The organism is Streptomyces sp. NPDC001714, from assembly GCF_042892755.1.
GTDB lineage: Bacteria > Actinomycetota > Actinomycetes > Streptomycetales > Streptomycetaceae > Streptomyces.
In genome coordinates this window covers 317,667-367,151 of sequence record NZ_JBIAUL010000011.1, presented here as the reverse complement: position 1 = coordinate 367,151, position 49,485 = coordinate 317,667, and the positions used below count along the sequence as shown (strand labels likewise).

At 72.3% G+C, this 49,485-nt stretch carries 48 protein-coding genes and 2 pseudogenes (1 of these 50 cut by a window edge); 25 read left to right on the top strand and 25 right to left on the bottom strand.

Going from position 1 to position 49,485, the window contains the following annotated elements:
• Positions 1-381 precede the first annotated feature (381 nt).
• The 3 genes from ureG to ACFY0P_RS28665 all read left to right on the top strand — a co-directional run bounded on the left by ureG (position 382) and on the right by ACFY0P_RS28665 (position 3,554).
• Positions 382-1,062, top strand: coding sequence for an urease accessory protein UreG (ureG, locus tag ACFY0P_RS28675; RefSeq protein ID WP_388919033.1), 681 nt, complete (start codon positions 382-384; stop codon positions 1,060-1,062).
• On the top strand, positions 1,059-1,820 hold the full coding sequence (locus tag ACFY0P_RS28670) for an urease accessory protein UreD (RefSeq protein WP_388919086.1): 762 nt from the start codon (positions 1,059-1,061) through the stop codon (positions 1,818-1,820). Before ureG ends, ACFY0P_RS28670 begins: the two co-directional genes overlap by 4 nt.
• 162 nt (positions 1,821-1,982) lie before the next feature.
• Entirely contained in the window at positions 1,983-3,554 is a 1,572-nt protein-coding gene (locus ACFY0P_RS28665) for an alpha/beta hydrolase (RefSeq protein WP_388919083.1), read from the top strand.
• A 140-nt stretch (positions 3,555-3,694) separates the two neighbouring features.
• On the opposite strand, the gene ACFY0P_RS28660 is transcribed toward ACFY0P_RS28665, so the two are convergent.
• The gene (locus ACFY0P_RS28660) at positions 3,695-4,420 is read right to left on the bottom strand and encodes a lysophospholipid acyltransferase family protein (protein WP_388919030.1); all 726 of its coding nucleotides are present in this window, start codon (positions 4,418-4,420) and stop codon (positions 3,695-3,697) included.
• Between the two features lie 153 nt (positions 4,421-4,573).
• Between ACFY0P_RS28660 and ACFY0P_RS28655 the strand changes: the two genes are divergently transcribed.
• Together ACFY0P_RS28655 and ACFY0P_RS28650 are read left to right on the top strand one after the other, a co-directional pair.
• On the top strand, positions 4,574-4,981 hold the full coding sequence (locus tag ACFY0P_RS28655) for a DUF6153 family protein (RefSeq protein WP_388919027.1): 408 nt from the start codon (positions 4,574-4,576) through the stop codon (positions 4,979-4,981).
• A 93-nt stretch (positions 4,982-5,074) separates the two neighbouring features.
• Positions 5,075-5,686: a DUF305 domain-containing protein gene (locus tag ACFY0P_RS28650; protein ID WP_388919024.1), complete on the top strand. Its 612-nt coding sequence runs from the start codon at positions 5,075-5,077 to the stop codon at positions 5,684-5,686.
• Positions 5,687-5,730: 44 nt separating this feature from the next.
• Here the strand turns inward: ACFY0P_RS28650 and rocD are convergent, their stop codons facing one another.
• The 3 genes from rocD to ACFY0P_RS28635 form a co-directional block, all read right to left on the bottom strand.
• A complete protein-coding gene (gene rocD / locus ACFY0P_RS28645; protein WP_388919021.1) occupies positions 5,731-6,951 on the bottom strand; it encodes an ornithine--oxo-acid transaminase in 1,221 nt (406 codons plus the stop codon).
• 19 nt (positions 6,952-6,970) lie between these two features.
• On the bottom strand, positions 6,971-7,780 hold the full coding sequence (ddaH, locus tag ACFY0P_RS28640) for a dimethylargininase (protein ID WP_388919018.1): 810 nt from the start codon (positions 7,778-7,780) through the stop codon (positions 6,971-6,973).
• Positions 7,781-7,925: 145 nt separating this feature from the next.
• Complete coding sequence (locus tag ACFY0P_RS28635) at positions 7,926-8,411, bottom strand: Lrp/AsnC family transcriptional regulator (protein WP_388919015.1); 486 nt, start codon at positions 8,409-8,411, stop codon at positions 7,926-7,928.
• A 112-nt stretch (positions 8,412-8,523) separates the two neighbouring features.
• Here ACFY0P_RS28635 and ACFY0P_RS28630 point away from each other — a divergent pair, with 112 nt between their 5' ends.
• Genes ACFY0P_RS28630 through ACFY0P_RS28615 form a run of 4 tightly spaced genes read left to right on the top strand, consistent with a single transcriptional unit; the run spans position 8,524 to position 12,557 of the window.
• On the top strand, positions 8,524-9,273 hold the full coding sequence (locus tag ACFY0P_RS28630) for a LytR/AlgR family response regulator transcription factor (RefSeq protein ID WP_388919012.1): 750 nt from the start codon (positions 8,524-8,526) through the stop codon (positions 9,271-9,273).
• Positions 9,274-9,275: 2 nt separating this feature from the next.
• Entirely contained in the window at positions 9,276-9,635 is a 360-nt protein-coding gene (locus tag ACFY0P_RS28625; protein WP_388919009.1) for a hypothetical protein, read from the top strand.
• A gap of 31 nt (positions 9,636-9,666) precedes the next feature.
• Entirely contained in the window at positions 9,667-11,379 is a 1,713-nt protein-coding gene (locus ACFY0P_RS28620) for a cation acetate symporter (protein ID WP_388919006.1), read from the top strand.
• A complete protein-coding gene (locus ACFY0P_RS28615) occupies positions 11,376-12,557 on the top strand; it encodes a sensor histidine kinase (protein ID WP_388919003.1) in 1,182 nt (393 codons plus the stop codon). Before ACFY0P_RS28620 ends, ACFY0P_RS28615 begins: the two co-directional genes overlap by 4 nt.
• A 116-nt stretch (positions 12,558-12,673) precedes the next feature.
• On the opposite strand, the gene ACFY0P_RS28610 is transcribed toward ACFY0P_RS28615, so the two are convergent.
• The 5 genes from ACFY0P_RS28610 to ACFY0P_RS28590 form a co-directional block, all read right to left on the bottom strand.
• Complete coding sequence (locus ACFY0P_RS28610; RefSeq protein ID WP_388919000.1) at positions 12,674-12,853, bottom strand: hypothetical protein; 180 nt, start codon at positions 12,851-12,853, stop codon at positions 12,674-12,676.
• Positions 12,854-12,919: 66 nt separating this feature from the next.
• Positions 12,920-13,870: a cytochrome c oxidase assembly protein gene (locus tag ACFY0P_RS28605; protein WP_388918997.1), complete on the bottom strand. Its 951-nt coding sequence runs from the start codon at positions 13,868-13,870 to the stop codon at positions 12,920-12,922.
• Between the two features lie 180 nt (positions 13,871-14,050).
• Positions 14,051-15,076: a 6-phosphofructokinase gene (locus tag ACFY0P_RS28600; protein WP_388918994.1), complete on the bottom strand. Its 1,026-nt coding sequence runs from the start codon at positions 15,074-15,076 to the stop codon at positions 14,051-14,053.
• A 180-nt stretch (positions 15,077-15,256) separates the two neighbouring features.
• Complete coding sequence (locus ACFY0P_RS28595; RefSeq protein WP_351955660.1) at positions 15,257-15,985, bottom strand: glutamine amidotransferase; 729 nt, start codon at positions 15,983-15,985, stop codon at positions 15,257-15,259.
• A gap of 20 nt (positions 15,986-16,005) precedes the next feature.
• On the bottom strand, positions 16,006-17,244 hold the full coding sequence (locus ACFY0P_RS28590; protein WP_388918991.1) for a MurT ligase domain-containing protein: 1,239 nt from the start codon (positions 17,242-17,244) through the stop codon (positions 16,006-16,008).
• 151 nt (positions 17,245-17,395) lie between these two features.
• Between ACFY0P_RS28590 and def the strand changes: the two genes are divergently transcribed.
• Positions 17,396-17,935 (top strand): peptide deformylase, encoded by a 540-nt coding sequence (gene def / locus ACFY0P_RS28585; protein WP_388918989.1) that lies wholly within the window; start codon positions 17,396-17,398, stop codon positions 17,933-17,935.
• A gap of 99 nt (positions 17,936-18,034) precedes the next feature.
• On the opposite strand, the gene ACFY0P_RS28580 is transcribed toward def, so the two are convergent.
• Positions 18,035-18,679 carry a TetR family transcriptional regulator gene (locus ACFY0P_RS28580; RefSeq protein ID WP_093505920.1) on the bottom strand — a complete coding sequence of 215 codons (645 nt, stop codon included), beginning with the start codon at positions 18,677-18,679 and terminating at the stop codon, positions 18,035-18,037.
• Between the two features lie 173 nt (positions 18,680-18,852).
• On the opposite strand from ACFY0P_RS28580, the gene ACFY0P_RS28575 reads away from it, so the two are divergent.
• Positions 18,853-20,106, top strand: coding sequence for an acyl-CoA dehydrogenase family protein (locus tag ACFY0P_RS28575; protein ID WP_388918986.1), 1,254 nt, complete (start codon positions 18,853-18,855; stop codon positions 20,104-20,106).
• A gap of 121 nt (positions 20,107-20,227) precedes the next feature.
• Here ACFY0P_RS28575 and ACFY0P_RS28570 read toward each other — a convergent pair whose 3' ends face one another.
• Genes ACFY0P_RS28570 through ACFY0P_RS28560 form a run of 3 tightly spaced genes read right to left on the bottom strand, consistent with a single transcriptional unit; the run spans position 20,228 to position 23,077 of the window.
• Positions 20,228-20,749, bottom strand: coding sequence for a cupin domain-containing protein (locus ACFY0P_RS28570; protein ID WP_388918983.1), 522 nt, complete (start codon positions 20,747-20,749; stop codon positions 20,228-20,230).
• Between the two features lie 7 nt (positions 20,750-20,756).
• Positions 20,757-22,007 (bottom strand): cytochrome P450, encoded by a 1,251-nt coding sequence (locus ACFY0P_RS28565; protein WP_388918980.1) that lies wholly within the window; start codon positions 22,005-22,007, stop codon positions 20,757-20,759.
• Between the two features lie 2 nt (positions 22,008-22,009).
• Positions 22,010-23,077 (bottom strand): type III polyketide synthase, encoded by a 1,068-nt coding sequence (locus tag ACFY0P_RS28560; RefSeq protein WP_388918977.1) that lies wholly within the window; start codon positions 23,075-23,077, stop codon positions 22,010-22,012.
• A gap of 185 nt (positions 23,078-23,262) precedes the next feature.
• On the opposite strand from ACFY0P_RS28560, the gene ACFY0P_RS28555 reads away from it, so the two are divergent.
• Positions 23,263-23,931 carry a transcriptional regulator gene (locus ACFY0P_RS28555; protein ID WP_388918974.1) on the top strand — a complete coding sequence of 223 codons (669 nt, stop codon included), beginning with the start codon at positions 23,263-23,265 and terminating at the stop codon, positions 23,929-23,931.
• A gap of 63 nt (positions 23,932-23,994) precedes the next feature.
• On the opposite strand, the gene ACFY0P_RS28550 is transcribed toward ACFY0P_RS28555, so the two are convergent.
• From ACFY0P_RS28550 to ACFY0P_RS28530, 5 genes are all read right to left on the bottom strand, one after another.
• Positions 23,995-24,225, bottom strand: a complete 231-nt coding sequence (locus ACFY0P_RS28550) for a DUF6213 family protein (RefSeq protein ID WP_089105419.1) — start codon at positions 24,223-24,225, stop codon at positions 23,995-23,997.
• 25 nt (positions 24,226-24,250) lie between these two features.
• Positions 24,251-25,636 carry an NADP-dependent succinic semialdehyde dehydrogenase gene (locus tag ACFY0P_RS28545; RefSeq protein WP_388918971.1) on the bottom strand — a complete coding sequence of 462 codons (1,386 nt, stop codon included), beginning with the start codon at positions 25,634-25,636 and terminating at the stop codon, positions 24,251-24,253.
• 75 nt (positions 25,637-25,711) lie between these two features.
• Positions 25,712-26,179 carry an NUDIX domain-containing protein gene (locus ACFY0P_RS28540; protein ID WP_388918969.1) on the bottom strand — a complete coding sequence of 156 codons (468 nt, stop codon included), beginning with the start codon at positions 26,177-26,179 and terminating at the stop codon, positions 25,712-25,714.
• Entirely contained in the window at positions 26,176-27,714 is a 1,539-nt protein-coding gene (locus tag ACFY0P_RS28535) for an ATP-dependent DNA ligase (RefSeq protein WP_388918966.1), read from the bottom strand. Before ACFY0P_RS28535 ends, ACFY0P_RS28540 begins: the two co-directional genes overlap by 4 nt.
• A 30-nt stretch (positions 27,715-27,744) precedes the next feature.
• The gene (locus ACFY0P_RS28530) at positions 27,745-28,674 is read right to left on the bottom strand and encodes an NAD(P)/FAD-dependent oxidoreductase (RefSeq protein WP_388918963.1); all 930 of its coding nucleotides are present in this window, start codon (positions 28,672-28,674) and stop codon (positions 27,745-27,747) included.
• A 78-nt stretch (positions 28,675-28,752) separates the two neighbouring features.
• On the opposite strand from ACFY0P_RS28530, the gene ACFY0P_RS28525 reads away from it, so the two are divergent.
• From ACFY0P_RS28525 to ACFY0P_RS28500, 6 genes are all read left to right on the top strand, one after another.
• A complete protein-coding gene (locus tag ACFY0P_RS28525; protein ID WP_388918960.1) occupies positions 28,753-29,325 on the top strand; it encodes a helix-turn-helix domain-containing protein in 573 nt (190 codons plus the stop codon).
• Positions 29,326-29,434: 109 nt separating this feature from the next.
• Positions 29,435-30,403: an NADPH:quinone oxidoreductase family protein gene (locus tag ACFY0P_RS28520; RefSeq protein ID WP_388918957.1), complete on the top strand. Its 969-nt coding sequence runs from the start codon at positions 29,435-29,437 to the stop codon at positions 30,401-30,403.
• Positions 30,400-31,581 carry an acyl-CoA dehydrogenase family protein gene (locus tag ACFY0P_RS28515; protein ID WP_388918954.1) on the top strand — a complete coding sequence of 394 codons (1,182 nt, stop codon included), beginning with the start codon at positions 30,400-30,402 and terminating at the stop codon, positions 31,579-31,581. Before ACFY0P_RS28520 ends, ACFY0P_RS28515 begins: the two co-directional genes overlap by 4 nt.
• Positions 31,578-32,651 carry an acyl-CoA dehydrogenase family protein gene (locus ACFY0P_RS28510; protein WP_388918950.1) on the top strand — a complete coding sequence of 358 codons (1,074 nt, stop codon included), beginning with the start codon at positions 31,578-31,580 and terminating at the stop codon, positions 32,649-32,651. The genes ACFY0P_RS28515 and ACFY0P_RS28510 overlap by 4 nt, the downstream gene beginning before the upstream one ends.
• A 215-nt stretch (positions 32,652-32,866) precedes the next feature.
• A complete protein-coding gene (locus tag ACFY0P_RS28505) occupies positions 32,867-33,730 on the top strand; it encodes a phosphatidylinositol-specific phospholipase C/glycerophosphodiester phosphodiesterase family protein (RefSeq protein ID WP_388918947.1) in 864 nt (287 codons plus the stop codon).
• A gap of 102 nt (positions 33,731-33,832) precedes the next feature.
• The gene (locus ACFY0P_RS28500) at positions 33,833-34,027 is read left to right on the top strand and encodes a hypothetical protein (protein ID WP_089105410.1); all 195 of its coding nucleotides are present in this window, start codon (positions 33,833-33,835) and stop codon (positions 34,025-34,027) included.
• A 9-nt stretch (positions 34,028-34,036) separates the two neighbouring features.
• Here ACFY0P_RS28500 and ACFY0P_RS28495 read toward each other — a convergent pair whose 3' ends face one another.
• Positions 34,037-35,209, bottom strand: coding sequence for a phosphodiester glycosidase family protein (locus tag ACFY0P_RS28495; RefSeq protein WP_388918944.1), 1,173 nt, complete (start codon positions 35,207-35,209; stop codon positions 34,037-34,039).
• A 143-nt stretch (positions 35,210-35,352) separates the two neighbouring features.
• Positions 35,353-35,721 (bottom strand): DUF779 domain-containing protein, encoded by a 369-nt coding sequence (locus ACFY0P_RS28490; RefSeq protein ID WP_388918941.1) that lies wholly within the window; start codon positions 35,719-35,721, stop codon positions 35,353-35,355.
• A gap of 270 nt (positions 35,722-35,991) precedes the next feature.
• Between ACFY0P_RS28490 and ACFY0P_RS28485 the strand changes: the two are divergent.
• Together ACFY0P_RS28485 and ACFY0P_RS28480 are read left to right on the top strand one after the other, a co-directional pair.
• Positions 35,992-36,297 (top strand): annotated as a pseudogene (locus ACFY0P_RS28485) (sensor histidine kinase); the annotation flags it as partial.
• Positions 36,294-36,980, top strand: a pseudogene (locus ACFY0P_RS28480) (response regulator); the annotation flags it as partial. The pseudogenes ACFY0P_RS28485 and ACFY0P_RS28480, both read left to right, overlap by 4 nt.
• 12 nt (positions 36,981-36,992) lie before the next feature.
• Here the strand turns inward: ACFY0P_RS28480 and ACFY0P_RS28475 are convergent.
• Both ACFY0P_RS28475 and ACFY0P_RS28470 read right to left on the bottom strand, forming a co-directional pair.
• A complete protein-coding gene (locus ACFY0P_RS28475) occupies positions 36,993-41,243 on the bottom strand; it encodes a cation-translocating P-type ATPase (RefSeq protein WP_388918938.1) in 4,251 nt (1,416 codons plus the stop codon).
• 21 nt (positions 41,244-41,264) lie between these two features.
• Positions 41,265-41,969: a hypothetical protein gene (locus tag ACFY0P_RS28470; protein WP_388918935.1), complete on the bottom strand. Its 705-nt coding sequence runs from the start codon at positions 41,967-41,969 to the stop codon at positions 41,265-41,267.
• A 211-nt stretch (positions 41,970-42,180) separates the two neighbouring features.
• On the opposite strand from ACFY0P_RS28470, the gene ACFY0P_RS28465 reads away from it, so the two are divergent.
• Positions 42,181-43,512, top strand: a complete 1,332-nt coding sequence (locus ACFY0P_RS28465) for an enolase C-terminal domain-like protein (RefSeq protein ID WP_388918932.1) — start codon at positions 42,181-42,183, stop codon at positions 43,510-43,512.
• Between the two features lie 4 nt (positions 43,513-43,516).
• Here the strand turns inward: ACFY0P_RS28465 and ACFY0P_RS28460 are convergent, their stop codons facing one another.
• From ACFY0P_RS28460 to ACFY0P_RS28450, 3 genes are read right to left on the bottom strand one after another with little or no spacing between them, the layout of a single operon-like run.
• On the bottom strand, positions 43,517-44,275 hold the full coding sequence (locus tag ACFY0P_RS28460) for an MFS transporter (RefSeq protein ID WP_388918929.1): 759 nt from the start codon (positions 44,273-44,275) through the stop codon (positions 43,517-43,519).
• Positions 44,272-44,622: a hypothetical protein gene (locus ACFY0P_RS28455; RefSeq protein ID WP_388918926.1), complete on the bottom strand. Its 351-nt coding sequence runs from the start codon at positions 44,620-44,622 to the stop codon at positions 44,272-44,274. Before ACFY0P_RS28455 ends, ACFY0P_RS28460 begins: the two co-directional genes overlap by 4 nt.
• Positions 44,619-44,747, bottom strand: a complete 129-nt coding sequence (locus ACFY0P_RS28450; RefSeq protein WP_388918923.1) for a hypothetical protein — start codon at positions 44,745-44,747, stop codon at positions 44,619-44,621. The genes ACFY0P_RS28455 and ACFY0P_RS28450 overlap by 4 nt, the downstream gene beginning before the upstream one ends.
• 31 nt (positions 44,748-44,778) lie before the next feature.
• Here ACFY0P_RS28450 and ACFY0P_RS28445 point away from each other — a divergent pair, with 31 nt between their 5' ends.
• From ACFY0P_RS28445 to ACFY0P_RS28430, 4 genes are all read left to right on the top strand, one after another.
• Positions 44,779-45,255: an MEKHLA domain-containing protein gene (locus ACFY0P_RS28445; protein WP_388918920.1), complete on the top strand. Its 477-nt coding sequence runs from the start codon at positions 44,779-44,781 to the stop codon at positions 45,253-45,255.
• A gap of 613 nt (positions 45,256-45,868) precedes the next feature.
• Positions 45,869-47,131, top strand: coding sequence for a glycosyltransferase (locus ACFY0P_RS28440; RefSeq protein WP_388918917.1), 1,263 nt, complete (start codon positions 45,869-45,871; stop codon positions 47,129-47,131).
• Between the two features lie 26 nt (positions 47,132-47,157).
• Entirely contained in the window at positions 47,158-49,383 is a 2,226-nt protein-coding gene (locus ACFY0P_RS28435) for an ArnT family glycosyltransferase (RefSeq protein WP_388918914.1), read from the top strand.
• Between the two features lie 20 nt (positions 49,384-49,403).
• A protein-coding gene (locus ACFY0P_RS28430) for a response regulator transcription factor (RefSeq protein WP_388918911.1) crosses the window boundary here: on the top strand, positions 49,404-49,485 show its start. 665 nt of this gene lie beyond the right edge of the window; the window shows 82 of its 747 coding nt (coding positions 1-82); its start codon is at positions 49,404-49,406; its stop codon lies beyond the right edge, outside the window.

Below are 49,485 nucleotides of genomic sequence, written 5' to 3'. Positions count from 1 at the left end.
GCCCCCGCTTCGGCCTGAAGGGCCTCGTCCTCAAACGCGGGGGGGGGGGGGGGGGGGGGGGGTGCGGGCCGGTCTTCGTCCTCAGGCGCCGGAGGGGCTGGGGGTGCGGGCCGGTCTTCGTCCTCAGGCGCCGGAGGGGCTGGGGGGTGGGGGTGCGGGCCGGTCTTCGTCCTCAGGCGCCGGAGGGGCTGGGGGGTGGGGGTGCGGCCGGTCTTCGTCCTCAGGCGCCGGAGGGGCTGGGGGGTGCGGGCCGGCCGTCGTCCTCAAACGCCGGAGGGGCTGGGGGTGGGGGTGCGGCCGGTCTTCGTCCTCAGACGCCGGACGGGCTGGAAGTTGCAGAACAGGCCGACTGGAAGGCCAAGTAGTACTAAGGAGCCGAACATGCATCTGGACCACGATCACCGTCACGCCCCCGCTGCCCTCAGCGCCGACGCCCATCGGCCGGACGGGGCCCGCCGTGCCCTCCGTGTCGGGCTCGGTGGGCCCGTGGGGTCCGGGAAGACCGCTACCGTCGCCGCGCTGTGCCGGGCTCTGCGGGACGAACTGTCCCTTGCCGTCGTCACCAACGACATCTACACCCGGGAGGACGCCGAGTTCCTGCTCCGGGAGGCCGTGTTGCCGCCGGAGCGGATCACCGCCGTCGAGACGGGGGCCTGTCCGCACACCGCGATCCGGGACGACATCTCGGCCAATCTCGAAGCCGTGGAGGACCTGGAGGACGAGGTCGGTCCGCTGGACCTCATCCTCGTCGAGTCGGGTGGGGACAACCTCACCGCCACCTTCTCCAAGGGGCTCGTGGACGCGCAGATCTTCGTGATCGACGTGGCGGGAGGGGATGACATTCCGCGGAAGGGCGGGCCGGGGGTGACCACGGCCGACCTGCTCGTCGTCAACAAGACGGACCTCGCTCCCTACGTCGGGTCGGATCTGGCGCGGATGGCCGCCGACGCCAAGGCGCAGCGGGCCGAACTTCCCGTCGTCTTCCAGTCGTTGCGCAGCGAGGCCGGTGTCGCGGACGTGGCCGCGTGGGTGCGGGAGCGGCTCGCCGCGTGGACCGCATGACGGGGACGGGGGTGCGCGCCGCCGCTCGGATCGTCGCCCGGGACGACGGGCGGGGCGGCACTTCGCTTCCCGTGCTGGAGGGCGAGGGGCCGCTCGCGCTGCGTCGTACCCGGGGGAGCGGGGCCGAGGCCCGGGTGATGGTCGTCGGGGCGATGAGCGGGCCGCTCGGCGGCGACCGGTTCGGGATCGAGGCCCGGGTCGAGGAAGGGGCCCGGCTCTGTGTCGGGTCGGCTGCCGCGACCATCGCCCTGCCGGGGCAGGGGAAGGAGGCGGCTCGGTACGACGTGCGGCTCGACGTCGCCGACGGGGGTGAACTGCGGTGGCTGCCCGAGCAGTTGATCTCCGCCAACGGGAGTGATCTGTGCGTGACGACACGCGTCGAGGTCGGGGCACGGGGGCGGCTCGTGTTGCGGGAGGAGCAGGTGCTCGGGCGGGTCGGGGAGGAGCCCGGGCGGCTGGGCAGCCGGCTCACCGTGCGCGTGGCCGGACGGGCTGTGCTGGATCAGGAGCTGGCCTGCGGGCCCGGGGCTCCCGGTGGCTGGGACGGGCCGGCCGTGCTGGCGGGACATCGGGCTGTCGGTCAACTCGTCGTCGTACGGCCGGAGTTCGCGGTCGAGTCGATGGGGGCACGGATGCTGGGGGAGGGTGCCGCGCTCACTCCGCTCGCCGGGCCCGCCGTGTTGGTGAGTGCGGTGGCGGGCGATGCGCTGCGCCTGCGCCGGGTACTGGACGAGGCGTTGGCCCAGTTGGGCGGCTGATCCGCTCAGCGGGACGTGGGAGTCCGGTTATCGGATTGGTAAAGACGGCTGTTGAGGCCTGTTCTCAGGGACCTCACAGCCGGAAGGATCCCCCTGACCATTCGTAACCAGGTAGGGGGAGGGGCCCACTTGAGGGACAACTTCAGATCGAGGAGCCGCGTGCTGGCGCTCGGTTCGGCCGGAGCACTCGTCACGGCCAGTCTGATCACCGGTGCCCTCGCGGCACCCGCCGTCGGCGCCGAGGCCCGGCACGGCGGCCAGGACCGCGCGCAGCAGGGCGCGGCGATCGCGGCCGCACGGGCCGCCAAGGCTGGTATCGACTGGGCCGACTGCCCGGCCGACTGGGCTCTGACCAAGCCCGTCCAGTGCGGCTGGGTCAGCGTGCCGCTCGACTACACGAAGCCCTATGGCGACCAGATCAAGCTGGCCGTCGACCGAATAGGCAACACGGGGACGCAGGCGGAGCGCCAGGGCGCGCTCGTCTACAACCCCGGCGGCCCCGGCGGCTCGGGCATGCGCTTCCCGCTCCGGGTCACCAACAAGAACCCCCTGTGGGTCAACGCCTCGAAGGCGTACGACTTCGTGGGCTTCGACCCGCGCGGTGTCGGCCACTCGGCGCCCATCTCCTGCCAGGACCCGCAGGAGTTCGTGAAGGCCCCCAAGGCCGACCCGGTGCCGGACACCGAGGCCGACAAGACCGCGCAGCGGGGGCTCGCCAAGCAGTACGCGGACGGCTGCGCCGAGCGCACCGGCCGCGCGATGCTCCAGCAGATGACCACCGCGAACACCGCCCGCGACCTGGACGTCATCCGGGCCGCGCTCGGCGAGAAGAAGCTCAACTACCTCGGTGTCTCCTACGGCACCTACCTCGGCGCGGTGTACGGGACGCTGTTCCCGGGACACGTGCGCCGGATGATCGTCGACAGCGTCGTCAACCCGTCGCGGAAGAACATCTGGTACCAGGCCAACCTGGACCAGGACGTCGCCTTCGAGGGCCGCTGGAAGGACTGGGAGGACTGGGTCGCCGCGCACGACTCCGCCTTCCACCTGGGGACCACGCGCGACGCCGTCCAGGCGAAGTGGCTCCAGCTGCGGGCCACCGCCAAGGCGAACCCGATCGGCGGGGTCGTCGGACCGGCCGAGCTGATCGGCTTCTTCCAGAGCGCGCCGTACTACGACTCCTCGTGGGTCCCGGTCGCCACGGTGTTCAGCAAGTACTTCGCCGGTGACACCCAGGCCCTGGTCGACGCGGCCGCCCCGGACCTGACCGACACGGCCGGCAACACCACGTCGGAGAACGGCAACGCCGTCTACACCGCCGTCGAGTGCACCGACGCCAAGTGGCCCACCCACTGGAAGAAGTGGGACCGCGACAACACCGAGCTCAACACGCAGTATCCGTTCATGACGTGGGCCAACGCATGGCTCAACCTGCCGTGCGCCACCTGGCCGGTCAAGCAGCAGACCCCGGTGAACGTCAAGACCCACAAGGGCCTGCCGCCGGTGCTGATCGTGCAGTCCACGCGTGACGCCGCCACCCCGTACCCCGGCGCCGTCGAACTGCACAAGCGCTTCAAGGGCTCCCGTCTCATCACCGAGCAGGGCGCCGGCTCGCACGGCGTGACCGGCCTGGTCAACCCGTGCATCAACAGCCGCGTCGACACCTACCTGCTCACCGGCGAGCTGGACGGCGCGGACGTCACCTGCACTCCGCACGCCACCCCGCAGCCGTAACCGCTCCGGTACGACGCGTACGACGAGGAGGGGCGGCCGGAACACTCCGGCCGCCCCTCACCCGTACCATCTCGACCCTCGTACCATCTCGGCCCTCGTACGACCTCGGCCCTCGTACGACCCTGGCCCGTAGTACGACGTCAACTCAGCGGAGCCCGCGGGAACTTGCGCTCCTTCTCACCATTGGCCGCCGCCTGCCCGGCCTTGACGACGGCCGCGTACTCGTCGACGTACTCCTGCTCGGACAGGGTCAGGATGGCGTACATGATCTCGTCGGTGATGGCGCGCAGGACGGCCTTCTCGTTCTCCATCCCGGCGTAGCGGGAGAATTCGAGGGGCTTGCCGAAGCGGATCACGACGGGGTGGACGTTCGGGACGACCTTGCCGGGCGGCTGCGCCTCGAACGTGCCGATCATCGCGCAGGGGATCACCGGGACACCGGCCCGCAGCGCCATCACCGCCACCCCCACCTTGCCCTTGTACAGGCGGCCGTCGTGCGAGCGCGTGCCCTCCGGGTAGATGCCGAGCAGCTCGCCCTTGCTCAGCACCCCGAGCCCCTCCCGGATCGCGGCCTGGCCCGCCTCCTTGCCGGAGCGGTCCACCGGGATCTGCCCGGCGCTGCGGAAGAAGAAGGCGGTCAGTCGGCCCCTGACCCCCGGCCCCGTGAAGTACTCGGCCTTGGCGAGGAAGGTGATGCGCCGCTTGAGGACGGCCGGCATCAGGAAGTGGTCGGAGAAGGAGAGGTGGTTGCCGGCGATGATCGCCGGTCCCGTCGGCGGCACATGTTCCAGGCCCTCGATCCGCGGCCGGAACACCACTCTCAGCAGCGGCCCCAGCAGTACGTACTTGAGCAGGTAGTAGAACATGGCTCGCCCCTCACTCCAACAGGTCGTACCCAAGCCGAAGTTTGCCGGGCCCGGTATGAATAGCACAGTCGGCGTACGGCACCGGTGCGTCGAGCGGCCGTCCGGGGCGTGCCGGTGCCGACCGGTTCTCAGGGCATGCATAGGATGGCCCCGATGCGCCCCACCGAGCAGCCCGCCCCGCGACCGCCCCGCCGGCGGTGGCGCGCCCTGCTCGTGCTGGGGCTGCTGGCCGGACTGTTCGGCATGCACGCGCTGGTACGCGGCGGCGTCATGGGAACGCACGGCGGGCACGAGCGGCCCGGCTCCCGGACGGCGGTCGTGGTCACCGCGTACGACGGCTGCTCCGGCGACGACGGCCACTGCGGCGGCGACCGCGCGCACCACGCCGACGCGACCTGCGCCTCCGGCGCGGTGAGCGGCGGACCGGCGCTGCCCGCGCTCGTCCCGGATCCGGTCCCCGTCCTCGCGGCCGCCTGCCGGGCCGCCTCCGGCCCGGCCACGGCACCGGACGGCGCACGGGCACCCCCCGACCTGGCCGAACTCCAGCTCCTGCGGATCTAGAGGCACCCGAGCCGGCCCTGCGCGCCCAGCGCAGCGGCCGTGCTGCCGCGTGCCCACTCAGACCTGTCGCAGACCTATCGCAGGAGACCCAGCATGACCACCACGCGTACCCGTGCCGTTCTCGTCGCGCTCACCGTGACCGCCGCCCTCGCCCTCACCGCGTGCGGCAGCGACGACGACAGCGCCGCCACCGCACACGCGTCGCACTCGGCGGCGGCCGGTGCCACCGCCACCGCCGGTGCCCACAACGCGCAGGACGTGACCTTCGCGCAGAGCATGATCCCGCACCACCAGCAGGCCCTGGAGATGGCCCGGCTCGCCGCCGACCGTGCCTCCGCCGCCCAGGTGAAGGACCTCGCCGCCCGGATCGAGAAGGCCCAGGACCCGGAGATCAAGACGATGACCGGCTGGCTGAAGGCCTGGGGCGAGGACGTGCCCATGGCGGGCATGGACCACGGCGGCCACGCCGGCATGGCCGGGATGATGTCCGACAAGGACATGACCATGCTGAAGCAGGCCAGGGGGACGGACTTCGACACGATGTTCCTGACCATGATGGTCGAGCACCATCAGGGCGCCGTCGAGATGGCCGGCACCGAGAAGGCCAAGGGCGACTACGGCCCCGCCACGAGCATGGCCGGCGCCATCGTGACCGCGCAGAACGCCGAGATCAAGGAGATGAACAAGCTCCTCGGCAAGGGCTGACAGGGTTGGGGTGGCCGCGCCCACGCGGCGCGGCCACCCCGGGCTCAGGCCGCCAGCACCTTCTCCAACGCCCCCAGCGCCGACCGCAGCTCCTCCGCCGTGATGGTCAGCGGCGGGGCCAGCCGGATCGTGGAGCCGTGGGTGTCCTTGACCAGGACGCCCTCGCGCATCAGACGCTCGCCGATCTCCCGCCCGGTGCCGATCGCCGGGTCGACGTCGACGCCCGCCCACAGCCCGCGCGAGCGGAAGCCGACCACGCCGTCGCCGACCAGTTCCGTCAGGCCGTCCCGGAGGATCACGCCCAGGTCGGCGGCCCGGCGCTGGAAGTCGCCGCTCTCCAGCAGCTCGACCACCGCCGTGCCGACCGCCGCCGCGAGCGGGTTGCCGCCGAACGTCGAGCCGTGCTCGCCCGGGTGCAGGACCCCGAGCACCTCCCGGCGGGCCACCACCGCCGACACCGGCACGATCCCGCCGCCCAGCGCCTTGCCGAGCAGCAGCACGTCCGGCACCACGTCCTCGTGGTCGACGGCGAGGGTGCGGCCGGTGCGGCCGAGGCCGGACTGGATCTCGTCGGCGATGAAGAGGCAGCCCTTGCGGCGGGTCAGCTCGCGGACCCCGGTCAGATAGCCGTCGTCGGGGATGAGCACCCCGGCCTCGCCCTGGATCGGCTCGATCAGCACCGCCGCCGTGGTCTCGTCGACCGCGGCCTCCAGCGCGGGCAGGTCGTTGTACGGCACGATCCGGAAGCCCGGCGTGAACGGGCCGAAGCCCGCCCGGGCCGACTCGTCGGTGGAGAAGCTCACGATCGTGGTCGTACGGCCGTGGAAGTTGTCGGCGGCGACGACGATCGTGGCCCGGTCGGCGGGGACGCCCTTCACGTCGTAGGCCCATTTACGGGCCACCTTGATACCGGACTCGACCGCCTCGGCGCCGGTGTTCATCGGCAGCACCATGTCCAGGCCGGTCAACGCGGCGAGCCGTTCGGCGAATTCGGCGAGCCTGTCGTTGTGGAAGGCGCGCGAGGTGAGGGTGAGGCGGTCCAGCTGGCGGTGCGCGGCCTCGATCAGCGCCGGGTGGCGGTGGCCGAAGTTGAGGGCCGAGTAGCCGGCCAGCATGTCGAGGTAGCGGCGGCCCTCGACGTCCTCCACCCAGGTGCCCTCGGCGCGCGCGACGACGACGGGCAGCGGGTGGTAGTTGTGCGCGAGGACCGGGCCCTCCGCCTCGATCAGCTCGGCGGAGGTGCGTGCGCGTGCGGGTGCGGTCATCGGGGGGATCTCCTGGTCCTCAGCGGATTTCCTGGGTGCAGCACTTGATGCCGCCGCCTGCCTTGTGGAACTCCGACAGGTCGACGGGCACGGGCTCGTAGCCCTGGTCGGCGAGCCGGGCGGCGAGCGCCTCGGCCTGCGGCGCGATGAAGACGTGGCGGCCGTCGGAGACCGAGTTCAGGCCCCACGCCAGCGCGTCGTCGCGGGTGGCGAGGACCGCGTCCGGGAACAGCCGGCGGAGCACCTCGCGGCTGCCGGGGGAGAAGGCCTCCGGGTAGTAGACGATGTTCTCGTCGTCCAGGACGAAGAGCGCGGTGTCCAGGTGGTAGAAGTACGGGTCCACCAAGGTCAGGCTGATCACCGGGTGGCCGAAGAACTCCTGGGCCTCCCGGTGTGCCTCGCGGGTGGTGCGGAACCCGGTGCCGGCGAGCAGGTACCGGCCCGTCCAGACCAGGTCGCCCTCGCCCTCGACCACCGAGCCCGGACGGTACACGTCGTAGCCCGCGGTCTTGAACCAGAGGTCGTAGTGGGAGGACTCGGGGCGCCGCTCCGGCGCGTGGAAGAGCGAGCCGAAGACGCGGCCGCCGACGACCACCGCCGAGTTCGCGGCGAACACCATGTCGGGCAGGCCGGGGACCGGCTCCAGCCGGTCGATGCTGTGGCCATGGGAGCGGTAGGCGCTGATCAGCGCGGTCCACTGCTCCTGGGCCAGGTCGACGTCGACCCTGGTGTCGGGGTTCATCCAGGGATTGATCGCGTACTGCACGGCGAAATGTCTGGGTTCGCAGACGAGAAAGCGCCGGGGGCGCTGCACACGGCTTTCGGACACAGAGGGGTTCCTCCGCTTTCCCACGGTGTCGACTGAGGGTTGACACCAAGGTAGAAAGCGTCGGATATGCGCGACAAGAAATGAATGTTGCGCGTCCGCGCAGGAACGCTGCGTCTCCGGTCATACAAACGCAGCATCAATGCGTTTACTCCGGTACGGGGTGCGTGGCACCGGCCTCCGGGCTCTCCGGAAGCAGATGCGACAGCACCATGACGCTGATCGTCTTCCGGATGAAGGGCTCCACGCGGATCCGCTCCAGCACCTCCTCGAAGTGACCCACGTCCCTGGCCCGCACATGCAGCAGGGCGTCCGCGCCGCCGGTCACCGTCATGGCCGCGGTGATCTCCGGATGGTTGCGGACCACCTCCGCGAGCCGCCGGGGCGGGGCCGCGCCCTCGCAGTACACCTCGACGTACGCCTCCGTGCGCCAGCCGAGCGCCGCCGGGGTGACGGTGGCCGTGAACCCGGTGATCACACCGGTCTCGCGGAGCCGGTCGACCCGCCGCTTCACGGCCGTCGCGGAGAGCCCGACGGCCGCGCCGATCTCGGCGAAGCTGGTCCGCGCGTTCGCCATCAAGGCGGTGGTGATCTTCCGGTCGAGATCGTCGAAAGGGGCGGTGCCGCTGTTCATGACCGCACTGTAGCCAGGGCCGAAGACACTTCGGGAACACCACTTCATCCGGCGCGAACGTCCACGTCCGGTACATGTCCAGCGCCGCGTTCCGCCGCCTACACTCCGGTTCATGCTGCGCGCCCTCGCCGTCGACGACGAACGCCCCTCGCTGGAGGAGCTGCTCTATCTGCTGAACGCAGATCCGCGCATCGGCAGCGTCGAGGGGGCCGGGGACGCCACCGAGGCGCTGCGCCGCATCACCCGCGCCCTGGAGTCCGGCCCGCAGGGCCCCGAGGCCATCGACGTCGTCTTCCTCGACGTCCAGATGCCCGGCCTGGACGGCCTGGACCTGGCCCGGCTGCTCACCGGCTTCGCCCGGCCCCCGCTGGTCGTCTTCGTCACCGCCCACGAGGACTTCGCGGTACGGGCCTTCGACCTCAAGGCGGTCGACTACGTCCTGAAGCCGGTGCGCAAGGAACGCCTGGCGGAGGCGGTGCGCCGGGCCGCCGAACTGCGCGGCACCGCACCGCGGATACCCGTGCACGAACCCGACCCCGACCACATACCCGTCGAACTCGGCGGCGTGACACGGTTCGTGGCGGTGGACGACATCACCCACGTCGAGGCGCAGGGCGACTACGCCCGCCTGCACACCGAGCGCGGCAGCCACCTGGTCCGCATCCCGCTGTCCACCCTGGAGGACCGCTGGCGCTCCCGCGGCTTCGTCCGCATCCACCGCCGCCACCTCGTCGCCCTCCGCCACATCGGCGAACTCCGCCTGGACGCGGGCACGGTGAGCGTCCTGGTCGGCGGCGAGGAGCTCCAGGTCAGCCGCCGCCACGCCCGCGAGCTGCGGGACCTGCTGATGAGGAGGGCCTGACGGTGCCCGCCGAGCCCGCCGAACGCCGGGTCACCGTCACCGGCCCGCCCCGCCGCAGCCGCCGCACCTCCGGCTACTACCGGCCGCGCACCGAGATCGACGAGCAGACCACCCTCGGCCACACCTACGTGCGCTCCCTCATGCGCAGCCAACTGCGCGTCGCCCTCGTCGTGTTCGCCGTCCTGGTCCTGCTCGTCGGCCCGCTCCCGCTGGTCTTCGCCGCCGCCCCCGAGGCGCGCCGCCTGGAGTGGCTGGTGCTCGGCTTCTGCCTCTACGCCCCGCTGATCCTGCTCGCCCGCTGGTACGTGCGCCGCGCCGAACGCAACGAGGAGGACTTCGTCCGCCTCGTCGAGGACCGATAGGACCGATGAACTCCAGCCGCGACGAGGTCCGATGAACCCCAGCTACGCCGTCCCGGCGGTCGCCCTCGTCGTCGTCGCGACCGTCCTCGTCGGCGCCTTCGGCCTGCGCATATCCCGGACCACCTCCGACTTCTACGTCGCCTCCCGCACCGTCGGCCCCCGCCTCAACGCGGCCGCGATCAGCGGGGAGTACCTCTCCGCCGCCTCCTTCCTGGGCATCGCCGGGCTGGTCCTCGTCCAGGGCCCCGACATGCTCTGGTACCCGGTCGGCTACACCGCCGGCTACCTCGTCCTTCTGCTCTTCGTCGCCGCCCCGCTGCGCCGCTCCGGCGCCTACACCCTCCCCGACTTCGCCGAGGCCCGGCTCGCCTCGCAGACGGTACGACGGCTGGCCGGGGCGTTCGTCGTCGGCGTCGGCTGGCTCTACCTGCTGCCCCAACTCCAGGGAGCCGGGCTCACGTTGGCGGTCCTCACCGGCGCCCCCGACGCGCTCGGCGGACTGATCGTCGCCGTGGTCGTGGTGGCCACGGTGGCCGCCGGCGGCATGCGCAGCATCACCTTCGTCCAGGCCTTCCAGTACTGGCTCAAGCTCACCGCCCTGCTCGTCCCCGCCCTCTTCCTCGTCCTCGCCTGGCAGAGCGCCGGAGCCCCCACCCACGCCTTCGACGAACCGGCCACCTTCCGTACCCAGCGCGTCGTGGACGTCCAGGACACCCTCTCCCTCAAGCTCGACCGGCCGCTCGCGGTCACCGTCACCGGCACGGTCGACGGCCACCCGCTCCGGGACACCAGGGTCACCCTCCCCGAGGGCACCCACCGCATCGCCGCCGGCACCCGGCTGACCTTCGCCAAGGGCACCCGCGTCCCCGCCACCGACCGGGGCACCAACGGCGGCATGTCCACCTCGCTCGCCGAGAGCCGCGAGGAACGCCCGCTGTACGCCACGTACGGACTGATCCTCGCCACCTTCCTCGGCACCATGGGCCTGCCGCACGTCGTCGTCCGCTTCTACACCAGCCCGCACGGCGTCGCCGCCCGCCGCACCACGGTCGCCGTCCTGGCCCTGATCGGCCTCTTCTACCTCCTGCCGCCCGTCTACGGCGCCCTCGGCCGCCTCTACACCCCCGAACTCACCCTCACCGGCGAGACGGACGCCGCCGTCCTGCTGCTGCCCGACCGGGTCGTCGGCGGCCTCGGCGGCGACCTGCTGGGCGCGCTGGTGGCGGGCGGCGCCTTCGCCGCGTTCCTCTCCACCGCCTCCGGCCTCACCATGGCGGTCGCCGGGGTCCTCACCCAGGACGTCCTCCCGGCGCGCGGGGTACGGCACTTCAGACTCGGCACCGTCCTCGCCGTGGCCGTGCCGCTCGCCGCCAGTGTGCTGGTCGGCGGTCTGCCGGTCGCCGACGCGGTCGGACTGGCCTTCGCCGTGTCCGCCTCCTCCTTCTGCCCGTTACTGGTGCTCGGCATCTGGTGGCGGCGGCTGACCCCGCCCGGCGCGGCCGCCGGGATGCTCGCCGGGGGCGGCTCGGCGTTCTGCGCGGTGGCCGCGACGATGGCCGACTTCCCCGGCACCGGCAGCCTGCACGCCCTGCTCGCCTGGCCCGCCCTCTGGTCGGTCCCGCTGGGCTTCCTCACCATGATCCTGGTCTCCCTGGCGACCCCGGGCCGGGTACCGCCCGGCACGGCCGCGATCCTGGCCCGCTTCCACCTGCCCGAAGAGCTGCGCGCGGAGGTCAAGGCGTGACCGGGTTCCTGGCGGGCCTCCTCGTGGCGGTCCTCCCGCTCCTCGCCGCCGGCTTCTGGCTGGGCCGCCGCACCGCGCGCCCCGAGAGCCTCGGCGGCCTCGGCACGCCCGTGGAGCACGCCACCTTCGAGACCCTGCACACCGCCTCCCTCGCCGCGCCCCCGCTGCGCGCCGGCCTGACCGAGGAGACCGCCCGCCGCTCGGCCCGCCGGCTGCGCACCCTGCTCGGCACCGACGCCCTCTGCCTCACCGACCACGAGAACCTGCTCGTCTGGGACGGCGTGGGCGACCACCACCGCACCGAGATCATGGAGCGGCTCACCGGGCCGCTGGAGTCGGGCCGTGGCGAGGCCTTCCCGCTGCACTGCGAGACCCCCGACTGCCCGGTCCGCTGGGCCGTGGTCACCCCGCTCACCGTCGACGACCGCGTCCACGGCACCCTGGTCGCCTGCGCCCCGCGCGAGTCCGCCGTCCTGGTCCGGGCGGCCGGTGAGGTCGCGCGCTGGGTCAGCGTCCAGCTGGAGCTGGCCGACCTGGACCGCTCCCGCACCCGGCTCATCGAGGCCGAGATCCGCGCCCTGCGCGCCCAGATCTCCCCGCACTTCATCTTCAACTCGCTCGCGGTGATCGCCTCGTTCGTCCGCACCGACCCCGAGCGCGCCCGCGAGCTGCTGCTGGAGTTCGCCGACTTCACCCGCTACTCGTTCCGCCGGCACGGCGACTTCACCACCCTCGCCGACGAGCTCCATGCGATCGACCACTACCTGGCGCTGGTCCGGGCCCGCTTCGGCGACCGCCTCACGGTCACCCTCCAGATCGCCCCCGAGGTGCTCCCGGTCACCCTGCCCTTCCTCTGCCTCCAGCCCCTGGTCGAGAACGCCGTCAAACACGGCCTGGAGGGCAAGACCGGCACCTGCCACATCCAGATCACCGCCCAGGACGAGGGCGCCGAGGCGCTGGTGGTCATCGAGGACGACGGCGCCGGCATGGACCCGGTGCTGCTGCGCCGCATCCTCGCGGGCGAGACCAGCCCCTCCGGGGGCATCGGCCTGTCCAACGTCGACGACCGGCTCCGCCAGGTGTACGGCGACGATCACGGGCTCGTCATCGAGACCGCCGTGGGTGCGGGCATGAAGATCAGCGCCAGGCTGCCCAAGTACCAGCCCGGGGTGCACTAGGCGCTCCGCGAGCGCCGTTGTTCGGGTGCGGCGCCGTGGGGGCTGGTCGCGCCCACGCGGCGGCAGCCGCATATTAGATACAGCCTCGCGCCCCTTCGGGGCGCGAGGGCGCTGTGTCAGTTGCTCTGGGTCATCACCATCGCCAGGGTCAGCAGGCCCAGCACCACCCACCCGAACCACAGCCAGCCATTGCTGCCGAGGGCCACCGTGTAGGCCGTGACCACCACGAGTCCGCCTACGGTGAGCACCCCCATCGTCTTCGTGGCACCGTTCGAACCGTTCGCAGAACCGGGCATCGCGACACCCTCCTCAGGGTCCGACTCCCTCCATGGTGCCCCGGTTCTGCTTCTTGAGGGACCCTGTCAGCCCCTGCGTGCGTTCAGCGAGGCCAAATAGGCGTTGTAGGCCTCGAGCTCCTTGTCGCCGTCCCGGTCGGCGGCCCGGTCCGTGCGGCGGGCCTGGCGCTGCTCGGAGCCGTACCACTGGAACAGCAGGGCGATCAGCACCAGGACGGACGGGATCTCGCTGAACGCCCAGGCGATCCCGCCGGCCGCGTTCTGGTCGGAGAGGGCGTCGATGCCGAGTGAGGCCGGCGGGTGCTTGAACGTCTCGACCATCGGCTCCGAAGCCATCATCAACGCGATGCCGAAGAAGGCGTGGAACGGCATGCCCGCGAACAGCTCCAGCATGCGCATGAGATACCCCGGGCGGTGCGGCCCCGGGTCCACGCCGATGATCGGCCAGAAGAACACGACGCCGACGGCGAGGAAGTGCACCATCATCGCGATGTGCCCGGCCTTCGAGCCCATCAGGAAGTCGAACAGCGGGGTGAAGTAGAGCGCGTACAGGCTCGCGATGAACAGCGGGATGGTGAAGGCGGGGTGGGTGATGATCCGCATGTACCGGCTGTGCAGCAGGGCCAGCAGCAGCTCACGCGGCCCCTTCCGGCCCCGCCCGGCGACGGGCAGCGCGCGCAGCGCGAGCGTCATCGGGGCGCCCAGCAGGATCAGGATGGGCGACAGCATGCTGATGATCATGTGCTGCACCATGTGCACGCTGAACATGACCATCCCGTAGTCGTTCAGCCTGGTGCACATGACGAGCATGATCGTCAGCACGCCGACGACGAACGACACGGTCCGCCCCACGGACCAGGCGTCCCCGCGCCGCCACAGCCGCACCACGCCCCAGCCGTACAGCGCCAGCCCCGCGAGCGTGGCGACGAGAAAGAAGGGATCCGCCGACCACTCCAGCCCGCGCCCCAGCGTGAACGGCGGCAGATCCATCGTCATGCCGTGCCCGCTGTGATCCATCCGGCGGCTCCTGATTCGTGGGGGGTTGTGCACTTCTTGCCGACCCCAGAGTAGAACCGCCCCCGACCGCACTTGCGACCGGGGGCGAGTGTCCCTACCTCCAGGGGCGCGGGGAACTGCGCGAGCAACCACGCACGGTCCGCACCCGGCGACGAATCAGTACCTCCTACGGCGCAGCCCCTAAAGCACGGTCTCCGCCTCGTCGTACCGCTGCGCGGGAACCGTCTTCAACGTCTCCACCGCCTCGGCCAGCGGCACCATCACGATGTCGGTGCCCCGCAGCGCGGTCATGTGACCGAACTCCCCCCGGTGCACGGCCTCCACCGCATGCCACCCGAACCGCGTCGCCAGGACGCGGTCGTAGGCCGTCGGCGTGCCACCCCGCTGCACATGCCCGAGGATGACCGGCCGCGCCTCCTTGCCGAGCCGCTGCTCCAGCTCGATGGAGAGCTGCCGGGCGATCCCGGCGAACCGCTCGTGGCCGTAGATGTCCTTGCCGCCCTCGTCGAACGCCATCGTGCCGGCCTTCGGCTTGGCCCCCTCCGCCGCGACGACGATCGCGAACCGCTTGCCCGCCTCGAACCGCTCGCCGACCCGGCGGGCCAATTCCTCGATGTCGAAGGGCCGTTCCGGTACGACGATGGCGTGGGCGCCGGCCGCCATGCCGGAGTGCAGGGCGATCCAGCCGGTGTGCCGGCCCATGACCTCCACGACCAGCACGCGCTGGTGGGACTCGGCGGTGGTCTTCAGCCGGTCGAGGGCCTCGGTGGCGACCCCCACGGCGGTGTCGAAGCCGAAGGTCACGTCGGTGACAGCGATGTCGTTGTCGATGGTCTTCGGGACGCCGACGATCGGCAGGCCGGCGTCGGACATCAGCCGGGCCGCCTTCAGCGTGCCCTCACCGCCGATCGGGATGATCGCGTCGAGCCCGAGCTCGGCGACATGGCCCCTGGCCCGCTCCACGCCGTCCCGCAGATGCGAGGGCTGGACCCGGGACGACCCGAGGATGGTGCCGCCGCGGGCCAGGATGCCGGCCACGGCGTCGAGGTCGAGCTTGAGGTAGTCGCACTCCAGGAGGCCCTTCCAGCCGTCCCGGAAGCCGATGACCTCGTCGCCGTGGTCGACGACGGCACGGTGCACGACGGACCGGATGACGGCGTTCAGGCCGGGGCAGTCGCCGCCGGACGTGAGGACACCAATGCGCATAGCCCGAAACAACCTTCTCCACGTGGGCCGGAGACCGGACCACGCTGTCCGGCTGTCATCGGCGTCACCCTACCCGCGTGAGGGGGGCCTTTCGCACCGGGCGTCCGCCTGCTGGACGCGCCCGCACATGTGAGCGGACACCCGGTCAGGCGGGCCCGGAATCGACCGTTCCGACGCAGCTCAGGCGGGCTGCTGGGCGGCCGCGATGCGCTCGTTGCGGAGCGCCTCGTACCAGCGGTCGTCGATCGGCGGCAGCGCGTTCACGTCGAGCGCCAGCTTCAGCAGCAGGTCCGCGATGAGCGGGTTGCGGGCGAGGACCGGCCCGTGCATGTAGGTGCCGAAGACGGTGTCGTTGTACGCGCCCTCCGTGCCGTCCCCGGTGCCGTTGCCCCGGCCCAGCTGGACCCGGGCCAAGGGGCGGGCGGTGGGGCCGAGCTGGGTGACGCCCTGGTGGTTCTCGAACCCGGTGAGCGGGGGCAGCCCGAGGCGCGGGTCGATGTCGGCGAGGACGTCACCGACACACCGCTCGCCGGTGCCGCGCACGGTGGTCACGTCGAGCAGGCCGAGGCCGGGCTCGCGCTGCCCGAGGTCGTTGATGAACTCGTGCCCGAGGATCTGGTAGCCGGCACACACGGAGAACACGATGGCACCGTTCTCCACCGCCCGGTACAGGTGCCCGTCGCGGCGCAGCCGCTCGGCGGCGAGCCGCTGCGGACGGTCCTCACCGCCGCCGATCAGGTAGATGTCGCCGGAGGTCGGGATCGGCTGGTCGCTGCGCACGTCCAGCCGGGCCACGTCGAGACCGCGCTGCCGGGCCCGGCGCTCCACGACGAGCGCGTTGCCCTGGTCGCCGTAGGTGCTGAGCAGGTCCGGGTAGATCCACACCAGCCGCAGTTGGTTGTCGCTCATGAACGGTTCGTCCTTCGTGGTCAGTTGCCGACGCGGCGGCGCAGGTCCTGGAACGCGGTGTAGTTCGCGATGACCTCGATCCGGCCGGGCGGGCACATCTGCACGGCCTGGTCGAGGGAGTCGCAGACCTGGAAGTGCTGGTTCGCCACCTCCAGCCGGACCGCGAGGTCCAGCTTGCGGTCGCCGAGCACGAAGATCGGGTGGCCGGTCAGGCGCGTGTAGTCCACGTCCCACAGCCAGGAGGTGTCGGTGCCGTCGGCGCCGCGCGCGTTCACGGAGAGGATGACCGGCGTCGGCGGCGGGTCGATCAGCGAGAACGTCTCCAGCCAGCCGGCCGGGTTCTTGGCAAGGAGCAGACGCAGGTCGCGTCCCTGGAACTGCACGACGTCGTAGCGCCCCGCGACGGCCTGCACCTGGTACATCCGCTCCAGGGCGACCTGCGGGGGCACCCCGAAGACGGCGGCGACGGCGGCCGACGAGGCGGCGTTGGCCTTGTTGGCACGCCCCGGCAGCTGCAGGTGGATCGGCCAGGCGGACCCGTGCGGGTCGAGCACGTGGTCTCCGGAGAGCACCCAGCTCGGCGTCGGCCGCCGGAACCCGCACTCACCGCAGAACCAGTCGTCGCCGGGCCGCTGCATCACGCCACCGCAGGACGGGCAGGACCAGGCGTCGTCCTTCCACATCTGCCCGGCGGCGACCCAGATCACGTTGGGGGAGGAGGACGCGGCCCAGACCACCAGCGGGTCGTCGCAGTTCGCCACGATGACGGCCTTCGACCCGGCCAGCCCCTCCCGCCAGTTCTCGGCGAGCATGCGGGTCTCGGCGGCGCGGTCGAGCTGGTCGCGGGAGAGGTTGAGCAGGGCGATGCACTTCGGGTCGGTGTCCCGGGCCACCCCGGCCAGGTACTTCTCGTCGACCTCGATGACGCCGAACTTGGACTCCGAGCCCCCGGCCAGCGCCGACGTGATACCGGCCGGCATGTTGGCACCGAGCGCGTTGGACACGACCGGCCCCGCGGCCTTCAGCGCCTCGGCGATGAGCCTGGTGGTCGTCGTCTTGCCGTTCGTCGCCGAGACGAGGGTCACGTCCAGGTTCTGGGCGAGCCGGGCGAGAAGGTCGGGGTCGAGTTTGAGCGCCACCCGGCCACCGATCACGGATCCGCTGCCGCGCCCCGCGGCCCGGGACGCCGCCGCGACCGCCTTGCCCGCGGTCACGGCCAGCTTGGCCCGCGGCGTGAGCGGGTCCGAGTTGCCTGCCATCAGTTCTCGATCCTCCTTGCGTACGCGCCGCGCCTCAGCCATCCGGCAACGTGGTGTGCACCTCAGCCTATCGAGATCCGTTCGCACACCCGAATTCCGGCCCATGCCTGCGCGGCGAGCAGGGGCCCATCCGAACCGTACCCTTGCGGCCATGCGACACGGTTCCATTCCGGGCGCCCACGGGCGGGTCCGGCCTCTCACCCTGCTCGGCGACCCCGTCCTGCACGCCCACTGCGCGGAGGTCACCGACTTCGGCCCCGAACTCGCCCGGCTGGTGGAGGACTTGTTCGCGACGATGTACGCGGCGGAGGGCGTGGGCCTGGCGGCGAACCAGGTGGGGGAGGCGCTGCGGGTGTTCGTCTTCGACTGCCCCGACGACGACGAGGTCCGCCACCTGGGCCACGTGGTGAACCCGCGCCTGGTGGCGGCCGACGGCGTGACCCTCCGCGGCCCGGAGGGCTGCCTGTCCCTGCCGGGCCTGGAGGCGGGCACGGAACGCTACGACCACGCGGTGGTGGAGGGCTTCACGGCGACGGGCGAGCCGATCACGATCCACGGCACGGGCTTCTTCGCGAGATGCCTCCAGCACGAGACCGACCACCTGGAGGGCCGCGTCTACGTCGACCACGTCACGGGCTGGCGCAAGCGAAAGCTGATGCGCCAGGTGGCCAAATCTTCTTGGCGCCGGTGAGTGGACGCGCCCCAAAGGGGCGCGGGGCCGTATTCGATGTGCGGCTACCGCCGCGTGGGCGCGATCAACCCCCACCGGCGGTCAGCCGAAACTCAACGCTCAGAACCCCGGACCTCCGATTTTGTCCCCGGCAGCCGCCAGGCGACCCCACAGCAGGTCCGCCAAACTCTTCACCAGTTCCGCACGAGAACAGGGCCGTTCCCCCAGCCACCAGTCCCCGGCCGCGTGCATCATCCCGACGATCCCGTGCCCCCACACCCGCGCCAGCTGCTGGCTCCCGGGCCCGAGATCCAGCCGGTCCTCGATGACCTGCGCCAGCTCCTCACCCATCCGCCGCAACAGCGGAGCGGAATGCTTGCCGACGTCGAACCCCTGGTCGGCCCCCGTGCCGCCCTCCGCGGGATGCATCAGGAACCGGTACACCTGAGGCCGCGCCTCGATCGCCGCGAGGTACGTGTCCAAGGTCGCCTCGACGCGCTCGCGGCGCTCCGCCGGAGCGTCCAGTGCCGCCCGCAACGAGTTCAGCAGCGCGTCCGTGTGCCGCTTGGCCAGCGCCGCGTACAGCCCGCTCTTGTCGCCGAAGTGGCGGTAGAGGATGGGTTTGGTGATGCCCGCCTCCGCCGCGATGGCGTTCATGGAAGCCTGTGGGCCGTCCCGCAGCACCACCCTGTCGGCGGCCTCCAGCAGCTCGCGCCGTCGGCGGTCGGCGGACCGCTGCTGTTCGGTCCGCTGCGTGGTGTCCATGCTCTCTCCCCACCCCGTGCTCTTTTCGGTGACGCCTGCGCAAACTAACACCTGACAGCCATCTGCCATCGAACTGGCTGCCGAGGTGACCTTGGGAGTTGACTTTTCCTACCGACGAGTAACAGACTCGGGTTACCGCTAGTAACACATTATGCGCCGCCGCTGGAGGGGTCATGGCCGAGTTCACCATGGAACTCAACGACGAACAGAAGGAGGTCCGGGACTGGCTGCACGGTTTCGCCGCCGACGTGATCCGTCCCGCGGCCGCCGAATGGGACGAGCGTGAGGAGACTCCCTGGCCGGTCATCCAGGAGGCCGCGAAGGTCGGCATCTACTCCCTCGACTTCTATGCCCAGCAGTACTTCGACCCCACCGGGCTCGGCATCCCGATGGCCATGGAGGAGCTGTTCTGGGGTGACGCGGGCATCGCCCTGTCCATCGTGGGCACGGGCCTCGCCGCCGTCGGCGTCCTCGCCAACGGCACCGAGGAGCAGATCGGCACCTGGATCCCCCAGATGTACGGCGACACCAACGACGTCAAGGTCGCCGCGTTCTGCTCCTCCGAGCCCGACGCCGGCTCCGACGTGGCCTCCATGCGTACCCGGGCCGTCTACGACGAGGCCAAGGACGAGTGGGTGCTCAACGGCACGAAGACCTGGGCGACCAACGGCGGCATCGCCAACGTCCACGTCGTCGTCGCGGTCGTCGACCCGGAGCTCGGCTCCAAGGGCCACGCCTCCTTCATCGTCCCGCCGGGGACGCCCGGGCTGTCCCAGGGCCAGAAGTTCAAGAAGCACGGGATCCGCGCCTCGCACACCGCCGAGGTCGTCCTGGACAACGCCCGGGTGCCCGGGTCCTGCCTGCTCGGCGGCAAGGAGAAGCTGGACGAGCGGCTGGCCCGGGCCCGGGAGCGGGCGAAGTCGGGCGGGGTGGGGGTCCCCCCGGCCGAAGGCTGGGGGAGGGTGAAGAACGCGGCGATGGCCACGTTCGAGGCCTCGCGGCCGGCCGTCGGTGCGATGGCCGTCGGTACGGCACGTGCCGCCTACGAGGTCGCCCTCGACTACGCCGTGACCCGTGAGCAGTTCGGGCGGCCGATCATCGACAACCAGGGGGTGGCCTTCCAGCTCGCGGACATGCGGACGGCCATCGACGCGGCCCGGCTGCTGGTGTGGCGGGCGTCCTGGATGGCGGTGAACGGGAAGCCGTTCACCGCGGCCGAGGGGTCGATGTCGAAGCTGTTCGCGAGCGAGACGGCGAAGAAGGTGACCGCCCAGGCGATCCAGATCCTGGGCGGGAACGGGTACACGCGGGAGTATCCGGTGGAGCGGATGCACCGGGACGCGGCGATCTACACGATCTTCGAGGGGACGAGTGAGATCCAGCGGCTGGTGATCGCCCGGACCTTGTCGGGGGTGCCGATTCGGTAGCGCTGCAGGGGTGCGGTGCGGTGCGGACCGACGGCGGTCAGCGGCTGGTCGCGCCCACGCGGCGGAGCCGCATGTCGACAACGCCCCGCGCCCCCGAACAGGTGGGCACCGTCACCGGTGCTCACCGGTGCTTCAGCGGTGTGAGTTGCTCGATGTCGTAGCGCTTGCGGAGTGCCTCGATCGCCTCGTGGTCCGGAGGGCCGCCGCTGCCCAGGATCTCCAGGAGCTCCTCGAAGTAGCGCTCGTGGTCGGGCGGCGGGGAGGACTGGAAGAACATCCGCGCCGGGGTGTCCGTCGGGTTGGCGAAGGCGTGCGGGCAGCCGGGGGGTACGGCGATCAGCGTGCCCGGGGTCGCCCTCACCACCTTCGTGCCCGAGCTCGACTCCCACTTCTGCCAGTGGTCGGGGGTGCGGATGCGCGGCTCGAAGGCGAGGACGTCCAGTTCGCCTTCGAGGACGTAGAACAGCTCCTCGCTGCGGGTGTGCACATGGGCGCCCACGTCGAAGCCCGGCGGGACCTCCACCTCGAAGGTGGAGGCCGCCCGCGAGTGCGTTCCGGTCACCTTGAAGGTGACACGCTGGGCCGTCGTGTGGACGACGCGCCCGTGTCCCGGCGGTACGAGGAGTCCTTCGGTCGTCGTCATGGGCCACTCACCATGTCACCGGAAGTGCCTCGGGTCCCCGGATCAACGCGCCCTTTCTGAAGGGGACCTGTTCCGGGGGTACGGCGAGCCGCAGCCCGGGCAGCCGGTCGAGCAGGGCGTCCACGAGGAGTTCCTCCTCCAGCCTGCCGAGCTGGCCGCCGGGGCAGTAGTGCGGGCCGAACCCGAAGGACACGTGCGGGTTGGGACTGCGGGTGAAGTCGATCGTCTCGGGGTCGGGGAAGACGTCCGGGTCGCGGTTGGCGGCCAGGTACGAGACGTAGATCGCGTCGCCCGCGCGGATCCGTACGCCCTTGATCTCCACGTCCTGGGTGGCGATCCGGCACAGCCCGACCGCGTTGCGGTGCGGGATGTAGCGCAGGAGTTCGTCGATCGCCCGGGGGCGGATCGCCGGCTCGGTGCGCAGCCGGTCGAGGAGATCGGGGCGGGTCAGCAGCAGGTAGAACATCTGCCCGCTGTTGTTGGTGACCGCCTCGCCGCCGATCTGCAGGAGGACAGCGAGACCGACGGCCTCCTCCAGCGATACCTCGCCGAGCCCCACCGCGGCGCCGAGCAGCGAGCACACGTCCTCGCCCGTGCTGTGCTCCCGCAGCCCGATGAGGTCGGCGAAGTAGGCGCCCATCTCGCGCTTGGCCTTCTCGCTGACCTCCTTGCCGTGGCGGGAGGACAGGATCTGCTGGGTCCAGATGTGCATGGTGTGCCGGTCGGCGGCCGGCACGCCCATCACCTCGCAGATCACCGCGATGGGGAACGGGCTCAGGATCGTCGCCGTGAGGTCCGCGGGCGGGCCGTCCTGGACCAGCTCGTCGACGAGCTCGTCCAGCATCCGGCGGGCCTTCGCCCGGACCCGCTCCACGCCCTTGGAGGTGAGCGCGGAGGCCACCGAGCGGCGCAGCCGCGTGTGGTGGGGAGGGTCCAGGAAGCCGACCGCGCCGCGGTCCGGGATGAAGTGCGGTGCGAGCCGGGTGACCGGCTGGTCCATCACCGCCTCACGGCTGAACCGGGGGTCGTTGGCCACCATCCGTACGTCGTCGTACCGGGTGACCAGCCACGCCCAGCCCTCGCCGTTGGGCAGCTGGATCCGGCTGACCGGGCCCTCCCGCATCAGCTCGGCCAGGGTGGGGTCGAAGTCCACCCCCATCAGGTCCGGCACCTCCCAGTGCCGGACCGGACAGGTGGCCTCACCGGCGGCCGCACCGGGGGCCTCGTCGGCGGGGTCGAGCGGTTCGGTGAGTGTCATCTCTATCGAGCCGCCTCTTTGTCCGAACGCCGCCAGCGACCCAGCGACATTTCCGCGGTGATGCCGGGACCGAATCCGGCCAGCAGGCCGCGCGCCTGGTGCTCGGCGCCGCCCTCGTCGAACATCCGGCGCAGCGCGTCCAGGACGACGGCGCTGGCGATGTTGCCGTACTCGGTGAGCGTGGACCGGCTGAACCGGAAGGCGTGCGGGTCGACCTGGAGGAACTTGCTCAGGTCGTCCAGGATTCGCGGGCCGCCCGCGTGGACTATGTAGAAGTCCAGGTCGGACGCGTCCCAGCCGTGCAGTCCCGCCAGGTCCTGGAGAGCCGGGGCAAGCGGCTCCATGGTCGCCGGGACCCGCTTGTCCAGCAGGAAGTGGAACCCGGTGGCCCGCACGTCGTACATGATCCACTCCTCGGTCTTCGGGATCAGGTACGAGCCGTTGCGTTCGAGTTCGACGCCCGTGCCGCCCTTGCCGCGGACCACGGCGGCGGCGATGCCGTCACCGAAGAGGCCGTTGGAGAGCAGCGAGCCGACGCCGAGGTCGGTCGGCTGGTAGCACAGCGAGCAGAACTCGCAGGCCACGATGAGGGCGTTGGCGTTCGGGTACGCCGAGCAGAAGTCGTGCGCCCGGTTGATCGCCGCTCCGCCGGCCGCGCAGCCGAGCTGCGCGATGGGGATCTGGCGGGTGGTGGAGTCGAAGTCCATCTCGTTGATCAGCCACGCGGTGAGCGACGGCATCATGAAGCCCGTGCACGAGACGTAGATGATCACGTCGATGTCGCTGGTGAGCAGTTCGGCGTCGTCGAGCGCCCGCTGGATCACTGCGGGAACCCGGGCCTTGGCCTCGACCTCGTAGAGCTTGTTGCGCTCCTCGAAGCCGGGGTGCTTCAGGGTTTCCTCGATCGGCTGCACGATGTGCCGGGTGCGAACGCCCGTGTTCTCGATCAGTCTCAGCGCCAACGGCAGCTGCGGGTGGTTCTCGTGGTGGGAGCGCGCCAGTTCCAGCGTCTCCTCCATCGTGATCACGTACTCCGGGACCGACACTGAGGGTTTGCACAAAGTCGCCATGAACCGTGCCTGCTTTCAGCCTTCCGGTGGGTTTGGGCCCGACCGGTCAGAGAGGTGGTTCACCTCAGGAGGTGGTTCCCTCACGATCACCCGTGAGGGCGATGATCTCTCGTCGGACTACTCCGAACCGGTGACCCCGTGTCAGGGTCGGATCAGCACAGAGGTATCCGGACGAGGAGGACGCGATGCCGGGCACGGCCGCGGAAATGCTGAAAACGACCAGGTCAGAGCTAGCCCCGGACCCGAACGCCAATCCATTGGTCCGCCTCGTCGCCGGCGGCCGGGCGAGTCTGGAGACACTCGCCGCGCTTGCCCTGGAACAACACCGGGTGATCCCCGCCGACCGGCGCGCGTTCCTGCATCTGGCGCAGCGCGCCGTCGAGGAGCCGGCGGCCGCCGGGTTCTTCACCGTGCTTGCCGAGGGCGAGGAACTGGCGGCAGAGCGGCTGGGCGCGTTCACCGAGGCGTGCGAGGTGGATGACGAGCGCAGGCAAGCGTACGAGCCCCTACCGGGCTGCCAGGCGTACCCGGCGTACATCTCCTGGCTCGCCCTCAACGCCGACCCGACGGACGCGGTCCTGGCCGTCACGGCCAACTTCGCGACGTGGGGGACGTATTGCGCCACCATCGCGCAGGGCCTGCGCACCCACTACGGCTTCAGCGACGAGGCGTGCGCCTTCTTCGACTTCTTCGCGACCCCGGCTCCGGCGCTGGACGTACAGGCAGCGGAGGCGGTGCAGGCGGGACTGGACTCAGGCCGCCTGGACGAGAAGCGGGTGTACGCCTACGGCCGCTTGCTCCAGGCGTACGAGGAGATGTTCTGGACGTCGCTGGCTGAACTGAGCTGTCTTTAGGGGCGCTGGGGGAGGAACTGCGCGAGCAACCCCACCCACCCGCACCCGCCGAACGACCGCTACTCACTCCCCACTGCTGTGGGCGATACAAGCCACGTCGATCCGGTCGGCGAGCTTCGCGAGCTCGATGGTCAGCGCAGCCACCGTGTCCTCGTCCAGCCCACCCTCGTCGGCCTCCACCAGACGCAGCCACCGTGCCCCCAGCGTCCGCAACAACTTACTCACGTCGGCCGCGGCCACCTGCAAGGTCCCGCGGTCGTCGACGATCAGAGGCAGGGTCACTTCGCGGTTCACACTCGGGATCGTAGTCGTGCAACCCTCACGCACCCTGCCAAACGGTGGTGATGTTGCAGAACTCCCGGATTCCGTGCCCGGACAGCTCACGGCCGTACCCGGACCGCTTCACCCCGCCGAACGGAAACGCCGGGTGGGACGCGGTCATGCCGTTGACGAAGACGCCGCCGGCCTCCAGGTCCCGGACGAACCGGTCCACCTCGGCGTCGTCCCGCGTCCACACGTTCGAACTCAGCCCGAAGGGCGAATCGTTGGCGATGAGGATCGCCTCGTCCAGGTCCCCGGCCCGGTACAGCGTGGCCACGGGCCCGAACGCCTCCTCGCGGTGGATGCGCATGTCGCGGTGGATCCCGGCGAGGACGGTCGGCGGGTAGTACCAGCCGGGCCCGTCCGGCCGCTGCCCGCCGCACAGCACCTCGGCACCCGACCGCTTCGCGTCCTCGACCAGCTCCTCCAGGTCCTTGCGCCCCTGCTCGCTGGAGAGCGGCCCGACGTCCGTCTCCTCGTCCATCGGGTCGCCCGTGCGCAGTGCCGCCATGCCCGCCACGAACCGCTCGGCGAACGCGTCGTAGACGGCCGTGTGCACGATGAACCGCTTCGCGGCGATGCACGACTGCCCGTTGTTCTGCACGCGTGCGGTCACCGCGATCTTCGCCGCGCGGTCGATGTCGGCCGAGGGCATCACCACGTAGGGATCGCTGCCGCCCAGCTCCAGCACCGTCTTCTTGATCATCTCGCCGGCGGTGGCGGCGACCGCGCGGCCCGCGGGTTCGCTGCCGGTGAGCGTCGCCGCCTTCACCCGCTCGTCGCGCAGGATGTCGTCGACCGCGCCGGAGCCGATCAGCAGGGTCTGGAAGCAGCCCTCGGTGAAGCCGGCCCGGTGGAACAGGTCCTCCAGGTACAGGGCCGTCTGCGGGACGTTGGACGCGTGCTTGAGCAGGCCCACGTTGCCCGCCATCAGCGCGGGCGCGGCGAAGCGGACCACCTGCCAGAGCGGGAAGTTCCACGGCATCACGGCGAGCACCGGCCCGATGGGGCGGTACCGCACCCGCACCCGGGACGCGCCCGAGTCCTTCACGTCCGTCTCCGCCGGCTCCTCGTCGGCCAGCAGCTCCTCCGCGTGGTCGGCGTACCAGTGCATCGCCTTCGCGCACTTGGCGGCCTCCGCGCGGGCCTGCTTCAGCGGCTTGCCCATCTCGGTGGTCATGGTGCGCGCGATGTCGTCCCGGTCCGCGTCCAGCAGGTCGGCGGCGGCGTGCAGCAGCCGGGCACGCTCGGCGAAGGTGCTCGTGCGGTACGTGCGGAACGTCGCCTCGGCGAGTTCGAGCCGGCGTTCGAGCTCGTCCTCGTCCATGGCCTCGAACGTTTCGAGCGTCTCGCCGTTCGCCGGGTTGACCGTCGCGATGGGCATGGCTGACCTCCCTGGGAGCGGGCTTGTTATGACCTTCCCGCGCGGCCGGGCCGGCCGCAACGTATGGGGCTCTGTTCAGCCCGAGTGCTCCGCCAGCCGGTCGAGAAACGCGGCCTGCGCGCTGACGATCACCTCGCGGGCCCGGTCGGGGGGCAGCCAGGCCACCCGGTCCAGCTCGGGGAACTCCTGGATCCGGCCCGACCGCGGCGGCCACTCCATCACGAAGGTGCCGGGGGCGATCGCGGCCGGGTCCAGGTCCGCCTCGATCGCCCACGCCGTGACGATCTTGCCGTTGGCCTGCCGGACCTCGCCCAGCTCGATCGCCTCGCCGTCCGGCGGAGCCAGGCCCAGCTCCTCCTGGAACTCGCGGCGGGCCGCCTCCCAGGCCGGTTCGGACGGCTCGTACTCGCCCTTGGGGACGGTCCACGCGCCCGCGTCCTTCTTCGCGAAGTACGGACCTCCCATATGGCCGAGCAACACCTCGAGGCCTTCACCGGTATGCCGGAACAACAGCAGTCCGGCGCTTCGCTTCGGTTCCGTCAACGCCGTACCTCCGGATGGGCGGCCAGCAGGGTCTCCACCGTATCGGCCTCCTCCGGCCGCTTGTCCTCGCGGTAGCGGACGACCCGGGCGAAGCGCAGGGTGACGCCGGCCGGGTAGCGGGTGGACCGCTGCAGGCCGTCGTAGGCGATCTCGACGACGAGCTCGGGGCGTACGGTCACCACCCAGCCGCTGTCCGAGACCTCCAGCTCCTTGAGCCGGGCGGTCTGCCACTCCAGCATCGCGTCGGTCATGCCCTTGAACGTCTTGCCGAGCATGGCGAAGGTGCCGTCGGGGTTGCGGGCGCCGAGGTGGAGGTTGGAGAGCCTGCCGGTGCGGCGGCCGTGGCCCCACTCGGCGGCCAGGACGACCAGGTCCAGGGTGTGGACGGGTTTCACCTTCAGCCAGGAGGCACCCCGGCGGCCGGCGCTGTAGGAGCCGTCCAGGGCCTTGACGACCACGCCCTCGTGACCGCGGGCGAGGGTGGCCGCGAGGAACTCCTCGGCGGTCGTCGTGTCGTCCGGCCCGGACACCAGTGCCCGGCGCACCCGCATCGGCTCGGGGACCAGCCGGGCCAGCGCCGCGTGCCGTTCGGCGAAGGGGAGGTCGAGCAGGTCGTGGCCGTCGACCGAGAGCGCGTCGAAGAAGACGGGGGAGACCGGGACCTCCCGGGCCGCCTTCGCCACGTCCGTCCGGGAGCCGACCCGGCCCGCCGTCTCCTGGAAGGAGCGGGGCCGGCCGTCCGCGTCGAAGGAGATCACCTCGCCGTCCAGGATGAACCGGTCGCCGCGCAACTCCCGTGCGGCGGAGGTCACCTCGGGAAGGCGGTCGGTGATGTCGTCCAGGGTGCGGGTGAAGATCCGTACCGTGTCGCCGTCCCGGTGGACCTGGACCCGGATGCCGTCCAGCTTCTCCTCCACCGCGCAGCCGCCCAGCTTCGCCACCGCCTCGGCGACCGAGGAGGCGGTGTGCGCCAGCATGGGCAGCACCGGGCGGCCGACGGTGAGCCGGAAGCGGTCCAGGGCCGGCGGGCCGTCCGCCAGCAGCGCCTCGGCCACCGTCTGGAGGGACCCGGCGAGCATCACCGCCCGGCGGACGGCGGCCGGGTCCGCGCCGGTCGCCTGCGCGAGCCCTTCGACGGCGACCGCGTCCAGGGCACCCTGCCGCACCTCCCCGGACAGCAGCCCGAGCAGGAAGCGCTGCTCGTCCGCCGTCGCCGCGCCCATCAACTCGCCGACGATCCGGGTCCGCTCGGCCTGCGAACCCGCCCCGGAGACCTTGCCCAGCTCGCTGAGCCGGGCGTCGACCTCGCGCACGGTCAGGGACGGTTCACCGGCCGGTGGGACGGGCCGGCTCAGCACCTTCCAGCCGACGCCGAGACGGCCCTGCGGGAGCCGGCCGGCCAGGTAGGGGATGACGACCGGTACGTCGTCGGGAGCCGTCTCCCGGAAGAGTTCGGCGAGCAGTGCGGTCTTGCGGGACCTGGCCGCGGTGGCGGCGACCTCCCGGGACACGTCGGCGAGCCGGGTCAGCAGCATGCAGCCAATGGTGCAACGGGCGGGGCCGGACTACACCCCCACGGCCGCGTCCAGGTCCGCGAAGAGCAGCTCGCCGTTGATCGCAGCGCCGGCCCGGTAGCCGCGGCTCGCCGCGTTGACCACCTGCTCGGCGAAACCGCTCGCGTTGCCGGCCGCCCACAGTCCGGGCACGGTCGTCAGGCCCCGCTCGTCGATCACGGGGTAGGTGCCGAAGGGGGTCTCCGTCATCTCCGCGCCCAGCGCGAGGAACAGGTCGTTCTGCGGGACCGGACGCGGGGCGACGAACAGGGCCTCCCGGTCGTGCATGCTCCCGTCCCCGAGCCGTACGCCCGTCAGCCGGTCGTCCTCGATCCGCAGCCCGGCGACCTCGCCCGCCACCACCCGGACCCCGGCCGCTGCCAGTCGCCGCAGGTCGTCGTCGGTCAGCTCCGTCTCCTCGACCCGGTGCAGGAAGAGGGTCACGTCCTTGGACCACTGGGTGACCATCAGCGCCTGGTGCACGCTCATCGGGGTCGTGGCCAGCACCCCGAACGCCTGGTCGCGGACCTCCCAGCCGTGGCAGTACGGGCAGTGCAGCACATCCCGGCCGAAGCGTTCGGCCACTCCCGGGACGGGCGGGAGCTCGTCCTTCAGGCCGGTGGCGACGACCAGCTGCCGGGCCCGGACCGTCCGGCCGCTCGCGAGCGTCACCGAGAAGCCGTCGTCCCCGGTCGCGCCCACCGCCCGGTCCCGGACCAGCTCCACGCCGTACCGCGCGATCTCCTCCCGGCCCACGGCCAGGAACTCCGCCGGCGGCATGCCGTCCCGGGACAGGAAGCCCTGCAGGTGGGCCGACGGGGCGTTGCGCGGCTCGCCCGCGTCGACGACCAGGGTGCGGCGCCGGGCCCGGCCCAGGACCAGCGCGGCGGACAGTCCGGCCGCGCCGCCCCCGAGGACGACCACTTCGTACGTGTCGGTCATGGTGACCACCTCCGCGGCCGAGGGTCGCTCCGCCGCTGCCGGATTGACAAACGTCTTTGCCGAAACTGCAATGCAGGCATGACTACGGACGACGTCCTCGCGGGCGTGGGACCCCGGCTGCGCCGGATCCGCAAGGAGCGGGAGGTCACACTCGCCGCCCTCTCCGAGACCACCGGCATCTCGGTCAGCACCCTCTCCCGGCTGGAGTCCGGGCTGCGCAAGCCCAGCCTGGAGCTGCTGCTGCCGATCGCGCAGGCCCACCAGGTGCCCCTCGACGAACTGGTCGGCGCCCCGCCGGCCGGCGACCCCCGGGTGCGGGCCAAGCCGATGGAGCGGTACGGCCGGACCTTCCTGCCGCTCACCCGGCAGCCCGGCGGCCTGCAGGCCTTCAAGGTGGTCGAACCGAAGCGGAAACCCGAACCCGAGCCGCGCACCCATGAGGGCTACGAGTGGTTGTACGTGCTGTCCGGGAAGCTGCGGCTGGTGCTCGGTGAGCACGACGTCGTGCTGGGGCCGGGGGAGGCGGCCGAGTTCGACACCCGGGTGCCGCACTGGTTCGGGTCGACCGGGGAGGGGCCGGTTGAGTTCCTCAGCCTGTTCGGGCCGCAGGGGGAGCGGATGCACGTGCGGGCGCGGCCGAAGCGGACGTGACGAATCCGGCGTTCCCCCGGAGGCCTGTTCCCTCGACGGCAAGCGACCGCTTAGTATGCGGTGACCCCGGTCAGACGACGCAGTCGACGCAGTCCCGTGGAGGCACCGCATGCAGGCATGGCAAGTGCACGAGAACGGCGAGCCGAGCGAGGTGATGCGGCTCCAGGAGGTGGAGCGGCCCACGCCCGGCGACGGCCAGGTGCTGCTCAGGGTGCGTGCCGCCAACATCAACTTCCCCGACGTCCTGATGTGCCGGGGGCACTACCAGGTCCGTCCGCCGCTGCCCTTCACCCCGGGTGTGGAGATCTGCGGCGAGACCACGGACGGACGCCGGGTGATCGCCAACCCCGTGCTGCCCCACGGCGGTTTCGCCGAGTACGCGGTCGCGGACGCCGCCGCGCTGCTGCCCGCCCCGGACGCGCTGGACGACTCCGAGGCCGCCGCGCTGCACATCGGCTACCAGACGGGCTGGTTCGGACTGCACCGGCGGGCCGTCCTCCAGGCCGGCGAGACCCTGCTCGTGCACGCCGCCGCCGGCGGGGTCGGCAGTGCGGCCGTCCAGCTCGGCAAGGCGGCCGGGGCCCGGGTGATCGGCGTGGTCGGCGGTGCCGACAAGGCCGCCGTGGCCCGCGAGCAGGGCTGTGACGTCGTGGTCGACCGGCGCACCGAGGACGTCGTCGCCGCCGTCAAGGAAGCCACCGGTGGCCGCGGCGCCGACGTGATCTACGACCCGGTCGGCGGCGAGGCCTACACCCAGTCCACCAAGGTCGTCGCCTTCGAAGGCCGGATCGTGGTCGTCGGCTTCGCCAGCGGCACCATCCCGAGCCCGGCGCTCAACCACGCCCTGGTGAAGAACTACTCCATCCTGGGCCTGCACTGGGGCCTGTACGCCACCAAGAACCCCAGGCTGATCCTGGACTGCCACCGGCAGCTCACCGAGCTGGCCGCCAAGGGCGCCATCAAGCCCCTGGTGAGCGAGCGGGTCCCGCTGTCCGAGGCCGCGGCGGCCGTGCAGCGGGTCGGTGACGGCGTCACCACCGGCCGGGTCACCGTCGTACCGAACGGAGTCGCAGCATGACCGACGCCGCCGAACTCACGCGCCGCACCGCCGAGTTGCTGGCCGCACACCCGCCCGCGAGCACGGAGAAACTCGACTTCCTCAAGGCCCGGTTCGATGCCGGACTGGCCTGGGTGCACTACCCGGAGGGCCTCGGCGGCCTCGGCGCCCCGCGAGCCCTCCAGGCCGTCGTGGACGCCGAGCTGGAGGCCGCGGGCGCTCCCGACAACGACGCGCGCCGCAACGGCATCGGGCTCGGCATGGCCGCGCCGACCATCCTCAGGTACGGCACCGAGGAGCAGAAGCAGCGCTTCCTGCGGCCGCTGTGGATCGGCGAGGAGGTCTGGTGCCAGCTCTTCAGCGAGCCGGGCGCCGGCTCCGACCTGGCCGCGCTGGGCACCCGGGCCGTCCGCGAGGGCGACGCATGGGTGGTGAACGGCCAGAAGGTGTGGACCTCCGGCGCGCACAACTCCCGCTGGGCCATCCTGATCGCCCGCACCGACCCGAACGTGCCCAAGCACGCGGGCATCACCTACTTCGTCTGCGACATGACCGACCCGGGCGTGGACGTCCGCCCGCTGCGGCAGGTCACCGGCGAGGCCGAGTTCAACGAGGTCTTCCTCACCGACGTCCGCATCCCCGACTCCCACCGCCTCGGCGAGGTCGGCGACGGCTGGCGGGTCGCGCAGACCACCCTCAACAACGAGCGCGTCGCCATCGGCGGCATGCGGCTGCCCCGCGAGGGCGGCATGATCGGCCCGGTCGCGAAGACCTGGCGCGAACGCCCCGAACTGCGCACCCACGACCTGCACCAGCGGCTGCTGAAGCTGTGGGTCGAGTCCGAGGTCGCCCGCCTCACCGCCGAACGGCTGCGCCAGCAGCTCGTCGCCGGACAGCCCGGCCCCGAGGGCGCCGGCATGAAGCTCGCCTTCGCCCGCCTCAACCAGGAGATCAGCGGCCTTGAGGTCGAACTCCGGGGCGAGGAAGGCCTGTTGTACGACGACTGGACCATGCGCCGGCCCGAACTGGTGGACTTCACCGGCCGTGACGCCGGATACCGCTACCTCCGCGCCAAGGGCAACAGCATCGAGGGCGGGACCAGCGAGGTCCTGCTGAACATCGTCGCCGAGCGCGTCCTGGGCCTGCCGGCCGAACCGCGCACCGACAAGGACGTCGCCTGGAAGGACCTTGCCCGATGACGGATCTGCTGTACTCGGAGGAGGAAGAGGCGCTGCGGGCCGCGGTGCGGGATCTGCTCGCCGACCACTGCGACGCGCCGGGCGTCATCGCCCGCACCGAGTCGGACACCCCGCACGACGCGGCCGCCTGGAAGGCCCTCACCGAGGGCATGGGGCTCGCCGGGCTGCTGGTCCCCGAGGAGCTGGGCGGCCAGGGTGCCTCGCACCGCGAAGTCGCCGTCGTCCTGGAGGAGCTGGGGCGGGCGGTCGCGCCCGTGCCGTATCTGACCAGTGCCGTGGTGGCGACCGAGGCGCTGCTGGCCTGCGGCGACGAGAAGCTGCTCGGGCAGCTGGCGTCCGGGCGGACCGTCGGGGCGCTGGCGGTGGGGCTGCACGTCGCTCCGGGCGGCGAGTTCAAGACCGTACGTGTCGAGGACGGGCGTCTGCACGGCGAGTTGACCGGGGTCGCGGACGCGGTCGCCGCGGACGTGCTGCTGGTGCCCGGGGACGACGGCGGGCTGTACGCGATCGAGGCGGGTGCCGTGACCGTCACCCCGCAGGTGTCCTTCGACCTGACCCGGCCGCTCGCCACGGTGACCCTCGACGGGGCGGCGGGGCGGCGCGTGGGCGACGCGGAGCCGGCGGTACGGCGGGCGCTGCGGGCCGGGGCCGGGCTGCTGGCCTCCGAGCAGTTCGGCGTCGCCGAGTGGGCGTTGACCGAGACCGTGCGGTACCTGAAGGAGCGCAAGCAGTTCAACCGGCCGCTGGGCGGGTTCCAGGCGATCAAGCACCGGCTGGCGCAGTTGTGGCTGGAGGTGGTGAACCTTCGCGCGGCGGCGCGCGGTGCAGCCGACGCGCTGGCCTCCGGCGGTGATGCCGACGTGTTGGTGGCCGTCGCTCAGGCTTATGCGGGGCCGGTCGCCGTGCACGCCGCCGAGGAGGCGCTGCAGCTGCATGCGGGGATCGGGATGACCTGGGAACATCCGATTCATCTCTATCTGAAGCGGGCCAAGGCTGATTCGATCGCCTTCGGTACGGCGGGAGCGCATCGGGAGGCCCTGGCCGGACTGGTCGGTCTTCAGGCGCCGTGATCTTCGGGTGCGGGTGCGGGTGCGGGTGCGTGGGGGCTGGTCGCGCAGTTCCTCCCCCAGCCTTCGGCCGGGGGCACCCCCAGCGCCCCTTTCGGGGCGCCTGAAGTGAACCTGGGACGGCAGTCCGGCCAACTCAGCGCGCAGACACACCAATTGGGCTCTGTTCGAACGCATACTCCCTTGGGTCACTCATGGCCCTACAAGGGAGGCAGAGCATGGCCCTCACCACCCGTCGCAGAGCCCTTACCGCCCTCGGCGCCGCCCTCACCGGCGCCGTCGTGCTGCCCGGCGCGCCGGCCTGGGCGGGCGGCGGTCACCGCGGTCCGCGGCCGCTGTGGCGTGCCCACGCCCACAACGACTACGAGCACACCCATCCCCTCTACGACGCCCTCGGCCACCGCTTCGGCAGCGTCGAGGCCGACATCTTCCTGGTCGGCGACCAGCTGCTCATCGGGCACACCGAGGACGACCTCGACCCGAGCCGCACCCTCGAATCCCTGTACCTCGACCCGCTGGCCGCGATCGTCGAGGCCAACCACGGCTCCGTGTACCGGGGGTGGCGCAAGCCGCTGCAGCTGCTCATCGACATCAAGACCGAGGGCTCCTCGACGTACCTGGAGCTCGACCGGCATCTGCGCCGCTACCCGCACCTGTTCACCGCCTACGCCCACGGCCGGGTGATCCCCGGTGCGGTCACCAACGTCATCTCCGGTGACCGTGCCGCGCGCACGCCGATGGAGGCGCAGACCGTGCGCCGGGCCTTCTACGACGGACGGCTCACCGACCTCGGCACCTCGGCGCCCGCCTCCTTCGTCCCGCTGATCAGCGACAACTGGCAGCTCAACTTCACCTGGCTGGGCGACGGCGCGTTCCCCGACGCCGAGCGGCAGAAGCTGCGCGACATCATCGGCCAGGCGCACGCGCACGGCCAGACGGTGCGCTTCTGGAACACCCCCGACGTGGCGGGCCCCGCCCGCGACGCGCTGTGGGCCGAACTGTTCGCCGCCGGCATCGACTTCTTCAACACCGACGACCTGGCCGGCCTGGAGTCCTTCCTGGACGCCCGCGCGGCGTCGTAAGACCACTCGAACGGGGGTCGTGTCAACCGCACGGGCCAACCCTCCGCTACGCCACACTTGCGGCCGAACGCCCCCGAACGGGCGTGGCGGAGGAGGTTCGCGATGGCCGTTTCCATCTCTGTGGTGCTGCTGCTCCTGTTGCTGGCCGTGATCTTCATGCGCCAGGGCGCGCTGAAGATCTCGCACGCCCTGGTCTGCATGTTGTTCGGGTTCTTTCTGGCCAGCACCAGCATGGCGCCGACCATCACCAGCGGGCTCACCGCGACCGCCGATCTGGTCAGCAGCCTGAAACCCTGAGCGGCCGGCTTAGGGTTTCCAGAAGACCCCGATCCCGTTCGCCACGGCGCGCTCCGGGCTCTCGGTCGGGTGGTTGAGGACGCTCACCGTCTTCGCCCCCACGCTACGGGCCACCATCGTCGTGGAGCCGCCGCCGTCCAGGCTGAACGCGTCGACCGCCCCCAACTGCCGTATCTCGTCGGCCACTTCGGCGATCGTCATGCCGCTGCGGTAGGCCACCGCGCCGTCCAGCGCCAGCAGCAGCAGGGTGCGCCCACCGCTCGCGTAGCCCACGGCCGTGCGCACGGCGGCGGTGGTGTCGTCCAAACCGGCCAGCGGCTCGCCGCCGCGCAGCACCGGGTAGCCGCCGACCGCGAAGCGGTACCGGATCCGGGCGGCGGACGCCACCATGCGCTCGCGCACCGTGACCCGTTCACCCTTGGTGAGGGCGCGCAGCTTGTCCGCGCCCGCCTCCCGGCCCAGCAGCACGGTCGTACCCGCGGCGATGGCACCGCTGCCCGGGGTGGCGGACGTGGCCACGACCTTGCCGGCGCGGATCTGTACCTCGTAGGTGTCCGTGCTGCACCCCGCGGCCCGATCGGTGTCCGAGCCGCAGGTGGCGCGCTTACGGGAGGCCGAGCCCCAGGCGGCGGTGTAGGCGCCGACGGACCCCTGCGCCAGGGCGTACTGGTTGAGCCCGCGCAGCGCGAGCGTGGCGGCCGGGGTGCGGACCGTGCCGGCGAGCGTCAGCCGGTCGAGCCGGGCCCGGCGGTCCACGCCGACGCCGAAGACGTCGGTGGTGTCGGTGCCGGGCGGCAGCGACGGGCCGAACCGCTGGGCCGTCGGCACCGCCGCCTTGAGCACCCTGCCGTGCGCGATCGCCGGGCCGACGCTCGCGCCGGTCGCCTCGACGCCCGGGTGCTGGGTCTCGGTGATGTTGAAGAAGTCGCCGTTCACGCCCGCGACCGCGCCCGCCGCGTCCGCCATCGTGGACACCGGCGACCGGGCGGCCACCGCGCCCGGCGAGAGCAGGTCCACGTGGACGTGCGGGTCGGTCAGGTCGACGGTCAGCAGATGGGCGTGGACCGTGCCCTTGGCCGCCGGGACGTCGAACTGCCGGTAGGTGACGCCGGACGCGATCTGTCCGGCGCCCTCCACGGCGCCGGCCGGTGCCGCCCCCGCGAGGGCCGCACCGGCCAGCACGCCGGACGTGGTGAGGATCGTGCACAGAGTTCGGGTCGTCGCTGCAAGTCGTCTCCGACGATGCGTCACCGCACCCCCTGATGTCTCGTCAAGTTCCCCAGGACTCAGGGAAGTGCAGCAGACGAGAGTGACCGGCGGGGCGGCTAGCCGTCGACTACGCGAGAACGGGTGAGGAAACGCACCCCCTCGGGTGCCTCCAGGGAGAAACCGCTCCCCCGTCCGGGTACCACGTCCACGATCAGCCGGGTGTGGCTCCACACCTCGTACTGGCTGCGGGACATCCAGAACGTGACCGGCTGCTCGACACCGTCCACCGCCAGCTCGGCCAGCAGGACGTCCGAGCCGCCGGTGCGGAACTCGCCGTCCGGATAGCACATGGGCGCGCTGCCGTCGCAGCAGCCGCCGGACTGGTGGAACATCAACGGCCCGTGCTCGGCGTGCAGCCGGCGCACCAGCTCGGCGGCCTGCGGGGTGAGTTCGACGCGCGGTGGCGTCGCTGTCGTTTCGGCCATGGTCACCCTCCTGGGGCCGGGGCGTCGGACCCCCTCAGTCTCATGCCTCGTCACAGGCGCGTCCAGAAGCGGTCGTCGGACCACTCGGTGCGCAGCGCGGTCGACGACCGCCGCGACCATCGAGGCGGCCCGGGCCGGCCGGTGGAAGGGCCGGGCCAGCCCGAGGCCCACCGCCCGCGGCACCGGCAGCCGGGCCGCGAGCCGAGCGGCCGGGCGCCCCCGGCCCACCGCCGGGGTGTGGCCCACGGCCAGCGCGTCGACCGTGCGCAGCCGTCCCGCCCGCCAGGCGGAGTCGAGCTGACCGCCTACCGCGTGGTGCAGGAGGCGCTGACCAACGCCCCGAAGCACGCGGCCGGTTCGCGGGCGGACGTACGCGTCGACTACGGCGAGGACGAACTGCGCCTCGAGATCACCGACTCCGGAGGCACCCCGGGACCGGCCGCCGCCACCGGCAACGGGCGCGGGCTCATCGGGCTGCGCGAACGACTGGCCGTGCACGGCGGCACCCTCGACAACGGACCGCGTCCGCTGGGCGGTTACCGGGTCCGGGCCCTGATACCCCTGGAGCGCACGTGAGTTCACCGGCGAGTCCGCCCCGGGTCGTGGTCGCCGACGACCAGGCGCTGGTGTGCACGGGCTTCCGGCTGACCCTCGGCGCCGACGGCATCGACGTCGTCGCGGAGGCCACCGACGGCCACGAAGCGGTGGAGGCGGTACGGCGCACCCGGCCCGACGTCGTCCTGATGGACATCCGGATGCCCGAGCTGGACGGCCTGGAGGCCACCCGCCGGATCCTCGCCGCCCCCGACCCGCCGCGCATCCTCATGCTGACCACCTTCGACCTCGACCGGTACGTGTACGCGGCGCTGTCCGCCGGAGCCAGCGGCCTTCTGCTCAAGGACGTCACGCCCGAGCACCTGACGGCCGCCGTCCGCTCGGTCCGGCGCGGTGAAGCGCTGCCGGCGCCCGCCGCCACCCGCCGCCTCGTCGAACGCTTCGCCCGCGCGGGCGCCGACTCCGCCGCCCGGCACCGCGATCTCGCCCACCTCACCCCGCGCGAACTCGACGTCCTGCGCCTGCTCGCCCAGGGACTGTCCGACGCCGAACTCGCCGCGCGTCTCCACCTCTCCGAGGCCACCGTCAAGACCCATGTCTCCCGCGTCCTCGGCAAACTCTCCCTGCGCGACCGAGCCCAGGCGGTGGTCGTCGCCTACGAGACCGGACTGGTCACCCCGGGCGGCCGTCGAGGCGCGGGCGGACGGGCCGGAGGGTCACGGTTGCGGCATCAGGCCCGCGACCGTCCTCTCCAGGAAGGGCAGGGCGCGCTGGCTCCACACGGCCAGGGCGATCGAGGCGGCCACCGCGGTCAGGGCGACCGGGCCCAGCGGGGTGCAGCCGAAGAAGCGGCTGACTCCCGGGGTCTCGACGAGCGCGAGCAGGACGGCGGCCGAGCCGAGGGAGGCGAGGCGGACCAGTGCGCTGTCCCGGCGGTCCAGCAGGGTCTGGATGAGCTGGGTGCCGACCACCGCGGTCAGCGCCATCGTGCTGGAGCGGCGGGGCGTGCCGGGGGTGCCGCGGCCGATCAGCCAGGCCAGGAGCGCGCCCGCGCTGGTGGTCAGCGCGCGGTGGCGGATCTGCTGGAGCAGGGGCGCGCCGAGCACGTCCGACGGCGAGCCGGGGACCCGCTGCTCCGCGGGCTTCTTCGGGGTGACCGCCACCGCCATCGCCGGGAACAGGTCGGTGAAGAGGTTGACCAACAGCATCTGACGGGTGGACAGCGGAGCGCGGCGGGACAGCAGGGTGCCGAGGATGCCGAAGCCGATCTCGCCCGCGTTGCCGCCGATGAGGATGGCGACGGCGTCCGCGACGCTGTGCCACAGCGCCCGGCCCTCCCGGACGGCGTCGATCAGCACCGTCAGGTCGTCGTCGGTGAGGACGAGGTCGGCGGCGTTGCGGGCGGCGGCGGAGCCGCGGGCGTTGATGCCCACGCCGATGTCGGCGGCGCGGATCGCCGCCGCGTCGTTGGCGCCGTCGCCGACCATGCCGACCACCCGGCCGGCGTCCCGCAACGCCTCGACGACCTGCAGCTTCTGCTCCGGTGCCACCCGGGCCACGACACCCGCGTCGCGCAGTTTCCGGGCTCTGCCCGACCGGTCGGCGCCGGCCAGGTCGTCGCCGGTCACCACGACGGTGTCGTCGGGCCAGCCCAGCTCGGCGGCGATCGACCGGGCGGTCTGCGGGTGGTCGCCGGTGAGCATCACCGGCCGGATGCCCTCCTCGTGCAGACTCCGCACCAGCGCCCTGGAGGTTTCGCGCGGGGTGTCGGCGAAGCCGAGCAGGCCGAGGAACTCCAGTTGTTCCAGCGGTGCTTCCACGATGTCGGGGGCCGTGCCGGCGTCGTCCGTGCGGCGTTGCGCGACGGCCAGGACGCGCAGGCCCTCGGCGGCCAGCGCCTGCGCGGTCTGTGTGGCGTGTCCGGCGGCGCCGGAACATGCGGGCAGTACGGTCTCCGGTGCTCCCTTCACCACCAGCAGGGGCGGTTCGTCGCCGGACCGGCCGACGGCCGCGGCGTATCCGCGGGCGGCCTCGAAGGGGAGTCCCTCCGACTGCTCCCACTCGGGATCGGGTTCGGCCGCGTCGAGGACCGCCGCGTCGGTGGCGTGCTCCGGCGGGCCGTCGCCGTCACCGAGCCGGGGGCAGGCCCGGGCCGCCGCCCGCAGGACTCCGGCGGCCGCCTCGGCGTCCGCGGCGTGGCTCTCCCCGTCGGCGTCGGCGACCTTCACCAGACGCAGCGTGTTCTCGGTGAGGGTGCCTGTCTTGTCGAAGCAGACGGTGTCCATCCGGCCGAGCGCCTCCAGCGCACGAGGTGCCCGGACCAGGACCCCGCCCCGGCTCAGCCGCCGGGCGGCGGCCAGCTGGGCCACCGTCGCCACCAGCGGCAGCCCCTCCGGCACGGCGGCGACACCGACGGCCACGCCGCCGCTCACCGCCTCCCGGATCGGGGTCCCGCGCAGCAGGGCGAGGCCGGTGATCGCGGCGCCGCCGCCGAGCGTCAACGGCAGTGCCCGCGCGGTGAGTTCGTGCAGCCGGGCCTGTATGCCGGCGGCCGGTGGCGTCCGTGCGGCGAGGTGGACGGCGCGGGCGGCCTCGGTGCGCTCGCCGGTGTCCACCACGACCGCCCGCGCATGTCCGGCGGCCACCGTCGTGCCCTCGAAGACCATGGAGTGCCGGTCGGCCACCGGCACGTGCGGGGTCGCGGCGGTGTGCTTCTCGGTCGGCACCGACTCCCCGGTGAGCGCGGACTCGTCGACCTCCAGGCCGTCCTCGGACAGCACCCTGGCGTCGGCCGGTACCACGTCGTCCGTGTGCAGGTCGATCACGTCGCCGGGCGCCAGGTGGGTCGCGTCGACGGTGTGGGTGTCCGGTTCCTCGGGTGCTTCGGCCACCCGGGCCTGCCGTTTCTGCTCGGCGAGCAGCCCGGACACGGCCTGTTCGGCCCGCAGCCGCTGGACCCCGCCGATCAGCGCGTTCAGGTCGAGCGCGCCGACCACCAGCAGGGCGTCCACGGCCGACCCGACGATCGCGGACGCGGCCGAGCCGACGGCCAGCACCGGCGTCAGCGGGTCGTCCAGCTCGCTCCGTACCGCCCGGGCGAGCCGAAGCGTCCACCGCACCGGCGTGAGCAGCGGGTTCCGGGACGGCTCGGTGTCCTGCTCCTGCTCCCGCTCGCCGGGGGGTTCCGTCTCGCGTTCGTGCTCCAGCCGCTCCAGGGTCTCCCGCGGGCCGAGTTCGTGCCAGTGCACCCGCGCCCTGGGCTGCGGGGCCTCGGCCTTCGCCACGCGCACGGCCGCCAGGGTCCCGGACAGCAGCGCGGTCGCGGCGGCGGCGTCCACCGGTGCGTGCCGCAGGCCGGGCAGTGCGATCCGTCCGCCGCCGCGCCCGCTCCCCGACTCGCCGACCGCCACCAGCAGCCCGGAGAGCGCGGCACCCGACCGGGCCAGGGTCTGCGAGCGCCGGCCCACCCGGCGTGCGGCCGGTATCGCGGTCAGCAGCCGCCACACGTCGGGCAGCCCGTGCAGGGCGAGGGCGTCGGCGCTCCAGACGACCGCGCTGCCGCCGTCGGTGAGCGCGAGCGCGATGTCACCGGCGAGCAGTCCGGCCAGCACTCCGTTGTCCTTGCCCGACCACAGCCGGGCCACCGTGATCACCGCGCCCGCGTCCTCGGGCAGGGAGCAGACGACGTCGTCCAACGGCCGCCGGGCGTCCACCACCTGGTCGGCGAGGCCGGTGAAGTCCTCCAGGGCCGGGTCCTCCATCAGCACCACCCGCAGCCCGGCGCGCCGGGCTGCGTCCAGCACCGGCTCGGTCCAGGGGTCGGGCTCCCCGTCGGCGGTGCACACCGCGCTCGGATGGAGCACGATCGTGCCGGTCAGTTCCAGCTGCCGCAGCCGCTCCGGATCGCGGACCAGCAGCCCCGACCGGGCCAGGACGGCGCCGAGCACCGCCTCGAACGCGGTCGGCCCGTACCGGGCGGCCTTGGGGGAGCCCGCGAGCACCGCCTCCGCCGCCTCGGTGACGTCGTGCTTGACCAGCAGGGTGGCCGCCGCGCCCAGCACACTGCCGGTGAAGGCGTGCGTGGCGTACTCCTGGGCCGGGGTGGCCCGCAGGGCCGGGCGCGGATGGCCGCCGTCGCCGACGCTCGGCCGGTCCGGGGTGCACAGCTCGTCGTGGAGGAGTTCGAAGGCGGCCGCCCGCGCCATGGTGTCGGCGAGTTGGCAGCCCCGCAGCCCCGCGTCGAGCAGCAGCGCGGCGGGTGTCTGCCCGGCGCCGTGGGCCGCGGCGTTCGCACAGGTCAGCACCAGGTCCATGGCGTCGGCGCCCAGGCGGGCGCGGATCATGCCGCGGACGCGGGGGTTCTCCCGGAGCACCGTCACCACCGCGGTCACCGCGCGCGGGGACGGCGGCAGCCCCAGCGCGTAGGCGGCGACGCCGACGCCGGTACCGACCAGATCGGCCGCGAGCGTCACCAGGGCGGCCCGGATGCCGTCCGGGTCGGCGGGATGGGTGATCTCCTCGGCGGCGTCGGGGTCGGCGACGAGACCGTGCCGGGCGGCGAGGTCGGCGGCGTGCCGTACGACGTCGTCGGTGACCGCCTCCTCGGCCGCGGCGACCACCAGGCGGCCCAGGCCCGCGTCCCAGTAGGCGAACAGGACGTCGGGGTGTTCCGTCAGCGCCTCGGCGACATGCCCGGCGATCCGCTGCAGACCGCCCGCGGCCCGCGCCTGACCGGGGTCGGCCGCGCGCAGCGCGAGGTGCGCTCGGGTGCCGGACCGCCACTGCCGCCCGTCGCCGAGGAGCGCGGCGCGGGCCGCCCGCGTCATACGGGCGGCCGTGTCCAGGCTCCTGACGCCGGCCCGCGCGGTTCCGGCCGCCGCCCCCGCGACCGCACCGACTCCCGGCGCGGCCGCCCGGGCCAGCAGGCGGGGCGCCTCGGACAGGACCGTCGGCAACCCGAACGCCATCGCGCGTCACTCCCGGTGCACTCAGCTGGTCGGCGGTGGTGGCGGATCGGCCAGCGGCGGGTCCTCGTCCCCGGGCGACGCTCCCGGAGTGGCGGGCGGCACCATCGGGTCGGTGAGCGGGGCGGCCGGACCGGCGGTGGGCTCGGCCGGTGTGACCGGTGCGGGCGGTGTGACCGGCGCGTCGGGTTCGGCGGGTGGGGCGGCGGGCGTCGGTGGTTCGGTGGCGGGTGTCGACGGTTCGGCGGTGCGTGCCGGCGGTTCGGTGGCGGGTGCCGACGGTGTTGCCGGACCCGCCGGTCGGGTCCAGGCGCCGCCCGGCAGTTCGTCCTCCAGCATCGGGCCCGGGGCGCCGGTGGCGGGCCCCTGCCGCGGTGTCGTCGCCGCATCGCCCATCGCCACGTAGGCGCCGTGGCCCGCATCGCCGGGCATGCCGCCGGTGGCTTCCGGCTGGACGGTCTCGCCGTCGTGGTGCGGACGGGGCTGGGTCAGCCAGGCCACCGCCGCGCCGGTCAGCGCGACGGGCCACTCGACCAGCCCGACCGCCCCCAGCACGCCGGCTCCGGCGTACACGGCCATCCGACGGCCACGGGGCGAGACGGCTCCGATCCTGTCCAGGGTTCCCTCGGCGGCCTTGCTCACCGCTTCGGCGCCGGGCACTCTGCGCACCGCCGAGGCCGCGCTCCGCAGGGGTGCGGTGAGGGCCGAGGACGGCTTCTGCTCAGCCATGACTACTCCTCGTCAGTGCTGGAACCACGCTTGCTGACTTGCTGAGTGCCCCCGGATGAGACGGTCATCCGGGATCTATCGGATATATCGAAAAGTCTTCGCCGCTGCGCACATGCCGTTCTCCGGGGCCGCCCATTGACCGGAGCGCGTCTGCATCCATAACCTCCATCTTCATATGTAGATATCGTTTCGCCAGTAAGGACGTTCGCCCATGAGTCAGCCCGTCGTCACCCGTTTCTCCGTGTATCCGGTGGCAGGCCGGGACTCCATGCTGCTCAACCTCTCCGGTGCGCACGCCCCGTACTTCACCCGCAACGTGGTGGTCGTCGAGGACTCCGAGGGCCGGACCGGTCTCGGTGAGGTGCCCGGCGGGGAGGCGATCACCCGGACCCTGCGGGACGCCGGGTCCCTGGTCGTCGGAGCCCGGCCGGGCGACTACAAGCGGGTGCTGCGGGCCATGGAGGAGGAGTTCGGAGGCCGGGACGCCGGAGGCCGCGGGGAGCAGACCTTCGACCTGCGCACCACCGTGCACGCCGTCACCGCCGTGGAGTCAGCGCTCCTCGACCTGCTCGGCCAGCACCTGGAGGTGCCGGTCGCCGCCCTGCTCGGCGACGGCAAGCAGCGCGACTCGGTACGCGTCCTCGGCTACCTCTTCTACGTCGGCGACCCCGACCGCACCGAGCTGGACTACCTCCGCGAACCCGACTCCGACGTGCCCTGGTACCGCATCCGCCGCGAGGAGGCTCTCACCCCGGAGGCGATCCTCCGGCAGGCGGAGGCGGCCTACGACCGCTACGGGTTCCGTGACTTCAAGCTCAAGGGCGGCGTGCTGGCGGGGGCCGAGGAGGTCAAGGCCGTCCGGGCGCTGAAGGACCGCTTCCCCGAGGCCCGGATCACCCTCGACCCCAACGGCGCCTGGTCGCTGCGCGAGGCCGTGGAGCTGTGCCGCCCGCTGCTCGGCACCCTCGCCTACGCCGAGGACCCCTGCGGGGCCGAGGGCGGCTACTCCGGGCGCGAGATCCTCGCCGAGTTCCGCCGGGCCACCGGGCTGCCCACCGCGACCAACATGATCGCCACCGACTGGCGGCAGCTCACCCACGCGCTCGCCCTGCAGTCCGTCTCGATCCCGCTCGCGGACCCGCACTTCTGGACCATGCAGGGGTCGGTGCGAGTGGCCCAGCTCTGCCACGAGACCGGGCTGACCTGGGGCTGCCACTCCAACAACCACTTCGACATCTCGCTCGCCATGATGGCCCACTGCGGTGCCGCGGCCCCCGGCGACTACAACGCCCTGGACACGCACTGGATCTGGCAGGAGGGACAGGAGCGGCTCACGGTCGAGCCGCCGAGGATTTCCGGCGGCGAGGTCGCCGTCACCGACGCCCCCGGCCTCGGCGTCCGCCTCGACATGGACCGGCTGCTCGCGGCCCACGCCCTCCACGAGGAGCACAACCTCGGCTCGGGCCGGGACGACGCGACCGGGATGCAGTACCTCGTGGAGGGCTGGGCCTTCGACGCCAAACGGCCCTGCCTGGTGCGGTGAGCCGTCAGGCGCCCTGCGCGGCCGAGGACTTCCCGGCCGTGGTGTGCCCGGCCGCCCGGAGCGTGAGCTGTTGCCGGGGGGCGCGCAGCAGGACCGCCGCGACCAGGGCGGCCAGCAGCGTCAGGCTCCCCGCCGTGATCAGGCACAGACGCATCCCGTCCAGGAAGGAGTCGCCGAGCGCGCCCATCGTCCGGCCGGTGCGGGCGCCCAGGTCCAGCCCGGCGACCGCGCCGAGGCCGTCGGTCCGTGCGGTCGTGACGACGTGGTCCTGCGCCGCGCCGGTGACGCCCGCGTCGGTGAGGTGACCGGGGAGCGCGTCGACGGCCCGGGTGGTGAGCAGCGCGCCCAGGACGGCCGGGCCGAGGGCGCCGCCGACCTGCCGGAACGCGTTGTTGCCGGCGGCGGCCATGCCGGCCAGGTGGTACGGCACCGAGGCCACCGCGGTCGCGGTCATCGCCGTCATGACGAAGCCCATGCCGAGGCCCAGCAGGGCGAGCCGCCAGGCCGCCGAGCCGAACGAGGTGTCGGCGGTCAGACCGGTCAGCGCGAACAGGGCGGCAGTGACCACGAGCAGACCACCGGTGATCATCACCCGAGCCGATATGCGGTGCATCAGCCGGCCCCCCGGGCCGCCGACCAGCAGGGCCGCCCCGGTGACCATCAGCAGCCGCCACCCGGCCTCCATGGTGTCGAGCCGCTGCACCATGCCGAAGTAGAGGCTGAGCACGAAGAAGAACCCGATCAACGCCAGGAAGCTGGTCATCGCGACCAGAGTGGTGGCGGTGAACACGGGCTGCGGAACAGGCTCAGGTCCAGCATCGGGCTGTCACTGCGCTGCTCCGCGAGCACGAACCCGGCACCGGCGACCACGGCCGTGAACAGCGCCACCATCACCTTGACGTCGGTGAACGAGCTCGCCCCGCCCTCGATCACTCCGTACACCAGGGCGGTGACCGCGAGCGTCGCGGTGAGCCGGCCGGGCCAGTCCAGACGGCGGCCGTGCGGTGCCCGCGAGTCGGTCAGCTGCCGGGCCGCGACGGCGACGGTCAGGAGCGCGACGGGAACGGTCGGCAGGTAGATCCAGCGCCAGGAGAAGTGCTGGACGATCACACCTCCACCGCGACGGACGTCCGCCCGCTGGGCGCGTAGCCGAACAGGACCGGGACCGCCCGCACGGCCGCCGCGGCGAGAGGTAGCGGGCCGGGCGAAGCCGCTTCCACCCGCTCTGCGATCATCCATTCCGGAATCGACGGAGGGCGCACACCGATGGTCACGACGTACGACGCGGAGCCCGGCCGGGGCTCGGACTTCGCGCAGCTGCTGCTCTCCAGCCACGAGCGGCTGACCGGCGCCCCCTTGTGTCCCAGGGTGTTCCCGGACGCCGATGAGGCGGCCCGGTGGCTCTACGAGGACGCGCCCTTCGGGTTGCTCGCGCACGACGCGGCGCCGGATCCGGTCTTCGTCTACGCGAACAGCACCGCCCAGCAGTGCTTCGAATACCCCTGGGAGGAGTTCGTAGGGCTCCCGTCCCGGCTGTCCGCCGATCCGGACGCGCAGGGCGACCGGGACGCCTTCGTGCGCTCGGTGACGACCCGGGGATACGCCTCCGGCTACCGGGGGCTGCGGATCGCCGGGTCCGGCCGGAGATTCTGGATAGAGGACGTCACCATGTGGAACCTCGTTGACGAGGACGGAACCTGCCATGGCCAGGCGGCCGTGTTCCGCTCGTGGAGCGAGATATGACGGGCCGTCGGAACCCGAGCGCCCGCGACGCGAGCCCGGTTCGGCAGGGGCTGCCCGGCCGGTCGCCGGACAGCCCCTGACGTGGACCGGGAGGTTGAGATTCCTCGCTTGAGCACGCTCATCTGCTCAGATGAGCGCACGCCCCGCTGACCGCCCAGGAAGAACGCCAAGGCCGCGGCGATCATGAACAGGATCGCGGACAGCGGGAGCCGAAGGGGCGAGGCCGGTGGGGCGGCGCTCGGGGGCGGCCGGGGGTCAGGCGGACTTGGTCAGGGTGCCGACGCTGTCCGCGGGCGCCTCCTGGTACAGCGCCGTCTGGTTCGCCACGGTGCCGGCGACAAGCAATAGCAGGCAGCCTGCCTATCTCTTCGCTGGTGATCCCGAGGAAGCGTGGAGAAGGGGGTGCGGGGCGCCGTAGGGCCGGGAAATGCCTTGTCGGAGGGGTGGGGGAGCGGGAGGCGGAGGTGGTGGCCGGTTTTCGGCCTTGCTCTCTGACTCTCCGTCAGTTCCCAGATTTCTTTCCGGCATCCCCCAGTCGCACCGGTAACAGTCGGGAACCGGCCCGCCCCGGGCCCAGGAGCCGCCCCCATTGTCTCCTCCCGCTTAGGAAGCCATGACTGCCACCCCCACATCCGTTCCCACGTTCGCCTTCCAGCGCCCCGCCGTCCTTTCGCCCGCCGGATCGGGTACCGCCACCGTCGACATCGTCATCCCGGTCTACAACGAGGAGCGCGCGCTCCCGGGCTGCCTGCGCACCCTGCACACCCGGCTCCGTGAGGACTTCCCCTTCCCGTGGCGCATCACGGTCGCGGACAACGCGAGCACGGACGGCACCCTCGCCGTGGCCCACGAGCTCGCCGACGAGCTGCCGGGCGTCGCCGTCGTCCACATGGACCGCAAGGGCCGTGGCCTGGCGCTGCGCACCGTGTGGGGCGCCAGCGAGGCGGACATCGTCGCGTACATGGACGTGGACCTCTCCACGGGCCTCGACGGCCTGCTGCCGCTGGTCGCACCGCTGGCCAGCGGCCACTCCGACATCGCGATCGGCAGCCGGCTGGCGCCGGGGGCGCGCACCGTGCGCGGACCCCGGCGCGAGTTCGTCTCCCGCTGCTACAACGCGATCATCCGGCTCACCCACGGCGTCAGGTTCACGGACGCGCAGTGCGGCTTCAAGGCCGCCCGCACCGAGGTGCTCGGCCCGCTCCTCGAGGCGACCCGGGACGACGCCTGGTTCTTCGACACCGAACTGCTGCTGCTCGCCGAGCACAACGGGCTGCGCATCCACGAGGTGCCGGTCGACTGGGTGGAGGACGTCGACACCCGGGTCGACGTGGTCGGCACCGCCAGTGACGACCTGCGCGGACTGTGGCGGATGGCCCGTGCCAAGGCCTCCGGGGCCGCGCGCGTCGAGCTCGCCCAGCGCCCCGCACCGGCCGCCGAGCACCCGGACGCCGTACTCGCCACCCCCTCCACCCGGCGCACCGTGCTGTCCTGGGAGGTCGGCTGCTTCGTCGCCATCGGCATCGCCTCCACCGTCGGCCAGGCGCTGCTCTACGCCCTGCTGCGCTCCTGGTGGTCACCGGCCCTGGCGAACCTGTTCTCCCTCCTGGTCCTGACCCTGCTGAACACCGAGGCCAACCGCCGCCTGACCTTCCGTCACACGACGGCCCGCGCGGGCCGCGCCCACCTCGGCGCCGGCCTCCTCTTCGTGCTCGGCTATCTCGTCACGTCACTCGCGGTGGTCCTCTTCAAGCAGGCCGAGCCCGCGGCCTCCACGGCGGCCGAGACGCTCGTCCTGACGGCCGCCTCCCTGGTGGTGACCGCCGTCCGGTTCGTCGTCCTGCGCACCGCCGTCTTCCGCAGCGCCGCCCACTGACCCCCGACGAGAGCGACTTCCCTCCCATGAACACATCCGCTCACACGGTGTCGACGCCCGCCACGGCCGCCGACCCCACCGCCGAGGACGGCGGGAGCCGCTCCTGGCCCGCCTGGGCGGCGCCGGCGGCACTCGGCGCGACCCTCGTCCTCGCCGCCGTCCTGTACGCCTGGTCGCTGAGTTCGCTCGGCTGGGGCAACAGCTACTACTCGGCGGCCGTGAAGTCGATGGGCCGGAACTGGACCAACTTCCTGTTCGGCTCCTTCGACCCGGCCGGCGTGGTCACCGTCGACAAGCCGCCGGCCGCACTGTGGCCCCAGGTGATCAGCACCAAGATCTTCGGCCTGCACGGCTGGGCGCTGATCCTGCCCCAGACGGTCGAGGGCGTGGCCGCGGTGTTCGTGCTGCACCGCACCGTGCGCCGCTGGGCGGGGGAGCGGGCCGCGCTGCTCGCCGCCCTGGTGCTCACGGTCACCCCGATCACGGTGGCCATCAACCGGGACAACAATCCGGACAGCCTGCTCGTGCTGCTGCTCGTATCGGCCGCCTACGCCCTCACCCGGGCCCTGCGCGCGGAGGGCAGGGCGGCGACGTACTGGCTGTGCGCGACCGGGTTCCTGATCGGCTGCGGGTTCCTCACCAAGATGCTCGCCGCCTGGATGGTCCTGCCCGCCTTCGCCGCCGCCTGGCTGATCGGTGCGGCCGGTACCTGGGCGGCGCGGCTGTGGCGGCTCGCGGCTGCCACGGGGGTGCTGCTCGTGTCGTCCATGTGGTGGGTCGTGATGGTGGCCCTGTGGCCCGGCGACCACCCGTACATCGGCGGCAGCGAGGACGGTTCGGCCTGGGACCTGATCATCGGCTACAACGGCTTCGGCCGGATCTTCGGTTCCAGCGGGGACACCTCCCAGGGCATCGGCGGTGCGTTCGGCGGCCAGGCCGGTGCCGGGCGCCTCTTCAACGACCAGGTGGCCGGGCAGGTCAGCTGGCTGCTGCCGGCGTGCGGCGTGCTGCTCGCCGTGGCGGTGGCAGCGGAGGTGCTCCGTCGCGGGGGACGCCTGGCCGCGACCGACCTGCTGCCGCTGTCGGGCTGGGTGCTGTGGGGCGGCTGGCTGGTGGTCTGCGCGGCGGTCTACAGCACCCAGGAAGGCATCTTCCACCCCTACTACACCACTCAACTCGCCCCGGCGATCGCCGCGTTGTGTGGTGGCGGCTTCGTCCTCCTGGCCCGGCTGCACCGCGGCGGGGTGCGCTGGGCGCCGGTGGCGGGGGCTGTCGCGGTCGCCGCCACGGTGATCTGGGCCGTCGTGGTCATCCGGCGTGACCCGGACTGGAACGGCTGGCTGGTCTGGCCGGTCCTGCTCGCGGGCGGTGCCGCCGTCGTCCTGCTGTTCCTGGTGCGGCGACGGAAGCGCCTGGTGCCCGCCACAGTGCCGGCGGCGGTCCTCGCGGTGCTGCTGGCGCCCGGGGCCTGGGCCGTGACCGAGGCCGGGGCCAAGGACCAGGGCATGGGGGGCACCAACCCGAGCGCCGGGCCCATGACCTCGATGTTCGGTGGCAAGGGTATGCCGGGCCGGGGCTCGGGCGGCGGGGTCGGAGGATCGGGGATGCCCTCGGGGATGCCGTCCGGCATGCCGGGGCTGTCCGGCGGAGGCACCGGTTCTGGTTCCGGAATGCCGTCGGCTATGCCGTCCGGGATGCCGACCGGCGGTTCGGCGGGCTCGGGTGGCTCCGCGGCGGGCCAGGGCATGCCGTCGATACCGGGCGGCTCGGGCAGCGAGACCGGCCGGATGGGCGGCGGCCTGGGCGGCGGCATGGGCGGTGTCCGGCTCACCGGCGAGCAGCGCAGGATCCTCGCCTACGCCGTCAAGAACGCGCCGAACGCACGGATCAAGCTGGCCGTGGCGAGCGGCGCCACGGGTGCCGCCGCGTTCATACTGGACAGCGACCGGACGGTGATCGGCATGGGCGGATTCACGGGCATGGACAACGTCCCGTCCACCGGCCGGCTGGAGAAGTGGACGAAGGACGGCGAACTGCGCTACGTGCTCGGCACCGACTCGGGGGCCGGTGGGATGACCGGGGGCCCGGGCGGAGCCAGTGGCGCCGGACAGCAGCGCACCCAGTGGATCGCGAAGAACTGCACCAAGGTCCCCGCCTCCGCGTACGGCGGCTCGTCGAGCACGAGCACCAGCGGCACCGCCGGCTTCGGCGGCGCCACCGTCCTGTACGACTGCGCGGCCGACCGGCACTGAGAGAAACGGAAGAACGCGCCATGACCCCGCCGTCCGCGACCGCGGAATCCAGGTACCGGCTCCTCGTCGTAGAGGACGAGCCCAGCATCCGCACGCTGCTGG

Excerpts from the sequence above, each read along its gene's own strand:
- ureG (WP_388919033.1), top strand. The coding sequence starts at position 382 with ATGCATCTGGACCACGATCACCGTCACGCCCCCGCTGCCCTCAGCGCC.
- ACFY0P_RS28670 (WP_388919086.1), top strand. The coding sequence starts at position 1,059 with ATGACGGGGACGGGGGTGCGCGCCGCCGCTCGGATCGTCGCCCGGGAC.
- ACFY0P_RS28660 (WP_388919030.1), bottom strand. The coding sequence starts at position 4,420 with ATGTTCTACTACCTGCTCAAGTACGTACTGCTGGGGCCGCTGCTGAGA.
- ACFY0P_RS28655 (WP_388919027.1), top strand. The coding sequence starts at position 4,574 with ATGCGCCCCACCGAGCAGCCCGCCCCGCGACCGCCCCGCCGGCGGTGG.
- ACFY0P_RS28650 (WP_388919024.1), top strand. The coding sequence starts at position 5,075 with ATGACCACCACGCGTACCCGTGCCGTTCTCGTCGCGCTCACCGTGACC.
- rocD (WP_388919021.1), bottom strand. The coding sequence starts at position 6,951 with ATGACCGCACCCGCACGCGCACGCACCTCCGCCGAGCTGATCGAGGCG.
- ACFY0P_RS28635 (WP_388919015.1), bottom strand. The coding sequence starts at position 8,411 with ATGAACAGCGGCACCGCCCCTTTCGACGATCTCGACCGGAAGATCACC.
- ACFY0P_RS28630 (WP_388919012.1), top strand. The coding sequence starts at position 8,524 with ATGCTGCGCGCCCTCGCCGTCGACGACGAACGCCCCTCGCTGGAGGAG.
- ACFY0P_RS28620 (WP_388919006.1), top strand. The coding sequence starts at position 9,667 with ATGAACCCCAGCTACGCCGTCCCGGCGGTCGCCCTCGTCGTCGTCGCG.
- ACFY0P_RS28610 (WP_388919000.1), bottom strand. The coding sequence starts at position 12,853 with ATGCCCGGTTCTGCGAACGGTTCGAACGGTGCCACGAAGACGATGGGG.
- ACFY0P_RS28605 (WP_388918997.1), bottom strand. The coding sequence starts at position 13,870 with ATGGATCACAGCGGGCACGGCATGACGATGGATCTGCCGCCGTTCACG.
- ACFY0P_RS28600 (WP_388918994.1), bottom strand. The coding sequence starts at position 15,076 with ATGCGCATTGGTGTCCTCACGTCCGGCGGCGACTGCCCCGGCCTGAAC.
- ACFY0P_RS28595 (WP_351955660.1), bottom strand. The coding sequence starts at position 15,985 with ATGAGCGACAACCAACTGCGGCTGGTGTGGATCTACCCGGACCTGCTC.
- ACFY0P_RS28590 (WP_388918991.1), bottom strand. The coding sequence starts at position 17,244 with ATGGCAGGCAACTCGGACCCGCTCACGCCGCGGGCCAAGCTGGCCGTG.
- def (WP_388918989.1), top strand. The coding sequence starts at position 17,396 with ATGCGACACGGTTCCATTCCGGGCGCCCACGGGCGGGTCCGGCCTCTC.
- ACFY0P_RS28580 (WP_093505920.1), bottom strand. The coding sequence starts at position 18,679 with ATGGACACCACGCAGCGGACCGAACAGCAGCGGTCCGCCGACCGCCGA.
- ACFY0P_RS28575 (WP_388918986.1), top strand. The coding sequence starts at position 18,853 with ATGGCCGAGTTCACCATGGAACTCAACGACGAACAGAAGGAGGTCCGG.
- ACFY0P_RS28570 (WP_388918983.1), bottom strand. The coding sequence starts at position 20,749 with ATGACGACGACCGAAGGACTCCTCGTACCGCCGGGACACGGGCGCGTC.
- ACFY0P_RS28565 (WP_388918980.1), bottom strand. The coding sequence starts at position 22,007 with ATGACACTCACCGAACCGCTCGACCCCGCCGACGAGGCCCCCGGTGCG.
- ACFY0P_RS28560 (WP_388918977.1), bottom strand. The coding sequence starts at position 23,077 with ATGGCGACTTTGTGCAAACCCTCAGTGTCGGTCCCGGAGTACGTGATC.
- ACFY0P_RS28555 (WP_388918974.1), top strand. The coding sequence starts at position 23,263 with ATGCCGGGCACGGCCGCGGAAATGCTGAAAACGACCAGGTCAGAGCTA.
- ACFY0P_RS28545 (WP_388918971.1), bottom strand. The coding sequence starts at position 25,636 with ATGCCCATCGCGACGGTCAACCCGGCGAACGGCGAGACGCTCGAAACG.
- ACFY0P_RS28535 (WP_388918966.1), bottom strand. The coding sequence starts at position 27,714 with ATGCTGCTGACCCGGCTCGCCGACGTGTCCCGGGAGGTCGCCGCCACC.
- ACFY0P_RS28530 (WP_388918963.1), bottom strand. The coding sequence starts at position 28,674 with ATGACCGACACGTACGAAGTGGTCGTCCTCGGGGGCGGCGCGGCCGGA.
- ACFY0P_RS28525 (WP_388918960.1), top strand. The coding sequence starts at position 28,753 with ATGACTACGGACGACGTCCTCGCGGGCGTGGGACCCCGGCTGCGCCGG.
- ACFY0P_RS28520 (WP_388918957.1), top strand. The coding sequence starts at position 29,435 with ATGCAGGCATGGCAAGTGCACGAGAACGGCGAGCCGAGCGAGGTGATG.
- ACFY0P_RS28515 (WP_388918954.1), top strand. The coding sequence starts at position 30,400 with ATGACCGACGCCGCCGAACTCACGCGCCGCACCGCCGAGTTGCTGGCC.
- ACFY0P_RS28510 (WP_388918950.1), top strand. The coding sequence starts at position 31,578 with ATGACGGATCTGCTGTACTCGGAGGAGGAAGAGGCGCTGCGGGCCGCG.
- ACFY0P_RS28505 (WP_388918947.1), top strand. The coding sequence starts at position 32,867 with ATGGCCCTCACCACCCGTCGCAGAGCCCTTACCGCCCTCGGCGCCGCC.
- ACFY0P_RS28500 (WP_089105410.1), top strand. The coding sequence starts at position 33,833 with ATGGCCGTTTCCATCTCTGTGGTGCTGCTGCTCCTGTTGCTGGCCGTG.
- ACFY0P_RS28490 (WP_388918941.1), bottom strand. The coding sequence starts at position 35,721 with ATGGCCGAAACGACAGCGACGCCACCGCGCGTCGAACTCACCCCGCAG.
- ACFY0P_RS28475 (WP_388918938.1), bottom strand. The coding sequence starts at position 41,243 with ATGGCGTTCGGGTTGCCGACGGTCCTGTCCGAGGCGCCCCGCCTGCTG.
- ACFY0P_RS28470 (WP_388918935.1), bottom strand. The coding sequence starts at position 41,969 with ATGGCTGAGCAGAAGCCGTCCTCGGCCCTCACCGCACCCCTGCGGAGC.
- ACFY0P_RS28465 (WP_388918932.1), top strand. The coding sequence starts at position 42,181 with ATGAGTCAGCCCGTCGTCACCCGTTTCTCCGTGTATCCGGTGGCAGGC.
- ACFY0P_RS28460 (WP_388918929.1), bottom strand. The coding sequence starts at position 44,275 with ATGACCAGCTTCCTGGCGTTGATCGGGTTCTTCTTCGTGCTCAGCCTC.
- ACFY0P_RS28450 (WP_388918923.1), bottom strand. The coding sequence starts at position 44,747 with ATGATCGCAGAGCGGGTGGAAGCGGCTTCGCCCGGCCCGCTACCTCTC.
- ACFY0P_RS28445 (WP_388918920.1), top strand. The coding sequence starts at position 44,779 with ATGGTCACGACGTACGACGCGGAGCCCGGCCGGGGCTCGGACTTCGCG.
- ACFY0P_RS28440 (WP_388918917.1), top strand. The coding sequence starts at position 45,869 with ATGACTGCCACCCCCACATCCGTTCCCACGTTCGCCTTCCAGCGCCCC.
- ACFY0P_RS28435 (WP_388918914.1), top strand. The coding sequence starts at position 47,158 with ATGAACACATCCGCTCACACGGTGTCGACGCCCGCCACGGCCGCCGAC.